We start from the raw sequence: 57,671 nt of genomic DNA on the forward strand, positions 1-57,671 counted from the left end.
GTCATTTCAATGCTCACTTTTGGATATTTACGCATAAAATCGCTGACTATTGGCATAATATAATGTTCGCCATACATTACTGGTGCGGTGAGTTTAAGCACCCCTGAAGGTTGTTGATCCCTTTGTCGAAGCGCCAAAGTAGCATCATCATAGGCATGTTGAAGGTGCCGTGCATGCGTGAGAAATACTTTTCCTTCTTGAGTCAACGTAAGCGTGCGCGTCGTGCGAGTCAGAAGCTGATGATTTAGCTGCTGCTCTAGCTCTTTAACTCTACGACTTACCTGCGCAACCGACGTATTTAACTTTTTGGCTGCACGAGTAAACGAGCCTAAGGTTGCAACAGCAACAAACTCATCAATACCAATCCATCTATCCATTATTACAAATACGTAAAAGTGTTTTATTTATATTGATATTATCAAAAATAAGAAACTAATTATACTTAGGTATCTTTTACGGAAAATGAGAACAAAATATGTCTGAATTTATCAAATCAAAAGCTGCTATCGCTTGGGGTCCAGGTCAGCCACTTAGTATTGAAGAAGTGGATGTTATGTTGCCAAAAGCAGGCGAAGTATTGGTTAAAATCACCGCCACTGGCGTGTGTCATACAGACGCTTTTACACTTTCAGGTGAAGACCCTGAAGGCGTATTCCCTGCAATACTTGGCCACGAAGGCGCTGGCATCGTCGAAGCTGTTGGTGAAGGCGTAACGAGTGTGTCAGTAGGCGACCATGTTATACCGCTTTACACCCCTGAATGTGGCGAGTGTAAGTTCTGTACATCAGGCAAGACTAATCTGTGTCAGAAGATTCGAGAGACACAAGGCAAGGGCTTGATGCCAGATGGGACAACACGTTTCTACAAAGACGGAGAGCCTATTTATCACTACATGGGTACTTCAACTTTCTCTGAGTACACCGTATTGCCTGAAATTTCGCTTGCCAAAGTTAACCCTGAGGCTCCTTTGGAAGAAATCTGCTTGCTGGGCTGTGGTGTTACCACAGGTATGGGCGCAGTGATGAACACCGCAAAAGTACAAGCTGGTGATACCGTGGCTATTTTTGGTTTAGGTGGTATTGGCCTATCGGCCATTATTGGTGCAACTATGGCTGGCGCTAGCCGTATCATTGGGATTGATATCAACGAAAGCAAATTTGCATTAGCAACTAAGCTTGGTGCTACAGATGTTATCAATCCAAAAGAGTATGATAAGCCAATTCAAGAAGTGATAGTAGAGATGACAGACGGTGGCGTTGACTTCTCTTTTGAATGTATTGGTAATGTAGATGTAATGCGTTCAGCCCTTGAATGTTGCCACAAAGGCTGGGGTGAGTCAGTTATCATAGGGGTCGCAGGTGCTGGCCAAGAGATCAGCACCCGTCCATTCCAATTAGTCACTGGTCGTGTTTGGCGTGGTAGTGCTTTTGGTGGTGTAAAGGGCCGTTCTGAACTACCAGAAATCGTTGAACGCTACATGGCAGGTGAATTTAAGCTTGATGACTTTATCACTCACACAATGGCGTTAGAAGACATCAATGAAGCGTTTGATTTAATGCATCAGGGTAAGAGCATTCGCTCTGTCGTACACTATAAGTAAAGGAAGCACCATGGAATTAGTCGCCAGCAACAAAGTGGTTGGCGGCTGGCATAAGCGTTACCGCCATGCCAGCGAAACCACTCATTGTAACATGACATTCGCTATTTTCTTACCCGAAGCTGTTAATAAGGGTAACAAAGTCCCTGTTTTATATTGGCTGTCAGGATTGACCTGTACTGATGAAAACTTTATGCAAAAAGCAGGCGCTTTCAAGCTTGCCAATGAGCTAGGAATTGCCATTGTTGCACCTGACACCAGCCCCAGAGGGGATGACGTCGCAGATGATGCAAAAGGCAGTTATGACTTTGGGCTTGGCGCTGGATTTTATGTCAATGCGACCATGCCGCCATACAAAACTCATTACCAAATGTATGATTACATTGCCTCTGAGCTTCCTAAACTAGTTCAGGCCCACTTTCCTGTCACGACGCAACAAGCCATCAGTGGTCATTCAATGGGCGGTCATGGTGCGTTAGTGATAGGCATGCGTAACGCCCAAAGCTATTCAAGTATATCGGCATTCAGTCCAATCTGTAATCCAATGCAATGTCCGTGGGGAGTGAAAGCATTCACTGGATATCTCGGCATTGATACCAAGCAATGGCAACAGTACGATGCCACCGCTTTGATGCTAAATCAGCAATTTGATGCGCAAACCCCAATATTAATTGACCAAGGCGATGCGGATAACTTTTTGGAAGAGCAACTACAACCTTGGTCTTTGCAAAAAGCAGCTGAACAAGTCAACTATCCGTTTGTTTTAAATATGCGCGAAGGCTATGATCACAGCTACTTTTTCATCAGTAGCTTTATAGATGAGCACTTGCGATTTCACGCCAAACATTTTTAATTTCTAAAGGGAGCGATTATGGCCTCTTGCTCCCTTTTGCCAGCAACGCTGTTTGTATACGAATAAGGCTACTTTATGCCATGAAGCATACTTGCCGTTGCAAATTAACCCGCCGTCTTCCACAATAAGATTAATTATCGTTTTACATCAAGGCAAACCATGGAAGTTGAACATCAGGAAATTGCCCGATTCTTGGAAGCTTACCCCCCTTTTTCAGTTCTCCCTAGCGACGCTTTGAACTCGCTGGCTAGTAGTGTTGAGGTGAGTTACTATCGCTCGAACAGTGAGATCTTTAAGTACGGTCAACAAATCACACATCTGTATATTGTGCGTTCTGGTGCAGTAGAGCTTTCTCGACGTTCCGGTGAGCTTTATCACCGTATTTCAACCGGTGGAATCTTTGGACATCGTGGTTTGTTGATGAATCGCAAGGTGCGTTTTGACGCAAGTACGCTAGAAGACACATTGGTGTATTGTATTCCGGTCGATATTTTTGATGAATATTGTAATGATTTCGAGTTTTTCGCCGACTATTTTGAAGCGGATGACAACGCTCACTTAAAAATGACCGTGTCAAAACACGCTGACAGCAATGATATGACCACTGCCAAAGTCGCCAAGCTGATTTTACGCGATGTTGTATATGTTGATCGTAACAGCACAGTACAACAAGCGGCACAAATGATGGCAAAGGAGCAAGTTTCGTCGCTTTTAATTTACGACCCAGCAAAACCTGTGATGGAAGACCCAGAAGAAGATGATGCGCAAGTCGTAGGATTGATAAGCGATAAAGACTTGCGTACGCAAGTCGTCGCACAAGGTCTACCCTACGACACCCCTGTCAGTGACATCATGACTACAGATGTGGTGATTATCGACTCAAATGCCTATGTTTTTGAAGCCATGATGTTAATGCTCAGAGACAGCGTACACCATTTGCCAATCGTACATAAGCGCAAGCCTATCGGTATGTTGACGCTGTCTGATATTTTACGTTATGAATCACAAAGCAGCTTGTTGTTTGTTCAGGGCTTAATGGAGCAACAAAGCGTTGAAGACCTTGCAAAATATTCCAAGCACCTTGACGCCATATTTACTCGCATGGTCAATGAAGATGCCAATTCCCATATGATAGGTTCAGCCATGTCTGTCATAGGGAAAACATTTAAGCATAAACTGCTTGAACTGGCGGAAGCTAAACTTGGCCCCCCTCCCATCCCCTACTGCTTTATCGCATTAGGCTCTATGGCCAGAGATGAGCAACTTATAGTGACCGACCAAGACAATGCTTTGATATTGCATAACAGTTATAAAATCGAGCAACACGGTGCATATTTTGAGAAGCTCGCCAAGTTTGTCTGTGATGGGCTCGCTAATTGCGGCTATAAATATTGCGATGGTGGTATTATGGCAAGTAATCCAGCTTGGCGATTAACCTTTGATCAATGGCAAAACCAGTTTCAAGATTGGATAGAAAACCCAAAACCTGAAGCGTTGCTCAACAGCTCTATCTTTTTCGACCTAGAAGGTGTTTGGGGCGAACTGAAGTGGGCCGAGCAGTTAAGTGCATTTATCAGTAAAAAGGCGCAAAAAACACCAAACTTCTTAGCTGCTATGGCATACAATGCACTAAAAAGAACACCTCCTTTAGGGTTTTTCAACGGTTTCGTGCTAGAACAAGATGGTCAGCACAAGCACTCAATGAACATCAAGCGCCGTGGTACAGCACCACTGTCTGATTTAGTGCGGGTTCACGCTTTAGCTGTCGGCTCACGCAAGCAAAACTCATTCGAAAGACTAGATGACATTGATGAAGCTAACATTCTGCCCAAAGGAAAAGTACAAGATCTACGCGCTTCTTTGGAATATATTGCGATTATGCGAATTAGGCATCAATCTTGGCAAATCGAACAAGGTAGCAAACCCGACAATAGCCTCGCACCTGAGACCCTCTCAGAATTTGAGCAGCGCAATCTCAAAGAGGCCTTTGGTGTATTAGACAAAGCACAGAGCTTCTTGAAGTTTAGATATCAAAATAAAGCGAAAATAAAATAGCACGCGGCTAAATGATATGAAACAGACGGATTAACTATGCAAGGCAAAATTATATCGTGGCAAAGTCGTTTTCAGCGCTTGGCAGACATTTCAAAAGATACTCGGTTGATTAATTTTTATCAGCAAGGCGTGCCTGACCCGTTTGGTGCGCTAGAGGATTGTGAGTTTGCTGCCCTTGATTTTGAAACCACAGGGCTAGACCCTAGCAAAGATGATATTGTAAGCGTTGGTATCGTGCCATTCGACCTAAAGCGAATTCGCTGTGCGCAAGCCAAACATTGGCTCGTAAAGCCGCGTAGCGCCTTAGCGGAAGAGTCGATAATATTACATCGAATCACTCACTCTCAAATTGAGCAAGCCCCTGATTTAGCAGATGTGCTTGAAGAGATATTAGCTACCATAAAAGGTAGAATCATCGTAGTGCATTATCAATTTATAGAAAAAACGTTTTTCCATACCGCTTTGATGACACGATTAGGCGAAGGCATAGAGTTTCCCGTCATTGATACCATGGAAATCGAAAAGATGGCAATTAACAAACATAGAAGCTGGCTTGATAGACTCACAGCAAAGCCTATTCCATCTTTACGTTTAGCGGACTGTAGAAAACGTTATGGACTGCCCTTTTATCAAGCCCATCATGCATTGTCAGATGCACTGGCAACAGCTGAACTGCTACAGGCACAATCTCAGTATTGCTTATCGCCAACAAAAATGATCAAAGATGTGTGGTGCTAATTTCACTAGGTTCTTAAAAAGTAAAAAGGCGAAACCTGAGTTTCGCCTTTTTATGACTTATTAACTCGCTATCAATAACCGCCTTTTGGCTCCGTTCTTAATCCTAAGATTAAGCTCACACACATCAATAGCAGTACAAATGTAAATGGCAAACCTGTGGATACAGCCCCTGCTTGCAGAGCTTCAATAGCCTCAGTTCCACCAATCCAAAGCAATGTCGCCGCAATCGCGCCTTCTAAGCTGGCCCAAAAGATGCGCTGTGGTACGGGTGCATCAATCTTACCCCCTGCTGTTATGCTATCAATTACCAACGAACCGGAGTCAGAAGAAGTAATAAAGAATACTAAAACCAACACAATAGCTATAACTGACAAAACATTACTCAAAGGCAAGCTTTCAAACATTTGGAACATCGCCAGTGGAACTTGTGTTAGCCCTTCTGTTCCCAACACACCAACTCCATTTTGAACTTGATCAATAGCAATACCACCATAAATAGACATCCAAACGACTGTCACTAATGTTGGTATAAATAACACTGCCGTAATAAACTCTCTAATGGTTCGACCCTCTGAAACACGGGCAATAAACATACCAACGAACGGTGACCATGAGATCCACCAAGCCCAATAGAATACCGTCCAACCTTGCAGCCATGCTTCGTCTTCCCGGCCATGAGGGTTACTCAGTGGAATGATATTTTCTGCATAAGCCATCAGGGTAGTTGGAATATTTCCCATCGCAATCGCAAAGCCTACAATACCTACAAACAGGAGCAGTACAAAAGCAATGATCATATTGGTGTTACTGAGTACCTTAACACCCCCATCAATACCACGTACCACCGAAATAATTGCCAGCATTGTGACACCTACAATGACGCCAATCTCAAGGCCTAGCCCGAGCTCTAAACCAAACACATGCTCGATGCCAGCACCAGCCTGTTGCGCCCCAAGGCCCAGTGAAGTTGCTAGGCCAAACAAAGTTGCCAACACAGCAAGAATATCAATCACATGTCCCGGCCAACCCCAAGCTCTATCGCCTAAAATCGGATAAAAGATTGAACGAATTGATAGAGGTAAGCCTTTGTTATAGGCAAAAAATGCTAATGACAAAGCAACAACGGCATAAATAGCCCAAGGGTGTAATCCCCAATGGTACATGGTTGCCCCCATCGCCATACGTGCGGCCTCTGGCGTATTTGCCTCGACATTAAGTGGGGTCTCATACCAACCCGTGTAATAGGCAACAGGCTCGGCCACTCCCCAAAACATTAAGCCAATTCCCATGCCCGCAGCAAACAGCATTGCCAACCATGAGAGCGTTGAGTAACTGGGCTTGGCATTCACCCCACCAAGGCGAATTTTACCAAACGGTGAGATGACCAAGACAAAACAGAAAATAACAAACAAATTCCCTGACCACATAAAAAGTGTGTCAAAGGAACCTATAATACTCCATTTAACACCATCTAAGGTGGATTTAGCCACTTCGGAATCTACGAGTAAAACGGCGATTAAAAATGCCAAAATTAAACCCGCACTGACCCCAAAAACGGGGTTATGTACATCAAACCCCCACTTTTGGACGTTGTCCTGTCCAACCGTGTAGTCGGTATTGTCGATGCTATACTTATCGTGGTGATTACCCATGATACCCTCTTGATTTTCATCGTGATACGACACCAAGCTTGGTTTTATATTTAGCTTTTCTCACAACATTTTTAGTCTATGTATGCGAGTTCCACCAGCTCGGTAAGAAACCGTAAAAAGCGCAGTTGCAACCTATTTAGCTTAGGGTTAGAAAATTCGAAGCCCTACGCTTGCTAGGATTTGTAACAAAAGGCCAAACAGCAATATCAGCACAGCTAAAAAAGTCTCTACAAACATAAAATGGCACGTAGCAAAACCTCTCTAGCCTAAACCGCTTTCATTGCTGTACAGCGCTCTGAACTAAGTGGCATATGATGGGTTTATGTTAGTTACAGCGACAATATAATGCCTTGAATATTGTAATTAAGATAAACCAACCAAACTGTCTATAAATCTGTTTTTTATTTCAGCTTGATAATCAGTCAATACAACTTGCAACCGCTCTTCTTACAGACTCTTTTAGTTTAGGGCTTCACACACAAAAGTAAATGGCAGCTGAATTTTTATTTGTAAATCATAACTTTCAACCAGATAGCAGCGCCTTTGAATATATTAAAATAGTTCAAAAAACACTCACCATGGAGCATATTCTATCGCAAGGCCGGTTTAAAGAATTGTGTCCCCAAGAGCATCAAGATAACGCCTAAAACTCAAGCGACGAAAAAATAGACTGTTGTTATAGAAAGTCATAAGCGATGAGTAACAAAACCAACCAAGATGGCTTAGCTTTATAGTAAGCTTGCCATGGCGAAAATCTACTCAAAGTGCCACAATTATTGTAAGAAAGGGTGCTATGAAAAGAGAAAAGAAAGAAACGTTAACACGTTTCTTTCTTTTGATGTTGTAGCCAATAATCAATCTGGCTCACAGAAGGCTGTCCATAGACTGTAACTAACACCACCAGCAACATGATTAGTAACATCTTTTGGTAGTTTATTTTCTTTAGCTGATAAAGACTTTACAGCTTTCTTTTTTAGTTTTAATTTCATGGCTTTTATCCTTTTATTTAAAATAACCAACTTAAATATAAGAAAAAATCCAAAAGAAATAAACCTGTAACAATTAACAGCTATCCAATTTCAAAATACAAAAAAGGAGCTTTTATACGCTCCTTTTAAAGATTTCATTAACTAATCTGGATAACATAAATTACAGCTTCTAATTCTACTCCACCAACCTGCACCAGCAATTTCATTTGTTGCTTCTATTGGCATTTTATTTTCTTTTGAAATTAGAGATTTTACCGCTTTCTTTTTTAGCTTTAATTTTCATATTTTCTCCTTTTAAAAACTAAGCACATGGTATGTAAATGAAGAAATAATGTAACTGTAAAAAAGACCTCTTGAGTGACTTTAAAAGGTTAAATTTCCATCTAATTAAATAACTGTATCTACTGGTTTTTATTTATTCAGAGATTTCGATAATATAAAAATAAAAAAGGCGCTCTTCCTATGAGCGCCCTACTTTGCTTAACAATTCTTTCTAGCTGAGGTCCGTGTATGGGTTAATACCGGTTAACGATATTGTTTGTTCAAAACCAGGGATAGTGAGTGAGTCTTTGCTGATCAGCAAACCTGATTCATCAATTTGCCCCTCTCCAAAACGGTAGATTAACTCATACTGCCCCAAGTCTGCCGCTTGTTGATATTGCGTCTGAGCTTGTTTGGTATCACTAAGTTTATTCTCATACTCGCTAAATACATCCCTCGAATAACGCTTCTCTAACAGACTTATGGTTTGCTTCGGTGACAACACAGTTGCTGTTGCATTATTGCCACCAAAGCCTTTAGAGTTGATAAATGCAATATCCATATCTTCACACTCATAATGCTCTGTCCGAATATCTAAATACTCGCTGTAAACATCGTCCGCAACTTTATTTATCGTGGTTATACCAGGCATAATGTTGTGACTGAACACGCCAAGAGCCATCGCCAGCTGATCACCACTTGCAGGCGCAATTGTATGACCCACATATGCTTTGGGCGCCGCAACTTTCCAGCCATTGATAGAAAATGCTTGCGCAACTTTATGATAAATTAAAGACTCGGTGACTCGGTTTTGAGGTGTACTAGAACCATGAGCCAAGATAAAGCTGCGAGTTTGCAACGCGTCTCGACCTGCAATTTGCTCTGCCAATGCGACTGACTTTGCCATGGTAATATAGTTACCTGGACCCGGCGCGGTAATTGATTTTTTAATACCGTCTGCGTTAACAAATACATCAACAACAGAGCCCATGATTTCAGCGCCAAGCGACAATGCCAACTCATCATCCATAAGAATCGCAACTTGAGCACCTTCGCCTATGGTAAAGCCACAATTTTCACCAAATGGGCGGCTGGTGCGACGATGATCGACTTGATCTGTGTTATCGAGTTTTTTCAACCCATCTTCATTAGCAAGTGCCCCCATGGTACCAAAGCCTTCAATCACTTCTGGCGTTAGAGCACACTCAACACTTGCCACAATGGCAACACGCGTCCTACCAGCCTGAATGTCATTCACTGCAGCGCGTAAGTTATACAAAAAAGTGGCACAGGCGCCAGAAGTAGTGAAGGTTGTGCCCACATTGCCCGTTACATAGGCGTTGATAAAGTCTGTAGACATCGTATTTAGACCTAGTGCTAGCTGCTTGGTACTAACACGCTCCCCCTTCATGCGCGCTTTGACAAGGCCGCCAAACCCTTCATCGTTCATCTGCCCAGCAATTGATGCTGAATAAGTACCGATTTGATCAGGCCTAACACTGTTCATAACGTGTTGCCAATCTAACCCAGTAGAACGCACGGCATCAGTAGCTGCAAATATAGTGGCCTGTAAACCCCTTGGCTGATATCGGCTATTATACATCTTCGCAGGCTCAAAACCTGTCGGAAACTGCCCTGCCGCTTTAATGGGATTGTCTCTATAGCTATCGTGTTTGACATCCAGTTGATCAGGAACCTGCACTGCAACCGTTTTATTGTCTATATCCTCTACACGCCAAGTTGAAGGCACCGGAGATGGCAAATCTCTTTTGCGGCAGGTAAACTTTAAACCTTCTTCATCATGGCCTTTTATTGTGAGCTTTTGCTGCCAATGAGTTGCGTCTACATCAAAGTGGTTATTTTCAATTTTACGAATTAAAGTACCTGCTTTAATTTGCTCACCAAGTAATGCTTCGATTTTCTCCGCTGTTATCACAGTGCCATCTTTTTGTAGCACCAAACTGCCATCTTGATAAGACACAAGATTCATCAGTGTGGCTAAGCCTAAAAATGTTTCCTTTCGCGCCTTTTCAGTCAACTTGTCTAATACAATGCGACGAAACCCTTGATGAAATGAGGTACGCCCAGCGGCGTTAATGCCCCCCATGCCAACGATTATTGGTAATGCTGTCATATGGTTCGTTCTATAAAACTAACAATACCACTGATTTTAGTGGTAAGTTTAAGATTAAATAATACAATAATGGCCAAATATCATGACTTTTTCGCCAAAATATAATGGTATGACCAGATGAAACTTCCTATTTGTATCGCTTTTACTCTCTATGAGCACATGCTTTTAACCAGTGTAACAATGCCAGCTGAAATGCTACGTGCCGGAGAAGCCTATGCCAAAAGGCATTTGGGTGAAGCTTTTCGTCCATTGAAGCTGTCCTGGCTAAGTGAGCACAATACGCCACACGAAAATGAACTTGGTATGCAAATCATTCCAAATGGCGACTTGACCCAAGTAACCCAACAAGACTATGTCATTGTGCCAAGTATCTGGCGAAATCCGAGGCCGGTCATTCGCCACAATTCCAAACTAGCTCAAGAACTAAAGTTGAGTTGGCTTAACGGTGCAACACTCATTGGCGTAGGAACTGGAGTGTGCTTTTTAGCGGAGTCTGGATTACTAGATGGTCACCCAGCCACTACTCACTGGCATTATGCCAAGCAATTCCTGCGAAATTACCCCAAAGTCAATTTGAAACCCGATTTTTTCATCACACAGTCGGAGAGAATTTATACCGTTGCCAGCCTAAATGCCTTAGCGGACGTCATCGTTCATTTAATTTCCTTACTTTACGGCAAAGCCGCCGCCAATCACGTACAACAAAACTTTTCTCATGAAATTCGCAAGCCATACGAAGATCAGCGCTATATGGAAGGCGCTGTTGATAAGCACCCAGATGAACAAATAGCTGCTATTCAGTTCTGGCTAAAGCACAATTACAGCAATGAGTTATCACTGACACAAGTCGCCAAACAGTTCGATTTGAGCCAACGTACGTTCAATCGACGATTTAAAGCCGCGACGGGTCAGACAGCAGCCGACTATCTACAATCCTTACGCCTTGAAGGCGCTAAAGAGTTACTCGCCAACAGTAACTTGTCTATTCAAGACATCGCACTATCTGTTGGGTTCAATTCGCAAGGCTTGTTAACTCGCATATTTAAAGCACGCCTTAATCAAACACCCAGTGAATATCGTAAAGTTGTTCGGAAAAAACTATTCTTCTAGCCATAAAATGTCATGCTATTCATAGCAGGATCATTGCTGCCCATAACAGAAGGAACTACCTAAGTGCTTCTCTATCAATAAAAGTAAACTCATAATTAGTCCGGATCCCCTCGACAGATTCTTGGTCCACTTGGCCACGACAAGCTACCGCCTGCAACCTGTTTTATTGCACCAATGGGTAGCTGATTATCGTTATTGGATAGAGACTTCATTGGTTTCTTTTTTAGTTTTAAGTTCATTTCACTTCCTTTTTTATAATCATTCTTTAAATGCCTACTGGCTGAGGTTATAATTATTTGACAACGCCCAGCCCACCCAAAACACCTTATAAAAGGCAAATAAAAAGCAACTATTTAACATAAGTTTATATTTTCAAAAACACAATCCGTTATTTTAAAACATTTAAAAGGCTTCACTTTTAACAAAAGTCAATCCGGCTCACCACACATTCTATAATCGGTTGGCCATCGAGAAAATGATATACCGCCCGCAACCTTCTGAGTTACATTATTAGGTAGGTTTTACCATCATTAGACAACGATTTAACTGGTTTCTTCTTTAGTTTTAAGTTCATTGCAATTTCCTTTTGCTTTTCGCTCAAAGGGATAATAACAAGTAAACTAAATATGAAACCCTGCAATAATTCACAGTTTTATTTTTCTGTATACTCCTCTATGAATTACTGCAAATATAGTTTGCGTATTATTTATATCTTCGATAGGTGAATTATTTAGAATAACAACGCTTGGTTGTGCACCAGCGTCTAGGTCAGTTGGCTTACCCAGAAACAGGCGAGAGTCACTCGTTGCGCTAGCAAGAGCCTGCCATGGGCTATAACCGGCAGCGACGAACTTAGCAAGCTCACGGTGTAGGGTAAAGCCTTGTAAAGTACCATAGTTTCCGGCATCCGTACCTGAGAGTAATGGCACATTAGCAGCAATTAGATGTTTAATAGATTGGTAGTACTTGAGTGTTCTTTGCTTGGCATTTCGCTTCTGTTCATTTGTCATTTGAGAGGCCTTCTGTCGATAGCCCGCAATGATTCTGGGCGCCGTCACCTTTGCTGCCAACTTTGCATCAAGTGTATTTGAAAATAAAAACTCGTATTCATCGGTATCACAGGCAAGCGTTGGGATCACAACCACACCATGCTCTGATAATTTTTGTGCTAGACGTTCAGAGATAGTGCCATCATCAGGTAAGTGAGTTATGGCATCAGCGTTGGCAGCAATGGCGCTTTCAATATCAGCGAGGGTATGAATGTGAACGATGACTTTAAGGCCATGCGCGTGGGCTTGGCTAACTGCAAACTTTAGCAATTGAGGTGAGAGCGATGGTAACTTTCCGCCCACGGTGCTAACCAGCTTAATCACATCCGCCTGCTTTTTGGCTAATGCTGTTATGTGCTCAATTGCTTCTTGTTCATTTGCAATGGTACGTGTTTTTCCAAATTGTGAACAATGGCCCCCCGGCGCAGTTAAGCATGATAAGCTGGCATAAATATCGGCACCACCAATAAGCCCTTGTTGTTGCAAGCGACGATGTTCAAAGAGTTTTTGTTCATTGCCAAACAAATCAACGAGCCCAGTCACTCCTGCTTGAAGTACAACTTGTGCCGTGGTACTCGGCCCCATTGTTTCTGTCACTGTGTTGGGCGCTCGATTGCCAAATGCATGAGTGTGCATATCTACAAAACCCGGTAGCACAAACTTGCCGCTGATATCTATCTTTGTGCCTGTAAAGTTTTCAGGCATTTCATCAAACCGGCCTATTATTTGATTGTCGTCTAACAACAAATGTTGTTTGCGAGCGCTTTGATTGCTTGGGTCAAGTAAGGTGCCATTAGTGAGTAGGATTTGCTGAGCTGTTACTGTTTGTGGGACTATCCATATTATGAGGGCGATGAATATTATTAGCTTTTTCGACATAAAACTTCTCCTTAAAAAGTCTCTTTGTCGCAAAATGTGTCACAAAGGTTTAAAACCGCATCACTTTATTACTAAATAAATACAATCCACACTATTTGATATGTAAAAGCACTCGAATATTGCCACACTTGCTAGTTATCAGATTGCGGCGCACTGAGAGCCTTACTGTAAAACCCTGACGTGTCAAAGCAGCACACCCGCTTTTTACCCTCACTTAACATGCTGCAAGCATCATTAATGCGCTTCAGTCGTGTTTTCGCTTGCTTAGCGGTCGTGATCCAATGGATCCAATCAACGCGTGCAATCGTGGTGGTTGCTTGCCACGTTCTAAGTGCCAGAGGGTCTTGCTCTAAGGCTGTGAGCAAGTCATGCGGTATGTCTGGTTCAGGCTCTTTGTCTATGGCTTGTATCTCAAAATGTGCAAGTTCTCCAAACCGTGTATTGGCCTTTTTCAGAAGCGTTTCATCCAATTTTAGCCAATGACTTTTTTGACCGTCTGGTTCGAGTAACTGCTGAAATGGCTGCTCATTGATATATCCAACCACCGTGGTACGCCCTCGACGGGGCAAACAAGCACTCACATCATGAGGCAAAACGACAAATGCCCAGGCTTCTCCATCCCCCATATATTTTGGACGTAGTAACTGTGCAGTAAATTGATAGCGCTTAGGTTGTTGTGTCATATCACTCTCCTTGTCAGTACTCCTCCACATCTATCAATTCTAGAGTAGCATGTAATGGAAACGCTATAAAATATCCAAAATCTCGAAGCTATATGTTTGACTTGCAACTTGGTATTCACATTCATCGCCAATCATTTTGTTAAACAACGCCCGCCCGATTGGTGCTGATTGAGTTATTACCAATACGGCCTGTTGTTTTACGGTGACTTTTAAACCTCCTTCGCTTGGGCCGAAGTAAAACCAGTGGGTTTTATCATCTAAGTCAATGGCTTTGATCAAACTCCCCACTGTAACTTGATTAGCGCTTTGTAAATCATAGCTTTGTTCAAACTGAGCAATAGATTTATGTGCATCATTCACTCGCTCACTTTGGCCTTGAGCAAGATAACCAGACTCGATACTCAGCGAATCATACTGAGTTTCTGCGGCGCTTTGTTCATGTGTGGCGTCTAAGCGGGCACTATCTGCTGCGTTTGTGGCTTCGCTGAGTTTTGCCTCTAAAGCAAACCGGATGTGCTCTATAACATGGGCTTTATTCATTTTGTATCTCTGAGGTTATCTGGTCACGTAAAGTGGAAACTTGCTTGACGTGGTCACACCAATGCTGCTTGCCAGCTCGATAGTTAAACGCCACTTCATTAGTTCATTGCTGCACAAGCCGACCATTGCTTCAGCTTTGTAGCGTGTTGCGGATATGGGTGTAAAAAATACAGGAATGTGGCCCATATTCATATCCTCACCTGATAATACCGCGGAACTCACTTGCATGTGTGGTTCTACTTCCAACATAATTTCAAAAGGTTGTTCACCTACAATGACCGATTCGCTATACCAAACTCTTGTTCCTACAGGGTTTATACAAGGTTTATCGGCTAAACAATTAGCGAAATATAAGGAACTTTCACTTTTTTCTGAACTTTCATGTATAATGGTCGAAGGGTCTGAGCATGCGCTCAATACACTCGCAGCAACAAGTGCGTAAAAAAACCAAACTTTGGTCATTATTTATCCTAATGTGCCTTTGCAGAACTGCGCCATGGTAATGCAGAATTTGTAGATAATCCACATTGGTGAATAGTTGAACAATTTATTACCCAAAATTTGATTGATGTCATAATTTTAGGTGTTTGAGGTATCTTTTCTTTTGCAAAAAAATTATCATTTCCTTGCAAAAAATAAGGGTTTCTCAAGTTGGTTTGAAATAGATTTGCTAAATCAGATTTATTTTTAAACGAGCTTGTTGAAATAATAAGCAGGGCCTGTTTATGCAGGTAATTCATTTCTAATCGCATTAATTGCAGCGGAATCCAGAAAATGAGCCAAACAGTAGCATCACAAACTGAGTACAATTATAAAGTTGTACGCCAATTCGCTATCATGACAGTGATTTGGGGCATCGTTGGCATGGGTGTTGGTGTTCTTATTGCTGCCCAACTCGCTTGGCCAGCTTTGAACTTTGACACGCCATGGTTAACTTACTCTCGACTTCGTCCGTTACACACGAACGCAGTAATCTTTGCATTTGGTACTAGTGCACTATTCGCAACATCTTATTATGTTGTTCAGCGTACATGTCAAACGCGCCTTTTCTCAGACAAATTAGCAGCTTTCACCTTCTGGGGATGGCAAGCTATTATTGTTTCAGCAGCCATCACACTACCACTAGGTATTACTTCTTCTAAGGAGTATGCTGAGCTAGAGTGGCCTATCGATATCGCTATTGCGGTAGTATGGGTTTCTTATGCTGTGGTGTTCTTTGGCACGCTCATCAAGCGCAAAGTATCTCACATCTATGTAGCAAACTGGTTCTATGCTGGTTTCATTATCACTGTTGCGATTCTTCATATCGTAAACAGCATGGCTGTGCCAGTATCACTCACTAAATCATACTCTATCTATGCAGGTGCTGTAGATGCGATGGTTCAATGGTGGTATGGCCATAATGCAGTAGGCTTCCTTTTAACTGCTGGTTTCTTAGGTATGATGTACTACTTCGTGCCTAAACAAGCTGGTCGTCCAGTTTATTCATACCGTTTATCGGTTGTTCACTTCTGGGCACTTGTTTCTCTTTATATTTGGGCAGGTCCTCACCACCTTCACTACACAGCTCTACCTGATTGGACTCAGTCACTAGGTATGGTGATGTCTGTGATCCTATTCGTGCCATCTTGGGGTGGTATGATTAACGGTATCATGACGCTATCTGGTGCTTGGCACAAACTACGTACTGACCCAGTACTGCGTTTCTTAGTTGTGTCTCTATCGTTCTACGGTATGTCTACCTTCGAAGGCCCAATGATGGCAATCAAGTCAGTAAACGCACTTTCTCACTACACTGACTGGACTGTAGGTCACGTACACTCAGGTGCTCTAGGTTGGGTTGCAATGATTTCAATCGGTGCAATTTATCACCTAATCCCTGCACTATTCGGTCACGGTAACATGTATAGCATTAAGCTGGTTAACACCCACTTCTGGTTACACACAGTAGGTGTTGTCCTATACATTGTTGCTATGTGGATCTCTGGCGTAATGCAAGGTCTAATGTGGCGCGCTGTGAACGCAGACGGAACATTAATGTATAGCTTCGTTCAGTCTCTTGAAGCGTCTAAGCCTTTCTACATCATGCGCTTCTTAGGCGGTGTGTTCATCGTTGTTGGTATGCTAGTAATGGCGTACAACGTGTTCCGCACTGTAACTGCAAAAAGTGGTTCACTTGCCACTGACGCAAACGCGCAAATGGCATAAGAGGTGTAGATTATGAGCAATAATAATTCAGCCAACAAACACGAAATCGTAGAAAAGAACGTCGGCTTGATGGCTATCCTAACCGTGTTCGCGATTAGCTTTGGTGCATTGGTAGAAATCACACCACTAATGTTCCAAAAAGACACCACACAACCTGTTGATGGCCTACGCCCTTTAACAGCGCTTGAAATGGAAGGTCGTGATATTTACGTTCGTGAAGGTTGTTATAACTGTCACTCACAAATGATTCGTCCTTTCCGTGATGAAGTTGAGCGTTACGGTCACTACTCAGTTGCAGGTGAGTCAGTATGGGATCACCCATTCCAGTGGGGTTCTAAGCGTACTGGTCCTGACTTAGCTCGTGTAGGTCAACGTTACTCTGATGACTGGCATTATGCGCACTTAATGGACCCACGCTCAGTGGTGCCTGAGTCAAACATGCCAGCTTATCCTTGGTTAGATGAAAATGTACTAGACGGTAAGTTAACCGCCAAGAAACTTGAAGTATTCAAAGGCTTTGGTGTGCCATACACCGAAGAAGATATTCAAGGCGCAGAAGCAGCAGTTAAAGGCAAGACAGAAATGCAAGCCCTTATCGCTTACCTTCAGCAACTTGGCACACACTTGAAGTAATTATTATGGATTACGGCACATACAGAGGCATTTTGACTCTGGTAATTTTGGTACTATTTATTGTGATTGTTGCTTGGGCATATAGCAAACGCACTAAAAATCGTTTCGACGATGCAGCTAATGCCATCTTTGAAGATGAAAAGAAGCATAAAAAAACAATCTCTAACGAGGAAAAGGAGTCTGAAAAATGACTAGCTTTTGGAGTATTTGGGTCATTGTACTGACCCTTGCGTGTCTTGCTCTGATCTTAGGCTTATTGCTTTGGAACCTAAAAAATTATGTAGGTGTTAAAGAAGGCGAAAGCTGTGGTCACGAGTTTGATGGAATTGAAGAAATCAACAACCCACTACCTAAGTGGTGGACGTACATGTTCTTCGCAACGTTCGTTTGGGCTGTATATTACCTTGCGGCCTATCCTGGCCTTGGTAACTGGCAAGGCTTGGCTAAATGGACCAGTTCAAACCAAGGTGTGACTTCTCTTGCTGAATCTAAAAAAGCGACTGAAGAAGCGTTAGCAAACGGTGAAAAGGTTCAATTGGACCAAGAAATCATTGCTGCTGAAGAGCGCTTTGGCCCTATTTTTAACGAGCTTGCTAAGGTGCCAGTTGAAGAACTGCTTGCATCTAAGGTTGCTGGCGACAAGGCACAACAAAAAGCAATTGAAAATGGTGAAAAGCATGAACAAACTCAAGGCCAAATGGCATTAGAGATTGGCCAACGCTTATACGCTCAAAACTGTGCTCAGTGTCACGGTTCAGATGCGCGTGGTGGAACAGGTTTCCCTAACTTGACTGACAACGACTGGTTATACGGCGGTACACCTGACAAGATTAAAGAGACATTACTTCATGGTCGTATTGCTGCTATGCCACCTTGGAAAGATGCGCTAGGTGAACAAGGCGTTAAAGAAATGACAGCTTACGTATTAAGCCTTTCTGGACGTAAAGTTAACCAAAAAGACGCTGATGCGGGTAAAGCTAAGTTTGCTATGTGTGCAGCATGTCACGGTATGGACGGTAAAGGCTCTGTAGCGCATAACTTACCGTTCGGTGCGCCTAACCTTACCGACAATATCTGGTTGTATGGTGGTTCTCAACGTGCTGTTGAAGAAACGCTTAACAATGGTCGTGCTGGTGTAATGCCTGCTTGGAAAGATATTTTAGGTGAAGACAAAGTACACCTATTGACTGCGTATGTTTATAGCTTATCGCAAAATAAATAATAACAGTCTAATCGTTTAATTAAGATCAAAAAAGCCTCCATTTGGAGGCTTTTTTTTAGGTATTTAACGCCAAATAAGATAAAATATCGCCACACTTTTCAAGCATTAGAGTCGTTATGAATCCTACTCCCTGGTATAAGAATTTTTGGCCTTGGTTTTTAATGTTTTTCCCTCTGGCAACCATCGTTGCTTGTGTGGTTTTAGTCGTCGTTGCTGTAGGTAATGGTCCTGATATGGTGGTAGATGACTACTACAAAAAAGGTAAAGCCATCAATTTGGAGCTGACCAAATTCAACAAAGCCAAGGCGCTATACTTGCATGGAGAGTTACAGGTAGACAACGACTACATCAAATTTGTATTTACCAAAGGCGATCACAGCAAAGTTCAGGCACTGAAAGCCTCATTCTATCATCGCACCATCAAAGCACATGACTTCAATATAAATCTGCTGCCTAATGCTAATGGTGAGTTTACAGCTATTCTTGAGCAGATCCAGCAAGGTGCCTATACAGTCTTTCTCGAGCCTATGGATGGCAGCTGGAAGTTAAAAGAGAATATCCAGCTGCCTACTCAGGAAATCTTGAAAATATCTCCAGAATATAAGTAACTAACATGGCAAAAGCTTGTTTTCATTGTCTTGAACCTATTCCTCAAGGATTTAAAGGTGAAGTGGTTTATCAAAATCAAGCTCAGCCTGTGTGCTGTATTGGTTGCCAAAGTGTCGCTCAAACGATCCTCAGTCAAGGGATGAGCGATTACTATAAATTTAGAACCAAAACCGCTGGCAAAATTGATGAACTGGTTCCTGAGCAATTAAATCTTATAAAAAGTTATGATAATCATGATGTTCAACAGGATTTTGTCACCTCATCTGGGGAATTGAATGAGGTACTGCTTAGTGTCGAAGGCATCAGTTGTGCCGCTTGCGCCTGGTTGATAGAAAAACAGTTATTAGCAATCAAAGGCGTAGCTCGAGTTGATGTTAACACCTCAACCCACCGAGCTATGATTTTGTGGAACGCAGAGCTGGTACTGTTAAGCGACATCATCCAGTCTTTAATGCTGATAGGCTATAAAGCTTATCCATTTCAGGCCGACGATGAAGCCACTCAAAAACAAGCGGTTGCCAAAGCTTATATCCGCCGTTTAGGCGTAGCAGGTATCATGACAATGCAGGTTATGATGTTTGCTTTTGCCATGTACTTTGGCATGTTTTCAGGCATGGAAGAAGACTTTGAACAATACTTTCGTTGGATAAGCCTGGTACTGGCCTCTCCTGTCATTCTTTATTCTGCGTTGCCTTTTTTGACAAATGCTATCAAAGGGTTAAGAGCCAAACAGCTCAATATGGATTTGCCCGTTTCGCTGGCCATTTTTGGTGCCTATGGCGCAAGTTGCTACGCCACTGTAATGGAAGTGGGTGAAGTATACTTTGAGTCCATCTGTATGTTCACGTTCTTACTGTTGTTAGGGAAGTATCTTGAATTCAGAGCGCGATTAAAGGCTAGTGAATTTACCGCCAACTTACAGAAGCTATTACCATTAACAGCTCGTAAGATTGTCGAAGGCGAAGACGAGCAGATAATTGCAGCAAAAAACTTAAAGTTACAGGATAAAATTTTAGTCAAACCGGGCGAAACCATCCCCGCTGATGGCTTGATTCTGAATGGTCAAACCAGTGTTGATGAATCAATGATGACGGGAGAGCATTTACCTGTCAGCAAATATCAGGGCCACCAAGTCTTTGCTGGAACGGTTAACCACGATGGTGTAATAAGCATTGAGATCAATAAAGTCGGGCAAAACACCCTACTCAACCAAATTATTCGTTTACAACATTCAGCATTAAGTAAGCGCCCAAAACTGGTAGAGATCACCGATAAAGTTGCGCAGTGGTTTGTTGCTTGCCTACTTATATTTGCCTCTTTAACCGCGATTGGTTGGTATTCCATTTCACCTGAGCAAGCGTTTTGGGTCACCATCTCGGTCTTAGTGGCAACCTGTCCTTGCGCCCTCAGTTTGGCAATTCCTACCGCACTTACCTGCGCTGTTGCAAACTTAACCAAGCAAGGTGTACTGATAAAAGAAGGCCACGTACTGGAGACGTTAACTAAACTCACCCGTGTCGCATTTGATAAAACGGGTACTTTGACAGAAGGCCGTTTCTCTATTCAGAAGGTTGATGTTGTTGATAATCAACATACAGAGCAAGAAGTATTAGCACTTGCAGCAAGTTTAGAACGCTATTCAGAACACCCCATTGCTGAAGCATTTTCACAGCACCTCAGCGTTCATCACGATTTACAGGACGTCGTTGTTCACCCAGGTATTGGGATCAGTGCTAAGTTAGAAAATGATGAACTCGCTATCGGTAAAAGAGATTGGTTTGGTGCCCCGAAAGGGCAATCACAAGCAACGCTGTTTATCAATCAAAAAGCAGTCGCTGAGTTTCACCTAAACGACAAAGTACGTGACAACGCCCACTCAATTATTAAAACGCTGCAAACTAACGGCTTGTCCTGTCATATGCTAACAGGAGATAGCAGTAGCGCAGGCGAGCAACTTGCGCAGCAGCTCGGTCTTGATTCGCAACACAGTAATTGTTCGCCGCAAGATAAACTAGACGTGGTTGAGTCATGGTCAAGTCAGGGCGAGATAGTAGCGATGATTGGCGATGGCGTCAACGACAGCCCTGTTTTTAACAGCGCACACCTGTCAGTTGCCATGGAAACTGGCGCTGATATTTCAAAAAATGTGGCTGATGTGGTGTTATTAAAGAGCAATTTAAATGCCATCATTCAATTACAACAAGTTGCCAAACAAACACGCCGAATAGTTAAACAAAATTTAACTATTTCGTTGCTGTATAACGCCTCTATCCTGCCACTGGCAGCACTTGGTATGGTGCCGCCATGGGTTGCTGTCATAGGTATGTCAGCAAGTTCTATAATAGTGATAGGTAATTCACTTAGGTTGTTAAAGATATGAGTATCATTTATGTGTTAATCCCAATTGCTATTTTATTCGTGATTATTGCCATTGGGATCTTCTTTTGGGCAGTAAAAAGCGAGCAATTCTCCGATTTAGAAAAGCAAGGCCACAGCATCTTATTCGAAGACGACAAAGAACAACATAAAAACGCCAATGAACGAGATTAGCCTACTTAGCGCATTCATCATGGGTTTGGTTGGCAGTGGTCACTGTCTTGTGATGTGTGGTGGCATTGCCTCAAGCTTGCAATTAGCTTCCTCTACACTTAATAGCTGGCGGGTAAGCCTACTGTATAATACCGGTCGGATTTTAAGTTACATGCTAGCCGGTACTTTGGTTGCTGCATTAGGCAGTACCTTTGCAAAACAAAACACCACGTTTGCACTGAGCTTAAAAGTGTTAAGCGGTATTTTTATGTTACTCGTCGGCATTTATGTTATGCGCCTTGCCAGTACCCTGAAATGGCTAGAGGCTGGCGCAAAGACCGTAATATGGCAACATTTAGTCAAGTTGAATAAGTATCTATTGCCCGTAACAAGCTACGCTCGAGTGCTTGCATATGGTATGTTGTGGGGTTGGTTACCTTGTGGTCTTGTGTATTCAGCCCTTACATGGACACTTCAGGCCGACTCAGCAAGTTATGGCGCTCTCATCATGTTGAGCTTTGCATTGGGCACATTGCCTGCAATGCTCGCAGTAGGCCAATCAGCTCAACAGCTGAGTCGCTTTTTAAACCATACATTGGTAAGAGTTGGGCTGGGCAGTATTTTCATTTGGTACGGTATTTATCTACTAATCATTGCAACCGATAGATTAGTACATTAACCTAGGTAAGAAGTCTTAGAGAATGGATTTATTATGGATTTAAACAATCAAAATCGTGCTAAAAGCCAATGCACGATAAGCTGCAATAACTGTAGTATCAGCCAGTTGTGTTTGCCGTTCACCCTAAACGGGAGCGAAATGGACAAGCTTGATGAAATCATTGAGCGTAAAAAGCCGCTACACAAAGGCGACTACTTGTTTGAGTCTGGTTCTCCACTAAATTCTATTTTTGCGGTTCGTTCAGGGTCATTTAAGTCATACACTTTGTCTGAGCGGGGCGATGAGCAAATCACTGGCTTTCATTTAGCTGGCGACTTGGTTGGCTTTGATGCCATCAACAAAATGCAGCATCAAAGCTTTGCACAAGCGCTTGAAACCTCCATGGTATGTGAAATCCCATTTGACACGTTAGACGAGCTAGCGGGTAAGCTTCCAAAATTACGTCAACAAATCATGCGTTTAATGAGCAATGAGATTAACTACGACCAAGAAATGTTGTTGCTATTGAATAAAAAGACCGCAGAAGAGCGTCTTGCGACATTCATCTTTAACCTATCAAATCGCTTCGGCGAGCGCGGTTTCTCACGTAAAGAGTTTCGTTTTACCATGACGCGCGGTGAGATAGGCAACTATTTAGGGTTAACGGTAGAGACTATCAGTCGCCTGCTGAGTCGTTTCCAGAAATCAGAGATAATTAAAGTAGAAGGTAAGTTTATTACCATTTTAGACATTCCTGCACTGGCACGCACCGCGGCCATCTCAATTTGATCTAACGCAACGAATTACTGGTAAATTCTTTAACCTTACGCTAAATCAGTTACACTTAGAGTTAACTGATTTAGCTAACAAAGCACGTTAAGGAATTCGCGATGGACAAAATTAAACGCATTTTAGCCGTTATTGACCCAACCAAAGCGCAACAAGACAGCCTACAGCGCGCGATTACGCTGGCCAAGAAGACAGGTGCTGAAGTAACCGCATTCTTATCAATTTATGATTTCTCTTATGAAATGACCACCATGCTTTCCAAGGACGAACGTGAAGCTATGCGTGACGCTGTTATAAAAGACAGAGAAGGATGGATAGACGAGATCTTAAAAAATGTTCAGGGGATCAACATACATAGCCAAGTGCTTTGGCATAATCGACCCTATGAAGCGATTATAAAGACTGTTATCAAAGATGATTATGATCTTGTCGTCAAGGGCACACATCAACATGACACCTTAAAATCGGTTATCTTTACCCCCACCGATTGGCACCTCATCCGCAAGTGCCCAGCACCGGTTTTATTGGTTAAAGATCAAGACTGGCCGGCTCACGGTCATATCCTTGCAGCGGTTAACGCGGTCAGTGACAATGAACAACATTTAGAGCTTAACCGCCGTATCATCAGTGATGCACAGTTTATTTGCCAGCTTGCCAATGCAAAGCTCAGTCTGGTGAATACCTACCCTGCTACGCCGGTGAACATTGCCATCGAAATACCCGAGTTCAACCCAACGCAATATAATGAAGCAGTTAAAAAACACCATGAAGAGGAAACCTTCGCGCTAGGCGCATCCTTCTCCATCGCACAGAGCGATTGCATCGTTAAAGAAGGCTTACCAGAGGATGTCATCCCTATGGTCGCAAAAGAGAAAAAGTCGGAACTGGTAGTAATAGGTACTGTTGGGCGAACTGGGCTTAGTGCAGCGCTCATCGGTAATACCGCAGAGCATGTTATCGATAGTCTAGACTGCGACGTACTGGCACTGAAACCTGATGGTTATAAAAGCCCACTGGAAGACTAGTTAAAAAAGCCCCTCAAACGAGGGGCCTTTTTCATCTAAAACGAACTAACCTCTGCGGAGGTTTACTAGATATTTGTAACGTCAATGAACAGCGACTCATCAATGTTGGTGGAAGACACAACGGCTTCAGAGAACTCATATTCCTGACGCTCTTCACTTCTGTCTAAAGGCAGGTTTTCAAAATCAAACAATGCTTTGTCAGCAAGCTGGCTTGGGCTCACGTTCTGCATTGATTTAAAGATATTTTCCACACGTCCTGGAGTTTTCTTATCCCATTCAACTAGCATCGCTTTGATATTTTGGCGTTGTAAGTTTTCTTGTGAACCACATAAATTGCATGGAATAATTGGAAAGTCTTTGTGCTGTGCATAGCGGATCAAATCATCTTCACGACAATAAGTAAGTGGGCGAATAACCACATTACGTCCATCATCTGAGCGTAGTTTGGGTGGCATGCCTTTGAGGCGCGCACCATGAAACATGTTCAAGAATAATGTTTCAACCATATCGTCCATATGGTGACCCAACGCGATTTTCGTCGCACCGATTTTTTCCGCAAATGAATACAAGGTGCCACGGCGCAAGCGCGAGCACAAACCACAGGTGGTCTTACCTTCAGGAACCTTCTGTTTTACCACTGAGTAAGTATCCTTATCAACAATGTAATATGGAATGTTCAGTGATTCAAAGTACTCTGGAAGAATATGCTCAGGAAATCCAGGTTGTTTTTGATCCAAGTTCACCGCTACAACCTCAAAAGAAATAGGGGCGACCTTTTGCAATTGTAATAGAATGTCCAGCATAGCGAAGGAATCTTTACCACCACTGATACAAGCCATCACTACGTCACCTTCTTCAATCATGCCGTAATCTGTAATGGCGTTACCAACGTTTCTTCTCAGTCGTTTTTGTAGTTTGTTAAATTCAAAAACTTCTTTTCGCGTATCTGTTTGACTCATCTACCTAACCCACATAGCCAGTGGTACTGACTAAATTTGCAATGGAAATTCAAGGGCGGCAATTATACGGATTTTTTACGTTTTGAACTAGCTTAATCTCTCTCTGATCACTCAGAAATTGCTATGTTTTTAAAAAAGGTGAGATGTTATCGCGCGTATATAATGTACGTCATAGACCCTAGGTAAACGCTTTTGTTAATGTTTACCACGGGTATTTAAGGATTAGCAAACTTCTTTATCACCACCGCCACTGAGGCGGAGCTCTTCCAAGTCCCACTTTTCTTTAATTTCCAAAACTTCAGGTATCAGACTAAGAAACAGTGCGACAATTTCTTTATCTAAATGATTCAAAGCCATTTCTTGCAGGGTTGAACAGACTTTATCGAGCGGCCATGGGTCTTTGTACGGCCTTTTCATCGTGAGGGCATCAAACACATCAGCAACTATCCGAGCCGCCTCGGGGATATCGTGCCCTTTAAGACCTTTTGGATATCCTGAGCCGTCCCATTTCTCGTGATGGTACAAGGCGATTTGTGCAGCTAACTTAAAAACAGGATCCTCACTGCGACTTAGAATATCGTAGCCAATTTGTGAGTGACGTTTCATTATTTCCCACTCATTGACGTCTAACTTTCCAGGCTTTTTCAAAATTGCGTCGGGAATTCCTATCTTTCCAGTGTCATGCATTGGGGCTGCAAGCTCCAATAGCTCAGCACTATTTTCACTCCACCCCAAATGAGTCGCTATAAGCCGAGAGTATGCGGCCATGCGCCATATATGTACCCCTGTATCACTGTCATTGTAATGGCCAGCATCCGCAAGCATAAAAATTGCGGCCCGTTGACTTGCTTCCAATTTTGATGCTCTTATCAAAGACAAATGGGTCTTCACTCTCGCTCTTAAAATTACGGTCGATATCGGTTTAGAAATATAGTCAACACCACCCACGTCAAAACCCTTTTGCTCATCATATTCTCGATCCAGCGAGGTAACAAATATGATAGGAATATGCTCAAGCTCCGGAATTTCCTTAAGTCTCACTGCAAACTCAAAACCACTCATACCTGGCATTTCTACATCAGATAGAATCAAAGATGGACCATGCTTTAATGCTGCCTCTAAGCCTTCTTCGCCGTTGCGGGCAAATACCAATTTATAAGTATCTTTGAGAGCCTGATGTATTAAGGCTAAATTACTCGGCTCATCATCAATACAAAGTATGGGGCATGAAAATGGCATCTAACTATTCCTTGAGTTTATGTACGCTTTAACAATTGTCTCTGCACGGCGAAAATCAAACTCACTTAAACAGGTATTAATACTACCCACTAGTTCATCTGGAAGCAGTTTATTAACCTTATTGAGTGTTTTTTCTACTTCATCAGGGTTATCACTTTTAAGTGTTTTGAGCACTCTTTGACAGGCGTGTTCTGTTTCATGAGTAAACTCCACCACTTTCAAATTTGACTTCGGCTTTATCTGTCTGTTCTCAGACAAGTAGGCTCTCACTAATTCAATGGTTTCACCCATACAAAGTGCTAGTTGCTTCAGCTGCGAAGAATAATCCCCACTATCTACTTGTAAAGCTTTCTCTAATTTCGTTGCCAGCTGCCACAGTGGCTTTAATTCCAAAGCGCCTGCTGAGCCTCTAAGCTTGTGACACAGACGTTTAGCTTCCGTTTTATTGTCTTTGTCCAGTTCATCCGAGATCCGTTGAATATCATTTTCATGGTGTTCTAAAAACACGGCTAACTGGCTTTGATAACTTTTCTTATCTGACCATTTTTTCAGGCCTAAACTTTCACTAAAATACGGTATGTTGAGGTCTTCATCTTGTTGGTTATCATTTGGTTCCACAACATTATATTGGTGCTGTTTTTTAGCACAGCGTACAACCGCACCAATGAGTTCCTCAACATCAAATGGTTTTGGTACAAAGTCATTCATACCAGCTTGAATTGCAGCATCTCTATCGGCTTTAAATACCGCCGCAGTCAATGCGATGACTGGGATGTCTCTGAGCTCTTTATTTTGTTTGATTTCCCGCGTAGCAGCATAACCATCCATGACAGGCATTTGAACATCCATTAAGATCACATCAAATTTCTTGGGAGCTTTTACTAGTATCGAAAAAGCCATAGAACCATTTTCAGCCAACTCCACATGAGCACCTTCACTACTTAAGATATTTTGCGCGACCATACGGTTAATCTCATTATCATCAACCACTAGAATCGTTAATCCCTCTACCCGCTTTGCTTGTGAGCTCACTATGTTATTTTTTAGCCCTCCACGACGATTTTTAATTTCCAGTAAAGTGTTGTACAAGCTAGAGCTTGTCACCGGTTTGGTAATGACCGCGTCTATCAATTTGCTTGCTGGGTTATCATATAATTTGTCTCTATCAGCAGCGTTGACCATTAATATGATCGGGATATCAAAATCTGGCATCTGCTCATGAATCGAAGTTGTCACTGATAAGCCATCAATACCGGGCATACGCCAATCAATTAGCAATACATCAAACGCTGACCTGCCACGCTTTTCAAATTTGTCTAACGCGCCCTTTCCTGAAGATGTAGACTCTGGGCGCCAGCCTAGACTCACCGCTGTGTCCACTATCAAAGACAAAGCGACATCATGATCATCCGCTATAAGAATCCTTTGATGCAACATATGTGGCATGAAGTTGGTAGCTGGATCAGATAGTGGGAAAGTAAGTTCAAAGTAAAACTCACTCCCAATACCCTCTTCACTGAACAGTTGTAAATCACCGCCCATTAGGCTGACTAATTGTTTACTGATGGTCAGGCCAAGTCCCGTGCCACCAAATGTACGGGTAGTCGATACATCGACTTGAGAAAATGCGTTAAAAATAGCTTTTTGTTTCTCTTGTGGAATACCAACACCAGTATCTCTCACTGAAAAGCGGATCCGCACCTTTTCATTGTGTATATAGCCATTAACCAGTGCCATGCCAACCACTACCTCACCGCGCTTGGTGAACTTCAAGGCGTTGCCTGTTAAGTTAATCAGTACTTGACCAAGTCTTAGTGGATCGCCTTTTAAACTCTCAGCACCTTGTGGAATAGCCGACATAATCACTTCGATAGGCTTATCACCCACGGATGAGGACATAATATTAGCAACGTTATCCATGACATCGGCCAGTTGAAACGGTACACATTCTATATCTAAGCGATGTGCTTCAATTTTTGAGAAGTCTAAAATATCATTGATAATGCCAAGCAGGTTTTCGCCTGCATGATGGATTTTCTGCACCATATTGAGCACAGTTGGTGATAATTGCTGTTTTTGTAGCAGATATGTCAAGCCAAGTATGGCGTTCATTGGTGTCCTGATTTCGTGGCAAATGTTTGCAACAAAGTTACTCTTCGCTTCACTTGCCTCGACCGCTTTTTTGCGAGCCAGTTCTAATTCCTTGGTACGAACTTTTACCTTATCTTCTAAGGACTCGTTCAGTTCGCTCAACAATGACTGAGTTTCTTTTTGTACTCTTATATCTCTAATGATTGCTGCAACACCTATCATTTTTTTACCATACACCATGATTGGCGAGAGCGTAATGGATACATCAATACGGTTAGCTTCTGAATCGTTAGCAACAATGTCAAAAGGTTCCATCAAGTTATCGTCTAAGTTTTGTATGCCTTTGAGCGAAATTTTCGAGCAATCAGGTGGAACAAATAGGTCGTAAATTGATTTGTTAATTGCTTCGTCTTCACGAAATCCAAATATCTTCTGCGCTGCATGATTCCAGCTGGTCACAATGCCATTTAAATCCATACTGACAATGGCATCGGAGGACCCTTAATAGCCTCATACTTGTATTTTGCCTCTAACAAAGCGTTCTTCTTGTTGACATTATTCTGATATACAGCCCCAACCAGTACGACAACTAAAGTAAACAATACCACCAACATAATTGTTTTACTTCGTCGATTAGCAACAATTTCTTCCAACAGCGGCCGAGGCACTGATACAACCAACGTCAGATACCTTGGCGCACCTGAATAAGAAAAGAATAGGTTTTTTTGCAAATACAATATGTGTGGCTATCGAGTATAAAAATCAACACGATTCCTAGTAGCACCACACACGCGACAAACATACCAAACGCACGGTATCTAAATAACCTTTTAAGTCTACTCATATACTGTAATACGCTGAACATGGTAGGGCCGTCCTTTGATTTATCAGCCTCTGTTAGGTGTAGCAAAAAGCGTCTAGCCTTGCCATTGTTCGGTTCAATTCTAGTGTTGATATAAAAGAATATTTGGCTCAACGGACGTTGAGCCAAGAATGGATGTCGTTGCTATTTACTGATCCATGGAGTGACTTGAACAATGTCAACCGTGGCATTGGGGCTGTTGAACATCTGTGGAGCATCTTGCCATGCATCATTGACCTCAAACGTACAGTTCGATTGAGCACATTGAACTTGTGGATCATCAAAAGTCACAGGCCGTGAGAATGTGATCTTCACCCCCTTTTGTTCAGGCAGTAAAAAGCCCATTAACTTACTGACAAAAAAGCCTGATAGGTCAGAAAGCAGTTCGTTAAATTCGCTATGAAGTTGATAGATGTCCGCTTTATTTAAGTTCTTTGCGCTAAAGTGGTCAGCTTCAATTTGGAACTTTAATTGGCAGTCATGATTTGGGTTTTCCGGCTCAATAACAACAACCGCTTTATCTTTATCAAGTTGCTTGTCGTAAGGTAACAGCAATTGTGCCTGATTCGTGTAAGTCAGTGGTGACGAAGAATTTTCAGTAACGATTTCACCCTTTTTCACTTTACAAGGTTCAAGGGTCGCGATGTCTACAATGTAAAAATTAACACGAGCAAACTCAAAGTTACCCTTCTCAACGACTTTTAACCGATCATAGAATCCATCGTAAGACACAACAAATTCCTTTGCATTTGCAGAGCCCCCAACAAAGGCAAGTAAAGTTAATAGTACAAAACAACTATTCTTCATCAAAATAGTCCTTGTTATGGCGGATCATATCATTGAGTTCTTCTACGTAAGCATCACCACGCTCTGAATAAGCAACGAGTCCCTGAGTCAATAAAGTCGCTTCGATAGGCAGTTTATTAGCTCTAAGCTCGGCTCGCTTTTCACGCAATTGACGATAAGCATCATGTGTATTGATATTTCTAAAGTATGATTTCACTGCTGCACGTACTGACTGGAATGCGGCGACTTCATGCGCAGCTTCATCATTTCTGTCTCTAGGCACCATGCCACACCCTTTTTTGTAGCACCATTGCCCAAAGAAGTTTAAACCTATTCTAGCAAACCGAGAGGTTCCCCAAGCTGATTCATTAGCAGCTTGCATCAGTGCCAGTTCTCTTGGAATAATATCTACATGCTTGAGTGCTTCTTGTACATTTTCTACAGTAAACTCTGCATCATCTAGCCGATAGTAAGCAAAAATATTGTTAAGCTTTTTTGTTTGCGCTTCAGTTAGCGCTTCGTCCATTTGCAGCATCATCAAGGCTATTTCTAACGTTGCGCGTTGCTGTCTAATTTTCGTATTTTCAGCAATAACATGGGGCTTTATGAAGTCAAAAAAACGTTGCTTTTTCTCTTTTACATCCGTAACACTACCAAAATCAGGCAGCTTTACGTTGTGTAATGGCTTTTCCACAATCTTTGGAGCACTTGGTTTTTTAGGTTTAATTTTCTGCTCTGAGGTCAGCGGAGAAGTTGTTTCATACAAAAACGGATAGCTCAATGCCCAAACCGACACTAAAAATATAACTAATTGAATAACTCTGACTTGCATGTGTGTCCTCTGTGTTAGTGTGCCAGTCTTGTCCATTCGTTAGACTGTAAGTTTTAGAACTAGCTTGCTAGTATCGGTATACAAGCACACAACTCTTTATTTTTTACGTAATAAATTGGCCCCGCATTATACTTAAAGTAACAATTAAACGCGAATTACAGTTCGCTCATCGTCTTTAAGTATAGCAGTCGACTATTTATTGTACGGAGCAACCATGCAAACAGTTTGGCAGCAAAGATTGTCAGAACAACATAAGCACCGACCAAATGACAATCGCTCACCGTGGCAGGTGGACAGGTCAAGAATTATTCATGCCGCCGCATTTAGGCGCTTACAAGCGAAAACTCAAATTATGAGCATCGGCGTAAATGATTTTTATCGAACACGCCTGACCCACTCTTTGGAAGTTTCACAAATCGGCAGCGGTTTATTAAGACACCTAAGAATTGCCAATCCAGAGTTTGAGCACTTTCCATCAACCAGTTTAATAGAAACGCTTTGTCTTGCGCACGATATTGGCCACCCTCCATTTGGCCATGGTGGAGAAACGGCACTGAATTATCTGATGAGAGATTACGGCGGTTTTGAAGGGAATGCGCAAACCCTCAGAATTGTGTCTAAGTTGGAACCATACAGCAAAGGATATGGTATGAACCTGACACGCCGAACCTTGCTAGGGTTTGTGAAATACCCAGCTATTATCGATCAATTGTGGTTCAATAAACCCAGTCACGACCCCAGCCAACGCTTCATTAAAGCCAATGACTGGCTGCCTGCGAAAGGGGTATACCATTGCGATAGCGACGTATTTAATTGGATCATAGAACCGTTTACAGACTCAGACAAAGCGCTTTTGCAACAACATCAGGTTATCGACCAATATCGCTGTAAAACCCTATTCAAATCTTTGGACTGTGCAATTATGGAGCTTGCGGATGATATTGCCTATGCCGTACATGACCTTGAAGATGCGATAGCGACAGATACGTTAACCTTAGCAGATTGGACACTCTATGCGGAGCCTAAGCTGATAGCGCTTAGCTCACCTTGGTTAAAGCAAAATTTGACGCGGCTGACGCAACGGTTGTTCTCTCAAGACGAAGCCTATCGTAAAGATGCAATTGGAGAACTGGTAAACCTATTTATTGTAAACGGCGCATTAAATATTCAAAACCCAGATTTTGAATCACCACTGCTTCGCTACAAGGTCACCTTAGATAACGAGTTTGCGGACATTTTGAGTATTCTAAAAATATTTGTCTTTGAAAGATTGATAAGAGAGCCAAAAATGCAACAAATAGAGTTTAGTGGGCAAAATCTACTCATTGACTTATTCAGTGCATTGGCGAGCGATCCAATGCGCTTATTGCCTTACACAACTCAGGAGCAATATCAAAACACGAATACGACCAACGAAAAAATGAGAGTGTTGGCTGATTATTTAAGCGGTATGACAGATGAATATGCTCGGCGAACTCACAAACGACTATTCGCCAGTGAATAAAAAAACGCCAGGTATTTTACCTAGCGTTTTTTTATTGTTGCCAACGTCAGGTAAAAACCTGAGCATTCGTCAACGCATCAATAAGATTAGATAGCGGCTTTACCGTACTGTTTAACAAATTCTCTCACAGGTAAGTTATTACAACGTAGGCTGCGAGCTTTGTGACCGTGAATTGCAATACTGGCAACACCATTTTTAGCAGCCTTAATACACAGCTCTGTTTCTGTAGAGGCTGTTTTAGCTACAAGCGCCACAGCTGTGTCTTGTGTCTGTGCTTTAGCTAGAGCTGCTTGTTTGGCGATGTCGCGTACATCTTCACCATTACATACTAATGTTTTTGAAAAGCGAGAGATATTGATACCGTATTTCTGTGCTTCCGTACGTGCGGCACTGAGTCCTTGTTGGGCAGCTATCACACAAACTTTTGATTCTGGTGATGCGTTTGCAGCTGAATATTCAACCTGAGCAGACACAGAAGTAATGGTAGAAAGTGCAACAACTAAAGATAATGACTTAAACATAATATACCCAATATGAACGAATTTGCGCGCATTATATAGCCAATATATCTCTTGTAAATGATATAAGTATTCTTTTTTGCTCATTTAATAGACTATTTACATCTATGTAAAACGTTCAGCTAGTCACGCTAACAACTATTCATATTTTTACAAGTCCAGCCTAACTATTAACCTTTCCTCGCGAAGCTGAATACCACATTTTTAGGCCTGCTTTTGAAGGTGTTGATACCACTCTGGCATACATAAACCTAAAATAGGCACATACTGTGATAACTAAAAACAGGCTAAACAGCCATATTAGCCCAATTAAATCTTGAAAATGCCAAGGTTTTGAAATTTACTTTTTAGCTACAAATACTTGCAAAGCCCTAAACGAAAGCTATTTTTAATTTGTAATAGCAAATTACTTGCTTACAATTCTTTGCAAATCACATAAGGAACACATTATGTTACTGTCCACTAAAAGTATGACGTGGAAAGTTGTTCTTGCAGTATCCACGCTTAGTTTATTTTCTTTGTCTAAAGCATCCGCTGAAGTGTCCATAATCGTTCACCCAAGCAACACATCTACATTTGATCAGGAAACAATTAAAAAGATCTTTCTTGGCAAAACCAAATCATTCACCAATGGCCGTTCTGCAATTTTGATAAGCGCCAGCGCGAGCGACCCAGCTAGTGATGAGTTCAATACCAAAGTGATAGGTAAATCGAGTAGCCAAGTAAAGGCTTATTGGTCAAAAATTTTATTCACGGGTAAAGGGACCCCTCCTCAAGAAATGGACTCCAGCAAAGATGTGATATCTGCCGTGTCTTCAAATCCAGATGCAATCGGTTATGTCGACGCAAGTGCTACGACCGACTCAGTCAAAGTTGTCGCAACATTTTAGGTAGGAGTAAGCATATGAAAACTTTATTAGCCGTGACTTCCGGCATTACGATGCTGATATCATCATCAGCGCTAGCAGACATGCGTATCAGTGGCTATGGCTCAATCATAGCAGGTAAAACTTTAGGAACGGTGGATGACCCGCTTAACCCTGGCCAAACGCGTGACGAAATACTTACCGCTGATTTTTACGATGTTGGCCAGTACGACAACGACATCACCATCAAAGCCGAGTCAATCTTTGCCGTTCAAGCAGTTATGGATCTTGCTGAGAATTTCTCTGTGACCGCACAGCTAGTTGCCAAAGGCGTTGATGATTTTGAACCTGAGTTTGATTGGTACTATGTGACTTATCAGGCAACTGAAAATCTTACTCTGATGGCTGGGCGTCGTAATATTCCCATGTACTATTTTTCAGAGTTTTCTGAAGTCGGCTATGCCTATCCGTGGATGAGACCGCCATCAAATCTGTATTGGTGGCAAGTTACTCAGTTCAATGGCGTACATGCTATGTATGACTTTGAACTCGGCGGCTATTCCAATACCTTAACTTTCTTCTACGGCAATGAATACTCCGACGACAATGTTGAAATGCTCTATTATGACAAGTTATACGGTGGCAGTGCGCGTACAGTTAATGAATATTGGACCGATATTACTGGTATGAACTGGAATATCTCAGGAGATAGCTTCGACTTACGATTTGTGTATTTCCAGAATGACCGCGATAGAGAAACCATTCAGCAAGATGGTAGTATCGACCCCTATACGCCATTCTCGCAAACCTTTGTCGGACTTGGCGGCAACGTTTCGCTTGATAAGTTTACCTTGTTATTTGACTGGAACTTTGTGGAATACGATGATGCGGTTGGCACAGAGTTCCCAACATATCTTGTGTCTTTAGTTTACAACTGGGATGATTATCAGCCTTACATTTCCTACTCAAAAGCGGATCACGAACGCACTAATGTTCCTACCGAAGACTTAGAAGAACACTATGTGTTGAGTTATGGCTTACGCTACAACTTTTTACCTACTGCGGCGTTCAAAATACAGTATGATAAATTTGTAGACCAAGGTCATGCGCCGAGTGGATGGGCTTATCATGGTGATGCACGCGCAATCAGTATGGGCGTGGATTTTGTTTTCTAAACTTGGTACTCGCTCATGATATCAGCTTTTGCTGATATCATGAGCGATCAGCCCTTTATCATTTCAATAACGTAACCTACTTTCTGTGGCCTGAACCGTTTAGCTCACTGTAAATGAGTGATATCATTTTGACGTTGATTCTTCGCTGTCAATTGCCCGACGCTTTACCAAACATTGCATTCTCCATGGCGATAAAGGACAAGACAGCTACTGCATAGTGAAAATAAGGTTACGAAAATAACATGAAAATCATCTCTTTTAATATCAATGGACTTCGAGCTCGAATCCACCAGCTACAAGCCATGATTGATAAACATCAGCCAGACATCATTGGTTTACAAGAAATCAAAGTCCACGATGAAGCCTTTCCACTAGATGAAGTACAAGCGCTGGGCTATCACGTGTACTTTCATGGCCAAAAGGCACACTATGGCGTAGCTTTGCTATCTAAAATGCCAGCCAAACATATCCAAAAAGGGTTTACCACTGACACAGAAGAGTCACAAAAGCGTATGATCATCGGTACTTTTGAAAGCGACTCGGGTAAAGAAGTGACAGTTATGAATGGTTATTTCCCACAGGGTGATAATATTAGCCACGAGACGAAATTCCCTTATAAACGCCAGTTTTATGCTGATCTAATGACTCACCTCAACACTTACTACGATAAAGAACAAGCGGTTGTAGTAATGGGAGACATCAATATCTCACCCACAGATCTAGATATCGGCATTGGTGAAGCCAATCGTAAACGCTGGTTAAAAACCGGCAAGTGCTCGTTCCAACCTGAAGAACGTCAATGGTTAGAAACACTGTTATCTTGGGGATTAAAAGATACATTTAGAGAGCTAAAGCCTGAAGATACACAACAGTACTCGTGGTTCGACTACCGTTCTCGTGGCTTTGACGACAATCGCGGGCTTCGTATTGATGTCATTTTAGCCACAGAGTCATTGATGGCCCACTGTGTTGAAAGCGATATTGACTATGAACTACGTGGTATTGATAAACCTTCTGATCACGCGCCAATTTGGGCCACATTTGAAATTTAAACATGCTGCTAACCATGTTCACGGCGGCTGTTTTTGCCGCCACCTTAAACAGGCACACCTATCAAACGCTACTTAAGCGCCCTGCACGTCAGACTGGCGTGTTTGCCTGCGCATTATGCTTAGCACTTATCTGGCAAATCCAAGCCGGCATTCTAGAGCATCTTAACATTCATATACTTGGTATCACCGCTGCTACCTTAGTCATGGGTTGGCGTTTAGCCGCATTATGCGCTTTACTTGCAAGCCTGCTGCTGCTTTATTTCACAGATTTACCCGTTAATCAATTAGCTGAATTTTTGCTGTTTAGCGCGTTAATCCCCATCTACTTAAGCTATGCGCTTTACCTGCTGTGTTATCAATTTTTACCCAGACATTTTTTCGTCTATATTTTTGTATGCGCATTTCTGTGTGCTGGCTTTGTTGGCGCCGCGAAAATTCTTATCAGCGGAGGTTACTTTTACTTACTTGGCCTGTATGATCTGCCCACATTACTAGATAACTACATGTTTTATTCTGTGATTATATGGTTCCCAGAAGCCATGCTAAACGGCATGGTGATCACATTACTTATCACCTACCGACCTCATTGGGTGAAAACATTTTACGACCAGGAATACTTAAACAAATGACACTATTGTACCGATGCCCATTGTGTTTGGAGCCTCTAAAGCAAACTCAGAACAGTTTGTGCTGTGCAAAGCGCCACCAGTTCGATTTCGCCAAAGAAGGCTACGTCAACCTGCTTCCTGTACAGAACAAAAAATCCAAGCAACCTGGCGACAATCTGCAAATGGTACAAGCCAGAAGAGCATTTTTTGCCACTGACCATTACGTATTTTTAAGACAAAAGCTCGTCGAGATCATCGCAAAGCAAGCACCTAAGACTATGATTGATCTTGGCTGTGGAGAAGGCTTTTACACCCATGCCATCGCAGATGTCATTGATGCACAAGTATATGGTATAGATATTTCGAAGGCGGCGGTTAAGTACGCAGCGAAAAGGTATAAAAACGTTCACTTTGGCGTGGCCTCAATTAAGCAAACGCCGTTTTCTAACCACTGCGCCGATGTACTGTTGAGTGTCTTTGCCCCCATTTTTACACAAGAGCTTCAGCGCCTATGCAATGACAACGGAACCTTAATCATCGTCAGCCCAGGGCCAAAACATTTATTTGAATTAAAACAATACATCTACGATGATGTGCAGCTGCATGAGGTGGTAGAAACGCCACACGGCTTTGCATTACAGGAGCACACGTTATTAGAAGTGCAGCAACAGATTGATACTGATGTGTTAGAGCACTTGATACGAATGACGCCATTTGCTTGGAAGTTTAAAGACAGTCATTATGATGCTTTGCGCAGCGCCAAAACACACGCCATTACACTGTCTTTCTACATCAGTGAGTTTAAAAAAGTGGATAATTAGCAGTTCTGACTTAGAACTGCTCTTTGGTAAATGCCTTGTCCATTTTGTTGAACATATCAGACAACAGCTTTGCCAGCTCTCTATATCTTGGCTTTCTTGAGGTTGAAGGCGCGTCATACCCGTTAGCAACCATTTTGTGATACAGCTCGTTGTACCAACTATTTAGCGATGGGTTCAACGGAGTATCACAACGCTTACCTAACCAAAGCAGACCTTGCACAGGCAATGATAGGAAAAACAATGCCGCCGCTATCGCCTGCGGTAAATACTGTGCACCTAGCTGACTTGTCTGAAAAAACACGGTAAAAATTGCCAATATCGGCATCACTGTCAACGACAATTCGGTTGCCTTTATCACCCTGTATTCAGCAAACATTGGCGCAAGCTCTTTGCGCATGGGCCACTCCTTTGCATATTGGCGTCCAAGCTGCACTTGTGTAATAAGACTATTTTGCATCATCACTCCTAGGTGCTAACTTTAAAGTAAAAATTCAGGTAAAATTATCATTAATAAGTCAATTATACCTTTGTCTAGCGTGTCGCTTATTGGCCACTATGCTTTAAGCTTAATACGCGTTTACTGTTATTGTCAAAACGGAAAGTCATTATGTCATCTTCCCATGTTCTCGTTTTAAACTGTGGTAGTTCAAGCCTTAAGTTTGCCATTATTGATATTCACTCCGGCTCAGAAGTACTTTCAGGGTTGGCTGAGTGTTTAGCTGAACAGCAACCACTTATCAAATACAAATACGATGGCGAAAAACAAACGATCACCCTCAGTGCCGGTGATGCGCATCAAGTGGCTATCACTCGGTTAGTAGAACTGGTCAAACACCTTAATTTAGACAAACAATTGATAGCCGTCGGTCACCGCGTAGTACATGGCGGTGAACATTTTACTCACTCTGTTCGTATCACACCTGAAGTCATTGAAGCTATCAAGCAAACCAGTGCCTTAGCTCCGTTACATAACCCTGCAAACTTACTAGGCATTGAAGCCGCTCAAACCGCGTTTGCTGCCTTACCACAAGTTGCCGTATTTGACACAGCATTTCATCAGAGCATGGAACCTACAGCATTTTTGTATGCTCTACCCTACTCTTTATACAAAGAGCACGGTATTCGCCGTTATGGTTTTCATGGTACTAGTCATTATTATGTATCGACCCAAGCACACAAGATTTTAGGCCTAGATAAAGATAATTCACGTATTGTCAGTGCTCATCTAGGTAATGGCTGTTCCGTGACGGCCATCAAAAATGGTCTTTCTGTCGACACCAGTATGGGACTGACACCACTTGAAGGCCTGATGATGGGCACCCGAAGTGGTGATATTGACCCCGGTATCTTCGCATTTTTAGTGAACCAACTTAAATACTCTCCGACACAGGTAGACTTGCTGTTAAATAAGCAAAGTGGCTTGCTTGGTATTAGTGAATTGTCGAACGATTGTAGAACCATAGAAGAGGCTGCAGCCCAAGGTCATGAGCAAGCGCAATTGGCTTTGGATATTTTCTGCTATCGACTTGCCAAACAGATTGCCGCTTTCGCGGTACCACTTGGTGGTCTAGATACCCTAATCTTCACCGGTGGCATTGGCGAAAATTCCGATGAGATCCGTCGCAAGGTGGTTTCTCAACTAGGGTTCTTAGGCCTTACACTCGACAATGAAAAAAATCTCGCCGCACGCTTTGGTCAACTGGGCATAATAACTACTACAAATAGTCCATGCGCGGTTGTTATCCCAACCAATGAAGAATGGGTTATTGCCACTGATGCAGCAACCATAGCACAGGAGCAATAGTATGGGACGTCGTATTATGCTGATCCCCGTTTCAACGGGTGTAGGCTTAACTTCCGTATCAGTTGGCCTAGTCAGGGCATTAGAGCAAAAAGCTGTAAAAGTTAACTTTTTCAAGCCCATTGCTCAACCGCGTAAAGACGAACATGGACCTGAAAAATCAACAGTGATCGTTCGCCAAGGATCAGCTGTGAACCCACCTACTCCCTTTGAGCTGAGTTATGCTGAACAAATGATAGGGGATGGAAAAGGAGATGATTTACTTGAGGAGATTGTTGAGCGTTTTGAGAGCGCAATACAAGATGATGAAGTTGCAGTTATCGAAGGAATGGTGCCCACACGCTTGCAACCCTATGCAGGAAGAGTCAACCGAGAAATAGCGCAAACCTTGGGTGCCGATATCGTGTTTGTACTCACCCCTGGAAACGACAGCAATGAACAACTTGAAGACCGCCTTGAAATTGCAGCGGGAAATTATGGTACCGTAAACCACAACCGTGTGTTGGGTTGTATTTTCAATAAAGTCAATGCGCCGTTAGATGAACAAGGCCGCGCACGTGCTGATCTTGTTGATCAACACAACCCCGACGAACTCGAAAACGAAATGCATCGTCTTGCATCACTTCCTATTTTTCGAAAGCATCCGTTTATGCTACTGGGCTGCATCCCTTGGGATTTCGATCTTGTTGCACCACGCGTTATCGATTTATCTAACTACCTCAAGGCTGAAGTAATTAATGCCGGCGACATGGAGCATAGACGTTTGCGCCGAGTTACTTTTTGTGCTCGAACAGTATCAAACATACTCAACCATTTTACGCCTGGGGCGCTGCTAGTTACCCCAGGAGATCGTTCAGACGTATTAGTTGCAGCGTGTTTATCCGCTATGAATGGGACCAAATTAGGTGCCATTCTACTCACCGGTGGCTTTAAGCCAGAACCGCGCATCATGACTCTGTGCGAGCAAGCTATGGAAACTGGACTGCCAATTTTAGCCACAACTGCGGATACTTGGCGTACATCGCTGCTGCTACATAACTTCAACATGGAAGTGCCCAGTGACGATGATCAACGTATTGACAAGGTCAAACAGCATAATGCAGATCATATCGACTCTGACTGGCTAGATGAACTGGCCGTAGGTGTTGCAAGAACGCGTAAGCTGTCTCCACCAGCGTTTCGCTACTTGTTAACAGACCTAGCGAGAAAAGCCAATAAAACCATTGTTCTGCCAGAAGGAAATGAGCCGAGAACGATTAAGGCTGCAGCAATTTGCGGAGAGCGAGGTATAGCCAAAACGGTATTATTGGGCGAACGCGAAGAAATAGAACGTATTGCAGCACAACAAGGTGTTGAACTAAACGAGAATGTGACCATTTTAGAGCCACAAAATCATCTCGATAATTATGTCGCGCCTATGGTTGAGTTGCGCAAAGGAAAAGGCCTTACAGAAGTGGTTGCACAAGAGCAGCTACAAGACAATGTGGTATTAGGCACTATGATGTTGGCACTTGATGAAGTAGATGGTTTAGTCTCAGGTGCTGTACACACTACCGCCAATACCATTCGTCCCCCACTGCAATTGATAAAAACTGCGCCCGGCTCATCTTTGGTAAGCTCGGTTTTTTTCATGTTGCTGCCAGATCAAGTACTGGTATACGGAGATTGCGCAATTAACCCTGACCCTACAGCGGAGCAGTTGGCAGATATTGCAATTCAGTCAGCCGAGTCAGCTGCTGCATTTGGTATTGAGCCGCGTGTTGCAATGATAAGCTACAGCACAGGTACCTCCGGTCATGGTGCTGATGTAGATAAGGTGCGTGAAGCGACAAAAATTGCGCAACACAAAAGACCAGATCTCGATATCGATGGTCCACTGCAATATGACGCAGCAATTATGGAAAATGTCGCAAAGAAAAAGGCACCGAACAGCAAGGTTGCAGGCAAAGCTACAGTTTTTGTATTTCCAGATCTCAATACCGGTAACACGACATACAAAGCAGTGCAAAGAAGTGCCGATCTAATTAGTATTGGACCGATGTTACAAGGAATGAGAAAGCCTGTGAATGATTTAAGCCGTGGAGCACTGGTTGACGACATAGTTTACACCATTGCGCTTACCGCAATTCAAGCTCAGCAAATAGCTGATCAGCAACAATAATAGTAACGATGCCAAGAGTTAATAGGTTCGCTTTCTTAACTCTTGGCTATACTGTCTAGATAAAGTTATTGGATAGAGGTAGAGCATGTCTAAACAAACGCTGCAATTGCTCAGCCATAAATTTACCATTCACAGCCTAGATAGTGACGCGGCCATTCCTATGCAGGTAGTTAATGCCAATATATTTTTCATCGCCAAAACTGAAGATGAGTTATCCATTGTATGCCCCAGTAGTATCAAAGTTGATAGCTTTGCAGCAGAAGATGACTGGCGAGCTTTAGAGGTGCTTGGCCCACTTGGGTTCTCGCTGACTGGGATCATGGCCAATATATCGGGGGTACTTGCTAAGGCCCATGTCTCTATTTTTTCGTTGTCTACCTACGATACAGATTATATTCTAGTAAAAGAGCAACAAATCAATGACGCCATTAAAGCACTCAAAAAAGATGGATACCTAGTTCTATAATGCAGTTTTCTACTCCTGTTGAATATGCCCCAATTACGACCATTAGTAACCCGTTAATGCATTTAGCCAGCCCATTTACGGGTAAAGTGCTCCCGTTACTGTCTCATCCAGACCCCCTATTTGCCAAAGGTATGCTCGGAAGAGGGGTTTGCGTCGACATGAGCAGCAACAAGGTGTGCTCCCCTGTAACCGGCACTATTGAAAGAATTAAACGCAAAGGCAGCGAATTTATTATTGTTGCCAATAACGGGCTCAAACTATTGGTGCACATTCAGTTGCCTCCTGAAGACAACACAATGGAACGTCAGCCAATCAACGCGTTCGGCAAGGAGCATGTTGAGCAAGGTGAAATACTTGCTTACTTCGATTTATCTGACCCCCATGCAAGAATGTTAGGTACGCTTATTGTACTCAATGCAGACAAACTCGGACCATGTTATTATCCCTTAAAACAAGTGAATGCAGGGCAAGACCCTTTACTCACTATCACTAAGAAACAACCATAGAAAGGCCTTAAGTAATGACCACCATGTACGGCATTCCTAATTGCGACACCATAAAAAAAGCCAAAAAATTACTCTCTGACAATCACATTGAATTCACCTTTCATGACTATCGAAAAGATGGTATTAGCCCTGAGCTTATCGACGTATTCTTCAAACATCTTGGCTGGGAAAATGTCCTCAACAAGCGCGGTACAACTTATCGTACACTAAGTGACGAGCAAAAAAAGAATCTAAATGAGCAAAATGCCAAGCAACTTTTGCTTGATGCGCCAGCCATGATTAAGCGTCCAATCATTCTACATAACGATAATTACCACCTCGGCTTTAAAAAAGAACAGTACTTAGAGATTTTTTCAATATGAGTCAACACCGTTGCAGTGACGTCATCAAACTTGCACAAGCGCTCATCCAGCGTCCCTCTGTCACGCCCGAAGACGCTGGCTGCCAAGCGCTTATTAACCGAAGGCTGGCGGCTATAGGGTTTAACATTGAAGAACACTTCTTCGTCGATACCCTAAACACTTGGGCAAGAAAAGGTAACTCAGGCACACATTTTTGCTTCGCAGGCCACACTGATGTTGTCCCTACCGGAGATGAATCTGCATGGGACTATGCTCCATTTGATGGTCAAATCCATAATGGCATGCTTCATGGCCGTGGTGCTGCTGATATGAAAGGCTCATTAGCAGCGATGATTGTTGCCACTGAACGTTTTGTTGAAAAGCAACCAAGTCATAAAGGTTCAATATCATTTTTGATCACTTCAGATGAAGAAGGCCCCTTTATCAATGGCACCACACGTGTGATTGATTTACTCGAAGCGCGGGGAGAAAAAATCGATATGTGTCTGGTTGGTGAACCCTCATCAAGACACCAACTAGGAGATGTGGTAAAGAATGGACGACGAGGCTCATTAACAGGCCATTTGACTGTCAAAGGCAAGCAAGGACACGTTGCCTACCCTCACCTTGCAGACAACCCGATTCATAAAGTCGCCCCAGCTCTTGCGCAGTTGAGCGAAACAGTATGGGATAACGGTAATGAATATTTCCCAGCAACCAGCTTTCAAATATCCAATATTCAAGGCGGTACGGGGGCGGGTAATGTCATTCCAGGCACAGTGTATGTGCAATTCAACTTCCGTTTTAGTACGCAAGTTACTGCCGATGAGTTACAGCACAAAGTAGCAGAGATTTTGCAAAACCATGGACTGGATTATGAGCTTAATTGGATTGTTAATGGCTTGCCTTTTCTGACCGAGCCAGGTCAGTTATTGGATGTGACGCTCAGTGCTATTGAGGAAGTTACGGGTATAGAGAGCACGCCTGAAACCTCCGGGGGGACTTCGGATGGACGCTTCATCGCGCAAACAGGTTGTAAAGTCATTGAGCTTGGGCCTATTAACGCCACCATTCATCAGCTCAATGAATGTGTAAGTATTCAAGATCTAGAAAACTTAGCGCTCATTTACGAACGTATTTTAGAGAAGTTATTAACATAAAGGTGACCGATGGATTTGTCTCTTATCGCCTGTGGGCTCAGTGAAATACACCTAACTGACTGGCGCGGTAAACCAGTGCACAAAAGCATCATCGCTGATCTAACAGCACTGGCTAATGCTTCTAAACAAGCAGGGTTTGACCTTACAATAGCCTCAGCGTTTCGTAACTTTCAACGTCAAGCGACCATTTGGAATAGTAAGTTTTTAGGCCAGCGACCTGTGTACGACATCAATAACTGTGAAGTGGAACTCGCAACGCTAAGCGAAATCGAAAAGTGTAAAGCCATTATGTTGTTTTCAGCACTGCCCGGTGCTAGCCGCCACCATTTTGGCAGTGATTTAGATATCTATGCTAAAAACTGCCTTAATAGCGAACAGTCTCTACAACTGGCTCCATGGGAGTATCAAAGTGGAGGACCTTTTTCAGAATTTAGCGCTTGGCTTGATGAAAACCTAACAGATTTTGGTTTTTTCAAGCCGTATGCGACGTACAATGGCGGTGTGGCGCAAGAGCCATGGCATATTAGTCATATCACAACCTCTGAACAGTTGGAACAGCACCAAAATATCGATGCAATCGCCGATGCGATTAGCCAGCACGATATCTTGGGCAAGCAAACTATTTTAGTGAATCTAAAAAGTTTACATGAGCAGTTTGTCACCAATATAATCAAAGTGTAACTGCAATAGATACAAGTACAGCCTTAAAGGCTGTACTTGTTGAGAATTTTAAGACTGGCGATAGCCATCAAAGAATCTTTGCATACGAACCATTGCAGGCTCTAACTCATCTTTATGTGGTAAAAATACCAATCTAAAATGATCAGGCTCCGGCCAATGAAATGCTCGGCCATGAACCAATAAGATTCTTTCTTCTCGTAACAGGTCCAACATTAACTTTTCATCGTTCTTAACATTGAACTTGGCTGTGTCTATTTTGGCAAATGCGTACAATGCCCCTTTAGGTTTGACGCACGACACACCATCTATTTTATTCAGCCCTTGATATGCTATGTCTCTTTGTTCATAAAGCCTACCACCGGGTTCTATCAACGCATCAATAGACTGTACGCCGCCTAGCGCCTGCTGTATCGCAAACTGGGCAGGTACGTTGGCACACAAACGCATGGAAGCGAGTATATCTAACCCTGTGATCAAGTCAGCCATATCACTGACTTTACCACTTAAGATCATCCATCCCATACGCAGACCCGCGGCACGGTAGTTTTTAGCCAGGCCATTAAAAGTGATGACAGGCAAATCATCACATAAAGAGGCTATCGGGATGTGTTTAGCGTCGTCATATAGGATTTTTTCGTAGATTTCATCGCTGAGTAGCAGCAACTGATGTTCACGAGCAATATCAATCAACCCTTGTAACAATGCCTTGTCATATACCGCACCGGTGGGGTTATTAGGATTGATCAAAAGTAAGGCTTTGGTTTTGTTCGTTACTTTTTTTCTAATATCTTCTAAATCAGGGAACCAATCTTGCTCCTCATCACAACGATAATGAACAGGTGTACCGCCCGCTAATTTAACTGAAGCAGTCCATAACGGATAATCTGGTGATGGGATCAGTACCTCATCGCCATTGTTAAGCAATGCCTGTGTGGTCATTTGGATTAATTCACTGACGCCATTACCGATATAGATATTGTCTACGCTAATATTTGGCAATGACATTTGCTGATAATGTTGATACACCGCTACGCGAGCAGAATACAAACCTTTTGAATCACAATAGCCTTGTGCAGAGTACAAGTTACGAATGATGTCACGGTGCATATCTTCTGGCATATCAAAACCAAAAGCGGCTGGATTACCAACGTTTAGCTTAAGTACCTTAAGCCCGTCTTCTTCCATTTTCTTTGCTTGACTTAGCACCGGCCCGCGGATGTCGTAACAGACCCCATGTAATTTATTACTTTTTGATATTTTAGACATTTATCCCCCCATTTCCAACGCCTAGCATAGCCTAAAGTTGACTATGAAAACTAGAGGGATAAACAAAGATAAAACAAGAATTTTAAAATTTTAAGGATGCATTGATAGCCACTGTAATAACTGTGATTTAGAGCCTAAAACTTGTTCCGAAATTTGCTCCATATTTTCGCTTACGGTAACATCATCACCTTTCATTAGTCCTTGTTCGATAGCTCTGGCGGTACTGCTCAAACTGGTTGCCCCAAACTGCGCAGCATTAGACTTTAAGCTATGGGCGTGACGGATAGCCTCCTGTCTATCAGAATTCAGTGCAAGTTTTAGATCATTTTCCAGCCTCTCAAACTCACTGCAACAGAAAACTAATGTATCTTCGAACTGCTCTCCAAGAAGCGACTGCATATTTTCCAATGCGCTGCTATCTATACTTACATTCATAAAGTTCCCTTCTCGCGGTTGTTAATACCTATGCTAGACAATTCAGTTCATGTTAGCAAAACAAATTGATATTTATGATAAGATTTAGCTAAGGTTTTTGTTTTAGAACATACAATGAAAAGAAATTTTTGCTCAAAGTGTCGCTACCCTGTAAAAACGTGTGTGTGTAAGTACGTATCCTCTACCGTACATTCACGAACACAAATAATTGTTTTACAGCACCCAGACGAAGCCAACTTAGCAAAAAACACGGCGCGCCTATTACAACTACAACTAGGCAATATACAGCTCTATGTTGGACAAGACTTTCAACAACTAAAGGCGTTAACATGCAACCAGCATTGCGCCTTACTGTATCCCAATGAGCATGCAGTCACGGTACAACAAATACAGCAGCTACCCAAGCTTGATATATTATTCGTAATAGACGGAACTTGGAAAAAAGCACATAAGATATTGGCATTAAATGCATGGTTACTAGACCTACAAGCAGTTACATTTAATGTGATCCCAGTTAATCAATATCGTATTCGCAAGGCAGAGCAACCCCATAGTCTCTCGACACTTGAATCTGTCTCTTTATTTCTCAACCAATATGAGGGAATTGACCAGCGACCGTTGCTGAGTTTACTAAACGGAATGATCACTGAACAAACCAAACTCATGCCCACTCATGTTAAAGCTAGATATGATTTATGAGTCGTATACCGCGCCTAACAGATGGTTTTGTAAGACTTGGCCCAGATTACCGCTTTGATGATCAAACTGATTTTCAAGAAATAAAAGACACCTTTGGCTTTTGTACTATCACTGTCGGCAGTTGGGTGACGCCTTCAGAACAGCGCATCAGTGCTAACCTTGTCTACGATGCATTAGCTGATTTAGCACAAATTCTAGCAATTCCACCATGGGTAATAGGTCTAAATGGTACCTTGAATTTTGCGTTTGGTGCGGGAGGCCAAAAAGGTGTACAAGCGCACTACGCGCCATCATCAAGAACACTTGCTTTAGCTAAAAATGCCGGAGCGGGAGCCCTTGCCCATGAATGGTGGCACGCATTCGATCACTATATCTGTAAAAAGCTCTTTGCGGACACCAATGCTCTATCATTCGCTTCAAGCCTTTGGCTACAGACGCCAATAACCAATCGGCATCCTATAAACCTACATCTAGATAAATTTTTTAAACTCATCTTTTTAGACGATACGGGCAGCAAACCTAGCGAGTATTTCCTAAATGCCAAATCGCTCGACAACCAATATGAACAATTTTATTTCAGCCGCCCTCAAGAGCTCAGTGCAAGGGCATTTGAAGCATGTATATCTAGTAACGCTAAAATTCGCAATGATTTCTTGGTCAGTGGTGTTCAAAATAGTAAACTCGCAAGCCAAGGAGGTTTTCCGGAGTCAACGCATTTATCCTTGCTATGCGACACCATTTTTAGCTACTTCAGCGTGCTAGGTAATGCTTTACATCATCGCTCTGACTAACTCTATACAACCAATCTAAATAATCCTCGTAAGCCATCGGCTTTGCAATAAAATAGCCTTGACCAAAGTCACAACCATAATGCGCTAACCTCGCATAGCTTTCTATGCTTTCCACCCCTTCAGCAACAACCTTAAGACCTAAGCTATGCGCCATATCGGACATCGCTTTTGCAATCGTCTGATTGCTAGATGACGTCTCAATATCCATAACAAACTGCTTGTCGATTTTTAGCTCATCGAAGCCAACTCGGCTTAAATAAGCTAATGATGAATACCCAGTTCCAAAGTCATCTATCGCTAACTTAACCCCAACGCTACGATAATCATCTAAAACACTCTTTAAGTTATCTTCGTTGTCGATAGTCACTGACTCAGTGATCTCTAGCACTATTTGTGAAGGGTTTAAATTCAGTTCATTCACCAGTGTGATGAGATGAACAAGCAGCTCTTTTTTAGATAAGTCTTTTCCCGACATATTCAGAGATAGTACATGACCTGGGTATTGTTCAACGAGCTGTTTTTGGTATTTCAGGCCTTTTTCAAACACCATTTCTGTCAATAAGTGAATAAGTCCTGACGACTCTGCAATTGGAATAAATTCATCGGGTGGAACTTGCCCAAGTTTTGGATGAAACCACCTCAGTAAGCCTTCGGCGCCATAGACTTTGCCCGTTTTTAAATTAACTTGAGGCTGCAAATATAAGCTAAAACTATCATTATCAATCGCATCTTTTAATGCTGAAGACAACTGCATACGACGTTCAGAGATCACTGAGTTGGCAACATCAAAAATTTGCCACCTGTCACTATCATGAGCCTTGGTAGACAAGGCCAACATCGCTCTTTGGATCAATGCATCTGCTGTTTTAGCATGAATCGGAGAATGCGCTACCCCGATTTCTATTTCATCGACGAGTCGAGTACCTTTGTATTCAATGCCTTCCTCAAATACCGAAGACAAAATACAAACATACTGCTCAATTTGACTCAGCGATAACTTGCCAATTAGAGTGATGGCAAACGTCCCATCATCTAGTCTGAAAATTTCAGTTTTTGTACCTTCTGGGACTGCAAGTGTTGCAGCTCCATAGGTATCCAGCTCGGTGTAGAGCTTGCCAAATAATTCGTTGAGATGTTTATTGGCGTTTGCCACACCCAAGTTCAAGCGGATCGAATGAATGATCAATGGCCTAAATAGTAGCAAAGTATGATGCGTATTCTTATTGGCCAGTTGTTCTAGGTAAGTGTTTAGTGCAAAACGGTTAGAAAGCCCAGTATCTGGGTCATGTAAGCTGTAAAACAAAAACCGCTCTTTTTGTTTTTTATCTTGCATAAACACGCTAAGCGTCAATAGTACGATGTGGGTAACGACCGCGAGCTTGCTGACACCGAGCATGTGTCCATTGGTCACTATACCTAGCTGCATTCCCACCCACACAATCCCTAGCATAAACATGGGTAACCAAGCCGCACTTACCAACCAGACATCCCGTCCAAAACCTTGTTTTGCTTTGCTATACATTGCCGCCAGCACAACCATCGTACCTAAACTCGCTATTGCCTGAAGTTGTACAGACAAGGCCGACCCCATCCCAAAAGACAGAATCGCCATAAAAAATAAAGTGGCCGCACTTCCCCATACCACATGGTTGAGCAGTTTATTGGTCTGTGAAATAGAAAAATATGATTGGTGATACAGCAAACAAAGAGCACATGCCAAAATTAGCCAGCTGCCATTAAATGACGACACTAACTGGCTTATGCTCGCAGGTATGTAAAAGTAAATACTGCCATTATTTACACTGCATTGAATCGCTAGAAAACACACATATATTGATAATAACGCGAGGTACTGGCGTCGGCTGAATAACGCCATAATTGCCAATGCCATCGCTATAAAATATAACAAGCCTAATTCAAGGCCATACCAAAACAACCTCGACTGGCTGAGTCTTTTAAACTCTGCTTCCGAGACAATTTGAAAGTCAAACATCACTTTGTATGGAGAGCGCAACTTGATGTAAACCTGAGAGTCTTCACTTGGTGATGGAAAGTTGATGTGGGGAAAAATACTGTGCATTCTGGCAGGAGAAAAGTTGTCGCTGGATATTCGCACCTGATCTAACAGCTTATTTTTTCGCACCAAATACAGTTCAAGCTCAGTATTTAAAGGCTTATCAATATATAAAACTTTACGCCCTTCTGATGATTGTGCGCCTGACACATCTACTTTGACCCAAGTAGATACGAGCTTTGAAGCTGTAAGTTCCTTTTCATCTAGCGCAACAAACGATTTGTCGTCTTTTAAAATATCATCAATGGTCTTTTGATTGCTCACATCACTATATGTTGATGTTGGCAACGCAGTGGAAATATTACTAAAGACGATTAAACATAAAAGCGAAGCGACTTGAATAACTTTGCTGGCACCCATCTTAGCTCCTTTAACAATCACCATTGCCTTCGGCGTAGGGACATAGTTTAGTATGGAAGCTTTATACAGTAATGCCAGCTCAAATTGGACAAAATAACACCAGCTTGAGGTGTATAACTTAAATTCTAAGCATTATTTTAGCCTTAATCGCTATTATTATCAGCGCTGATACGACTCGCCACAGCGCTGTTTTGGCCTTTATATTTAGCATCTTTGCGAGTGTTATACGGGTTCTCAGCAGCGCTGGTCATGGTTTCAAAGCTTAACGCTCCAATTTTCATTTTTGGTCTAAGTGCAAGCGGCAGTTTACCTGAGTTATAGAACTCTAAAACAATGTTACCCGACCATCCGGGATCGATACGATGGGCTGTAACGTGAACCATCAGGCCTAACCGCGCCAATGACGAACGTCCATCTAGCCAACCCACTAAATCAGCAGGTAAAGTTACAGATTCATAGGTGATTGCCAACGCTAACTGTCCAGGGTGCAAAAAAAATGCTTGCCCATCTTGCAGAACAATTTCATCACTCATGATCGACTCCATCGCCTCATTAAGCTGGTCTTTAGGCCCACTTAAATCAACGTAGGGCGCACCATGGTCTTGAAACACTCTAAACTTGTTACCCAATCTTAAATCGACCGTAATACCTGAAATCATTTCCTCACTGGGTGCAGGTTCAATAATAATCTGCTGGTTGGCTATCGCTTGCTTAATATGTGTATCTGATAATCTCATTGATTAGTCGTCCGTAATCACAATATCAACAGCTGGCGTTGATAATGTTTGATAATAAAGCATGCTGCTCATTGTCTGCGCACACGAAACGTAATGCTCAGCAATATCAACATGCTGTGTTAGTAGGTTATGCCCTTGTTCAGAGGCCTCTCTGATCTGAATGTTAAGCGGGATCTGTGCAAGAAGCGGTACACCGTGACGAATCGCTAACTTTTCTCCACCAAGGTGTCCAAAAATATGATTCTGCTGGCCACAGTGTGTACAAATGTAATGACTCATATTCTCGATAAGACCAAGAATAGGTAGATTGACTTGATTGAACATCGCAATCCCCTTTTGCGCATCAAGAAGTGCTAGATCTTGTGGCGTTGTAACTATCAAAGCGCCACTTGCCGGTACTTTTTGCGTCATAGTAAGCTGAATATCGCCTGTGCCAGGGGGCATATCCACAATCAAATAATCAAGTTCGCCCCATTGTGTTTCATTGAGCAGTTGATTAAGCGCTTGTGACGCCATTGGTCCACGCCATACCGTTGCATTATCAGCAGAAACCAAAAAGCCGATTGATTGTATCTTGATGCCATTTTTTACTACGGGATTGAGTGTTTTGTTGTCCTTTGTTGTAGGTTGCTCGTCAATGGCATCAAACAGCGATGGGATCGAGGGTCCATAAATATCAGCATCCAATACGCCTACACTTGCACCTTGAGCGGATAAAGCCAGAGCAAGATTAGCTGCGGTGGTTGATTTACCTACCCCGCCTTTACCTGATGCAACCAACACGATATGTTTAATTTTTTTATACTGGTAGTGAGTAGGTAGTTGAACCTCAATATTCACATCAACCTGCATTCCTACTTGCTCAGACAACGTCTCACTGAGCAATTGTCGCTGTGTATTAGCTGCAAACGGCAGTGTTAACCTCACAGTTACACTGGAGTTTTTTACCTCGATGTTATTCACCCACTGTGGCTCAATACCCAAAGGAAAGACGCTATTTTTGAAAGCAGTTAACTTACTGAGAATCTGTTGTTCTAACTGATTGTCTTTTTTAAATAGTTTATTGAGACCAAACATTGAAATAAAACGTACTCTGGTGATGAAAAAGGCCACGGAATTATGTAACATTCATCCCATTAAAACCAGTCTATTGATGCTATACACACCGAGTAAATGGCACGTGTTAGCTTTAACTATGCGATTTGGCTGAAATTTGAGCGCAGCCACGCGATAATCTTGGAACAGTTATGACGAAGAGAAAAATTCTCATCACGAGTGCACTACCCTATGCGAATGGACCAACACACTTGGGTCACATGCTAGAGTACATTCAAACAGACATTTGGTCGCGCTTTCAAAAATTACGTGGCCATGAAACATATTATGTATGTGCTGACGATGCCCACGGCACACCTATTATGCTCAATGCGCAAAAACAAGGGATCTCTCCTGAAGAAATGGTGAAAAATGTTAGCATTGAACGCCAACGTGATTTTGCTGACTTCAATATTGAATTTGATAACTATCACAGTACACACAGCGAAGAAAACCGTGATCTAAGTGCGCTTATCTACAAGCGCCTAGATGAAAAGGGTCACATTAAGAAACGCACTATCTCACAGCTTTTTGACCCAGAAAAAAGTATCTTCTTACCCGATCGCTTTGTTACGGGTACCTGCCCAACTTGCGATGCACCGGATCAAAATGGTGATAGCTGCGATGCATGTGGCGCAACTTATAGTCCAACTGAGCTAAAGAACCCTCGTTCAGTGATGTCAGGTGCGACACCTGTGCTAAAAGATTCAGAACATTTTTTCTTCGACCTTCCTGCGTTCGAGAGCATGCTCAAAGAATGGCTTCACTCAGGGTCATTACAAGCCGAAATGGCTAATAAGCTTGAAGAGTGGTTTGCTGATGGCCTACAACAATGGGACATCAGCCGTGACGCGCCGTATTTTGGCTTTGAAATCCCAGGGGCACCCGGTAAATACTTCTATGTATGGCTAGATGCACCAATCGGCTACATGGCGAGCTTCAAAAATTTATGTGATAAGAAAGGCATGGATTTTGACGCTTTTTGGGGTGAAGACTCACAAGCAGAGCTTTATCACTTTATCGGCAAAGATATCATCTATTTCCACAGTCTATTTTGGCCAGCAATGTTAGATGGCGCGAACTTCCGCAAGCCAACAAATGTTTTTGCTCACGGTTTCGTAACCGTCAATGGCGCAAAAATGTCGAAGTCAAAGGGTACTTTTATAAAAGCACGTACCTACTTGGAACACTTAGACCCAGAGTTCTTGCGTTACTACTTTGCAGCCAAATTAAACGGCGGCATTACCGACTTAGACTTAAACCTTGAAGATTTTGCACAACGAGTAAACTCTGACTTAGTAGGTAAAGTTGTTAATATTGCTTCTCGCTGTGCAGGCTTTATCAGCAAAAAGTTTGATGGCAAAATGAGTGACACAGTGCTTGAGCCGGAGCTTATCGCACAATTCCAAACTGCTGCGGACAGTATTGCTCTACACTACGAACAACGCGAATACAGCAGAGCCATTCGCGAAATTATGGCCTTAGCTGATAAAGCCAATCAGTTTATTGATGCACAAGCGCCGTGGGTTCTTATCAAAGATGAGCAAACACAAGCACAGGCCCATGACGTATGCTCAGCTGGTTTGAATATGTTTAAAATCCTTATGACATATTTAAAACCTGTGCTACCTGGCATGGCTGCAAATGTTGAGCAATTCTTGAATACAGAACTCACGTGGGAAAGTGCACAAACGGTTTTGAAAGGACATGCAATTAACAAGTTCAAAGCCCTGATGCAGCGTGTTGACATGGATAAGGTCAATTTAATGCTTGAAGAATCTAAAGAAAGCCTTGAAGCGAGCAATAAGCCAGCACTTGATCCGAACAGCCCATTAGCGAAAGAACCTATCGGCGAAGAGATTGAGTTCAATGACTTTGCAAAAGTAGACTTGCGTGTCGCCAAGATAGCGAAAGCCGAACACGTAGAAGGTGCAGAAAAACTACTGAAGCTGACGCTAGATTTAGGTGGTGAGACCCGTCAAGTATTTGCAGGTATAAAATCAGCCTATGCACCTGAAGATATCGAAGGCAAATTAACCGTGATGGTTGCCAACTTAAAGCCTCGCAAAATGCGCTTTGGCATGTCTGAGGGAATGGTTCTGGCTGCAGGACCCGGTGGTAAAGAGATTTACATTCTGAACCCTGATGAAGGGTCAGAGCCTGGTATGCGCGTTATGTAGCCTAGCAACACCACTATCTTAAAAAGGCCCAATCGGGCCTTTTTTAATGCTTACCACTTCCTATTCCTGCAACTATCTGTGCTCAGCCATTAGTATTTGGTATTAAATATTTCGAAGTCGACGCAAATGTAATGCTTTGTTACAACTTTAGAACCTAAATAAACAACTAGACATATCTTATCGTTTAATATGCAGCTAATGGTATTAACACTGATGCAAATACCAACAACATCAACAGTTGGAAGGAAGATAACGTGGCTAGTAAAAAACAAATATTCTTACCCCTTGTGGTACTCATTGGAGGCATAGGTGTTGCAGGCGCATTCTCAGCGATGAAGCAACCACCTGAAGAAAAATCCGAACAAATCGTTCATCCTCTTGTAGAGGCTGAGCCTATCGTCGTTGCACCAATGCAGCTTAATGTAGACTCCTACGGCTTGGTTAAACCCAAATATACCACTGAGTTGGTTGCACAAGTGAGCGGGCAAGTCATTGAAGTATCAGATGCTTTTGTAAAAGGAGGATTTGTAAAAAAAGGCGCAATCTTAGCCCGTATCGATCCTAACGACTATGAAGCTGCACTTATCGAGTCTGAAGCAAACTTAGCACGAGCAAGCTCAGCACTTGAGATTGAACAAGCACAAGCCCATGTTGCAAAAAAGGAATGGCAACGCATAAAGGACAATGCCAATGCCACAATTCCGTCTGAATTGTATTTACGTAAACCTCAATTAGCTGAGAAGTTAGCAAGTTTCCGTGCCGCACAAGCTAGTGTTAAACGAGCCAAGCGTAACTTAGAACGCACATACATCAAAGCACCGTACGACGCTATCATTGCAAGTCGAGAATTGAGCTTAGGCAGCGTGGTAAATCCAGGCAGTAAATTTGGTGAGCTAAATGCAATTTCTGTTGCAGAAGTTCGCCTACCCGTTGCAGATAATGAATTACAATACCTTGTGGATGGCGGTATTAATGCCAACGTCACGCTAACAGCACATGTAGAGGGTAAACCGGCACAGTGGCAAGGCAAAATTGTTCGTAGTGAAGGAGTAATAGACCAACGCAGCCGCATGACGTACTTAGTTGCGCAAATACAACACCCCTATTCCGACCAGCGCACTCCACTTCGATTTGGCGCATATTTAAACGCCACGATTAACGGCAAAATTCTCGAGAACGCCGCTGCAATCCCGCAACACTTAGTCAAAGACGGCAGAATTGCCGTGCTTAACAGTGATGAAACACTGAGCTTCAAAGCTTTAAATGTCGTACGCGAATACAATGGTAAAACAATCATTGACAGTGGTGTTAATGACGGCGCTCAGCTAATTACTTCCGCACTTGAGTATCCAACGGAGGGGATGCAATTACAACTCAATGACGGTACGCACTCAGTTGCAGACACGCAACTTGCGTTAAAAGAGGAGTAAGCCATGAGTCATCTAACTGAAAAAGGCTTAATTGCCTGGTTTGCACGCAACCCTGTTGCTGCAAACCTGTTGATGGCCTTCATTCTCATCGGTGGTTTGCTCACTGCATTTTCCATTCGCAAGCAAATGTTCCCTCAATTTGAGAGCCATTGGTTAAGTGTGCAGGCTGTATACCCAGGTGCTGCCCCACAGGAAGTAGAAGAAGGTATCACGATTAAAGTTGAGGAAGCCATGGAAGGGCTTGAAGGGATCAAACGCATGATCACTTATTCCAACCGTGGCTTTTCACAAACTTGGATCGAAGTAGAAGAGCATTATGAACCACTTACTGTGCTTGACGAAGTCAAAATGCAAGTGGACTCCATACCTAGCTTTCCCGTGGGAATGGAGCGACCGATTGTTAGCTATGACAAGTTTGTACAAGAAGTCATGTGGATATCGCTATATGGCGATTTAAGCAATGCCCAACTTAAAAATCTCGGCAATGTAATTCACGATGAAATGCTCGCGCTACCTGGCATCAATCTGGTGGAGTTTCATAGTGGTTTAAATTACGAAATTGGCATAGAAATAAGTCCAGATAAGCTAAGAGAATATGATCTGACCTTCAGAGATATTTCTCAAGCTGTGAAAGCATTCTCTGCCAACATGTCAGCGGGACAAATTCGTTCAGAAAATGGTTACATTTCAATGCGAGTTGAGAATCAAGCTTATCGAGGTAAAGAGTTTGAAAATCTTCCTCTTAGAACTTTAGAGGACGGAGCGCAAATTCTTTTAGGTGACGTGGCAACCGTTCACGATGGCTTTGAAGAAGGGCTGCAATACTCCAAATACAATGGTAAGAACTCGCTAACATTTGAAATTCAAGCATCAAAAGATCAAGACATCACCAAAGTTGCGACTACCATCAAAAACTATCTCGCTGAGCGCTCAAAAACCTTGCCTGAGGGCACCGGTATTGAGCCATTGATTGATTTAACCTACTACCTGAACGGTCGTCTAAATATGATGGTCGAGAATATGATTCTCGGTGGTATTTTGGTGATGCTCATGTTGGCTTTATTCTTAAGAGTAAGGCTAGCTTTTTGGGTTATGATGGGACTGCCAGTATCGTTCCTTGGTGCATTTTTGTTTATGCCCATAGGCGCACTCGATATCACCATCAACTTAGCCTCATTGTTTGCCTTTATTCTGGTGCTGGGTATTGTGGTCGATGATGCCATTGTTGTTGGCGAATCAGTACACGCCGAAATTGAACAACATGGACATACCCTAGATAATGTAGTACGTGGCGTTAAACGCGTCGCAATTCCTGCAACATTTGGCGTACTTACAACAGTCGCCGCATTTTTACCACAAACATTCGCAACCGGCCCTGCCGCGGCGTTCTCAAAAGCCATTGGGGGCGTAATTATCTTGTGTTTGCTCTTCTCATTGATAGAATCAAAACTAATATTGCCTGCGCACCTTGCGGCAATGAAAGATAAACCAAGTAATCCTAAAAACCCATTCCACCGCCTACGTGAATCGCTAGACAGTGGACTTAAGCACTTTATTGAAGACCTGTACCGCCCGTTCATTGAGCGCTGCATTCACTATCGCTACACTGTTATTGTTAGCTTCCTAACGATTATCATTGTGACCGCAGGTCTGTTCGCCGGTGGTTTAATTAAGTTTGTTGCCAATCCAAAAATTCCTCATGACTTCCCAGAGGTTCGTATTGAAATGAACTTATCTTCATCAGAGTCAGCGACCTTACAAACAGCCCAAAAGATTGAAGCATTGATCTTAGATGTGGATAAGCAAATAGAAGAGAAATACGGCACGGGAATGATCCGTGACTTATCTGTAAGCCTTCGAGGCCGTACTAACGCTAACATTATGGCCATATTGGTAGAGCCCGATCTTCGCCCTATCGATACGTTCGCGCTCAGTGCCATGTGGCGTGAACAGATGCCGCCA

The 57,671-nt window shown here is 42.6% G+C and carries 54 protein-coding genes (2 of these 54 cut by a window edge); 33 read left to right on the forward strand and 21 right to left on the reverse strand.

Going from position 1 to position 57,671, the window contains the following annotated elements:
- A protein-coding gene (locus BET10_RS18020; protein WP_070987057.1) for a LysR family transcriptional regulator crosses the window boundary here: on the reverse strand, positions 1–377 show its 5' portion. The gene continues 505 nt to the left of window position 1, outside the view; only the first 377 of its 882 coding nucleotides appear in the window; it begins with the start codon at positions 375–377; the stop codon falls past the left edge of the window.
- Positions 378–475: 98 nt separating this feature from the next.
- On the opposite strand from BET10_RS18020, the gene BET10_RS18025 reads away from it, so the two are divergent.
- From BET10_RS18025 to BET10_RS18040, 4 genes are all read left to right on the forward strand, one after another.
- Positions 476–1,600, forward strand: a complete 1,125-nt coding sequence (locus BET10_RS18025; protein ID WP_070987059.1) for an S-(hydroxymethyl)glutathione dehydrogenase/class III alcohol dehydrogenase — start codon at positions 476–478, stop codon at positions 1,598–1,600.
- Positions 1,601–1,610: 10 nt separating this feature from the next.
- Positions 1,611–2,450, forward strand: coding sequence for an S-formylglutathione hydrolase (fghA, locus tag BET10_RS18030; RefSeq protein WP_070987061.1), 840 nt, complete (start codon positions 1,611–1,613; stop codon positions 2,448–2,450).
- A gap of 159 nt (positions 2,451–2,609) precedes the next feature.
- Positions 2,610–4,505: a DUF294 nucleotidyltransferase-like domain-containing protein gene (locus BET10_RS18035; RefSeq protein WP_070987063.1), complete on the forward strand. Its 1,896-nt coding sequence runs from the start codon at positions 2,610–2,612 to the stop codon at positions 4,503–4,505.
- 36 nt (positions 4,506–4,541) lie between these two features.
- On the forward strand, positions 4,542–5,243 hold the full coding sequence (locus BET10_RS18040; protein ID WP_070987064.1) for a 3'-5' exonuclease: 702 nt from the start codon (positions 4,542–4,544) through the stop codon (positions 5,241–5,243).
- Positions 5,244–5,314: 71 nt separating this feature from the next.
- Here BET10_RS18040 and BET10_RS18045 read toward each other — a convergent pair whose 3' ends face one another.
- From BET10_RS18045 to BET10_RS18050, 3 genes are all read right to left on the reverse strand, one after another.
- A complete protein-coding gene (locus BET10_RS18045) occupies positions 5,315–6,895 on the reverse strand; it encodes a BCCT family transporter (protein ID WP_070987066.1) in 1,581 nt (526 codons plus the stop codon).
- 854 nt (positions 6,896–7,749) lie between these two features.
- Positions 7,750–7,884, reverse strand: a complete 135-nt coding sequence (locus BET10_RS22005; RefSeq protein WP_275423275.1) for a hypothetical protein — start codon at positions 7,882–7,884, stop codon at positions 7,750–7,752.
- Between the two features lie 493 nt (positions 7,885–8,377).
- Positions 8,378–10,279 carry a beta-ketoacyl synthase gene (locus BET10_RS18050; RefSeq protein WP_070987068.1) on the reverse strand — a complete coding sequence of 634 codons (1,902 nt, stop codon included), beginning with the start codon at positions 10,277–10,279 and terminating at the stop codon, positions 8,378–8,380.
- Positions 10,280–10,396: 117 nt separating this feature from the next.
- Between BET10_RS18050 and BET10_RS18055 the strand changes: the two genes are divergently transcribed.
- Complete coding sequence (locus tag BET10_RS18055) at positions 10,397–11,389, forward strand: GlxA family transcriptional regulator (protein WP_070987070.1); 993 nt, start codon at positions 10,397–10,399, stop codon at positions 11,387–11,389.
- Between the two features lie 95 nt (positions 11,390–11,484).
- Here the strand turns inward: BET10_RS18055 and BET10_RS21625 are convergent, their stop codons facing one another.
- The 5 genes from BET10_RS21625 to BET10_RS18075 all read right to left on the reverse strand — a co-directional run bounded on the left by BET10_RS21625 (position 11,485) and on the right by BET10_RS18075 (position 15,002).
- Positions 11,485–11,628: a hypothetical protein gene (locus BET10_RS21625; protein WP_170829178.1), complete on the reverse strand. Its 144-nt coding sequence runs from the start codon at positions 11,626–11,628 to the stop codon at positions 11,485–11,487.
- 405 nt (positions 11,629–12,033) lie between these two features.
- Complete coding sequence (locus BET10_RS18060) at positions 12,034–13,317, reverse strand: amidohydrolase family protein (RefSeq protein ID WP_070987071.1); 1,284 nt, start codon at positions 13,315–13,317, stop codon at positions 12,034–12,036.
- Between the two features lie 131 nt (positions 13,318–13,448).
- The gene (locus BET10_RS18065; RefSeq protein ID WP_070987073.1) at positions 13,449–14,000 is read right to left on the reverse strand and encodes a YdeI/OmpD-associated family protein; all 552 of its coding nucleotides are present in this window, start codon (positions 13,998–14,000) and stop codon (positions 13,449–13,451) included.
- Between the two features lie 63 nt (positions 14,001–14,063).
- Positions 14,064–14,540 (reverse strand): GreA/GreB family elongation factor, encoded by a 477-nt coding sequence (locus tag BET10_RS18070; protein ID WP_070987075.1) that lies wholly within the window; start codon positions 14,538–14,540, stop codon positions 14,064–14,066.
- A gap of 15 nt (positions 14,541–14,555) precedes the next feature.
- Positions 14,556–15,002 (reverse strand): hypothetical protein, encoded by a 447-nt coding sequence (locus BET10_RS18075; protein ID WP_070987076.1) that lies wholly within the window; start codon positions 15,000–15,002, stop codon positions 14,556–14,558.
- A gap of 312 nt (positions 15,003–15,314) precedes the next feature.
- Here BET10_RS18075 and ccoN point away from each other — a divergent pair, with 312 nt between their 5' ends.
- From ccoN to uspE, 10 genes are all read left to right on the forward strand, one after another.
- Positions 15,315–16,748: a cytochrome-c oxidase, cbb3-type subunit I gene (gene ccoN / locus BET10_RS18085; RefSeq protein WP_070987080.1), complete on the forward strand. Its 1,434-nt coding sequence runs from the start codon at positions 15,315–15,317 to the stop codon at positions 16,746–16,748.
- 12 nt (positions 16,749–16,760) lie between these two features.
- Positions 16,761–17,381 carry a cytochrome-c oxidase, cbb3-type subunit II gene (gene ccoO, locus BET10_RS18090; protein WP_070987082.1) on the forward strand — a complete coding sequence of 207 codons (621 nt, stop codon included), beginning with the start codon at positions 16,761–16,763 and terminating at the stop codon, positions 17,379–17,381.
- Between the two features lie 5 nt (positions 17,382–17,386).
- Positions 17,387–17,572, forward strand: a complete 186-nt coding sequence (locus tag BET10_RS18095) for a CcoQ/FixQ family Cbb3-type cytochrome c oxidase assembly chaperone (RefSeq protein ID WP_070987084.1) — start codon at positions 17,387–17,389, stop codon at positions 17,570–17,572.
- The gene (gene ccoP, locus BET10_RS18100; protein ID WP_070987086.1) at positions 17,569–18,603 is read left to right on the forward strand and encodes a cytochrome-c oxidase, cbb3-type subunit III; all 1,035 of its coding nucleotides are present in this window, start codon (positions 17,569–17,571) and stop codon (positions 18,601–18,603) included. The genes BET10_RS18095 and ccoP overlap by 4 nt, the downstream gene beginning before the upstream one ends.
- A gap of 116 nt (positions 18,604–18,719) precedes the next feature.
- Complete coding sequence (locus tag BET10_RS18105) at positions 18,720–19,211, forward strand: FixH family protein (protein WP_070987088.1); 492 nt, start codon at positions 18,720–18,722, stop codon at positions 19,209–19,211.
- A 5-nt stretch (positions 19,212–19,216) separates the two neighbouring features.
- Entirely contained in the window at positions 19,217–21,592 is a 2,376-nt protein-coding gene (locus BET10_RS18110) for a heavy metal translocating P-type ATPase (RefSeq protein WP_070987090.1), read from the forward strand.
- Positions 21,589–21,762, forward strand: a complete 174-nt coding sequence (gene ccoS, locus BET10_RS18115) for a cbb3-type cytochrome oxidase assembly protein CcoS (RefSeq protein ID WP_070987092.1) — start codon at positions 21,589–21,591, stop codon at positions 21,760–21,762. The genes BET10_RS18110 and ccoS overlap by 4 nt, the downstream gene beginning before the upstream one ends.
- Positions 21,749–22,420, forward strand: coding sequence for a sulfite exporter TauE/SafE family protein (locus BET10_RS18120; RefSeq protein WP_070987094.1), 672 nt, complete (start codon positions 21,749–21,751; stop codon positions 22,418–22,420). The genes ccoS and BET10_RS18120 overlap by 14 nt, the downstream gene beginning before the upstream one ends.
- 33 nt (positions 22,421–22,453) lie before the next feature.
- The gene (locus BET10_RS18125; RefSeq protein ID WP_070987095.1) at positions 22,454–23,188 is read left to right on the forward strand and encodes an FNR family transcription factor; all 735 of its coding nucleotides are present in this window, start codon (positions 22,454–22,456) and stop codon (positions 23,186–23,188) included.
- Between the two features lie 101 nt (positions 23,189–23,289).
- Entirely contained in the window at positions 23,290–24,213 is a 924-nt protein-coding gene (gene uspE / locus BET10_RS18130; RefSeq protein WP_070987097.1) for a universal stress protein UspE, read from the forward strand.
- Positions 24,214–24,278: 65 nt separating this feature from the next.
- Here uspE and ttcA read toward each other — a convergent pair whose 3' ends face one another.
- The 5 genes from ttcA to BET10_RS18160 form a co-directional block, all read right to left on the reverse strand.
- The gene (gene ttcA, locus BET10_RS18135) at positions 24,279–25,172 is read right to left on the reverse strand and encodes a tRNA 2-thiocytidine(32) synthetase TtcA (RefSeq protein ID WP_070987099.1); all 894 of its coding nucleotides are present in this window, start codon (positions 25,170–25,172) and stop codon (positions 24,279–24,281) included.
- A gap of 222 nt (positions 25,173–25,394) precedes the next feature.
- On the reverse strand, positions 25,395–26,411 hold the full coding sequence (locus BET10_RS18140; protein ID WP_070987101.1) for a response regulator: 1,017 nt from the start codon (positions 26,409–26,411) through the stop codon (positions 25,395–25,397).
- Positions 26,412–28,988, reverse strand: coding sequence for a response regulator (locus BET10_RS18145; protein WP_276204903.1), 2,577 nt, complete (start codon positions 28,986–28,988; stop codon positions 26,412–26,414). It abuts the gene before it with no gap.
- Between the two features lie 520 nt (positions 28,989–29,508).
- On the reverse strand, positions 29,509–30,171 hold the full coding sequence (locus BET10_RS18155) for a DUF2987 domain-containing protein (RefSeq protein ID WP_096348966.1): 663 nt from the start codon (positions 30,169–30,171) through the stop codon (positions 29,509–29,511).
- Entirely contained in the window at positions 30,161–30,982 is an 822-nt protein-coding gene (locus BET10_RS18160) for a glucosaminidase domain-containing protein (protein WP_070987107.1), read from the reverse strand. The genes BET10_RS18155 and BET10_RS18160 overlap by 11 nt, the downstream gene beginning before the upstream one ends.
- 214 nt (positions 30,983–31,196) lie before the next feature.
- On the opposite strand from BET10_RS18160, the gene BET10_RS18165 reads away from it, so the two are divergent.
- The gene (locus tag BET10_RS18165; protein ID WP_070987108.1) at positions 31,197–32,486 is read left to right on the forward strand and encodes an anti-phage deoxyguanosine triphosphatase; all 1,290 of its coding nucleotides are present in this window, start codon (positions 31,197–31,199) and stop codon (positions 32,484–32,486) included.
- 86 nt (positions 32,487–32,572) lie between these two features.
- On the opposite strand, the gene BET10_RS18170 is transcribed toward BET10_RS18165, so the two are convergent.
- A complete protein-coding gene (locus BET10_RS18170; protein WP_070987151.1) occupies positions 32,573–33,007 on the reverse strand; it encodes an exonuclease III in 435 nt (144 codons plus the stop codon).
- A gap of 446 nt (positions 33,008–33,453) precedes the next feature.
- Between BET10_RS18170 and BET10_RS18175 the strand changes: the two genes are divergently transcribed.
- The 5 genes from BET10_RS18175 to rlmA all read left to right on the forward strand — a co-directional run bounded on the left by BET10_RS18175 (position 33,454) and on the right by rlmA (position 37,526).
- On the forward strand, positions 33,454–33,894 hold the full coding sequence (locus BET10_RS18175) for a type 2 periplasmic-binding domain-containing protein (RefSeq protein WP_070987109.1): 441 nt from the start codon (positions 33,454–33,456) through the stop codon (positions 33,892–33,894).
- 14 nt (positions 33,895–33,908) lie between these two features.
- A complete protein-coding gene (locus tag BET10_RS18180; RefSeq protein WP_070987110.1) occupies positions 33,909–35,045 on the forward strand; it encodes a porin in 1,137 nt (378 codons plus the stop codon).
- Between the two features lie 242 nt (positions 35,046–35,287).
- Positions 35,288–36,097: an exodeoxyribonuclease III gene (gene xthA / locus BET10_RS18185; protein WP_070987111.1), complete on the forward strand. Its 810-nt coding sequence runs from the start codon at positions 35,288–35,290 to the stop codon at positions 36,095–36,097.
- Between the two features lie 2 nt (positions 36,098–36,099).
- Complete coding sequence (locus BET10_RS18190; protein WP_083330603.1) at positions 36,100–36,726, forward strand: energy-coupling factor ABC transporter permease; 627 nt, start codon at positions 36,100–36,102, stop codon at positions 36,724–36,726.
- Complete coding sequence (gene rlmA / locus BET10_RS18195) at positions 36,723–37,526, forward strand: 23S rRNA (guanine(745)-N(1))-methyltransferase (protein WP_070987112.1); 804 nt, start codon at positions 36,723–36,725, stop codon at positions 37,524–37,526. The genes BET10_RS18190 and rlmA overlap by 4 nt, the downstream gene beginning before the upstream one ends.
- Before the next feature lie 10 nt (positions 37,527–37,536).
- Here the strand turns inward: rlmA and yfbV are convergent, their stop codons facing one another.
- Positions 37,537–37,983, reverse strand: coding sequence for a terminus macrodomain insulation protein YfbV (gene yfbV / locus BET10_RS18200; protein ID WP_070987113.1), 447 nt, complete (start codon positions 37,981–37,983; stop codon positions 37,537–37,539).
- 150 nt (positions 37,984–38,133) lie between these two features.
- On the opposite strand from yfbV, the gene BET10_RS18205 reads away from it, so the two are divergent.
- From BET10_RS18205 to BET10_RS18235, 7 genes are all read left to right on the forward strand, one after another.
- Positions 38,134–39,330, forward strand: coding sequence for an acetate kinase (locus tag BET10_RS18205; RefSeq protein WP_070987114.1), 1,197 nt, complete (start codon positions 38,134–38,136; stop codon positions 39,328–39,330).
- Between the two features lies 1 nt (position 39,331).
- The gene (pta, locus tag BET10_RS18210; protein ID WP_070987115.1) at positions 39,332–41,488 is read left to right on the forward strand and encodes a phosphate acetyltransferase; all 2,157 of its coding nucleotides are present in this window, start codon (positions 39,332–39,334) and stop codon (positions 41,486–41,488) included.
- A gap of 85 nt (positions 41,489–41,573) precedes the next feature.
- On the forward strand, positions 41,574–41,954 hold the full coding sequence (locus tag BET10_RS18215) for an ACT domain-containing protein (protein ID WP_070987116.1): 381 nt from the start codon (positions 41,574–41,576) through the stop codon (positions 41,952–41,954).
- Complete coding sequence (locus tag BET10_RS18220) at positions 41,954–42,460, forward strand: PTS glucose transporter subunit IIA (RefSeq protein WP_083330604.1); 507 nt, start codon at positions 41,954–41,956, stop codon at positions 42,458–42,460. Before BET10_RS18215 ends, BET10_RS18220 begins: the two co-directional genes overlap by 1 nt.
- 14 nt (positions 42,461–42,474) lie before the next feature.
- A complete protein-coding gene (locus BET10_RS18225; protein WP_070987118.1) occupies positions 42,475–42,822 on the forward strand; it encodes an ArsC family reductase in 348 nt (115 codons plus the stop codon).
- Positions 42,819–43,961, forward strand: a complete 1,143-nt coding sequence (dapE, locus tag BET10_RS18230; RefSeq protein WP_070987119.1) for a succinyl-diaminopimelate desuccinylase — start codon at positions 42,819–42,821, stop codon at positions 43,959–43,961. The genes BET10_RS18225 and dapE overlap by 4 nt, the downstream gene beginning before the upstream one ends.
- 9 nt (positions 43,962–43,970) lie before the next feature.
- Positions 43,971–44,642 (forward strand): M15 family metallopeptidase, encoded by a 672-nt coding sequence (locus tag BET10_RS18235; RefSeq protein ID WP_070987120.1) that lies wholly within the window; start codon positions 43,971–43,973, stop codon positions 44,640–44,642.
- A 48-nt stretch (positions 44,643–44,690) separates the two neighbouring features.
- Here BET10_RS18235 and BET10_RS18240 read toward each other — a convergent pair whose 3' ends face one another.
- Both BET10_RS18240 and BET10_RS18245 read right to left on the reverse strand, forming a co-directional pair.
- Positions 44,691–45,908 carry a pyridoxal phosphate-dependent aminotransferase gene (locus BET10_RS18240; RefSeq protein ID WP_070987121.1) on the reverse strand — a complete coding sequence of 406 codons (1,218 nt, stop codon included), beginning with the start codon at positions 45,906–45,908 and terminating at the stop codon, positions 44,691–44,693.
- Between the two features lie 90 nt (positions 45,909–45,998).
- Entirely contained in the window at positions 45,999–46,343 is a 345-nt protein-coding gene (locus BET10_RS18245; protein WP_070987122.1) for an Hpt domain-containing protein, read from the reverse strand.
- 114 nt (positions 46,344–46,457) lie between these two features.
- Between BET10_RS18245 and BET10_RS18250 the strand changes: the two genes are divergently transcribed.
- Together BET10_RS18250 and BET10_RS18255 are read left to right on the forward strand one after the other, a co-directional pair.
- The gene (locus BET10_RS18250) at positions 46,458–47,042 is read left to right on the forward strand and encodes a tRNA-uridine aminocarboxypropyltransferase (protein WP_070987123.1); all 585 of its coding nucleotides are present in this window, start codon (positions 46,458–46,460) and stop codon (positions 47,040–47,042) included.
- Complete coding sequence (locus BET10_RS18255) at positions 47,039–47,833, forward strand: CLCA_X family protein (protein ID WP_070987124.1); 795 nt, start codon at positions 47,039–47,041, stop codon at positions 47,831–47,833. Before BET10_RS18250 ends, BET10_RS18255 begins: the two co-directional genes overlap by 4 nt.
- Here the strand turns inward: BET10_RS18255 and BET10_RS18260 are convergent.
- From BET10_RS18260 to apbC, 3 genes are all read right to left on the reverse strand, one after another.
- The gene (locus tag BET10_RS18260) at positions 47,793–50,267 is read right to left on the reverse strand and encodes an EAL domain-containing protein (RefSeq protein WP_070987125.1); all 2,475 of its coding nucleotides are present in this window, start codon (positions 50,265–50,267) and stop codon (positions 47,793–47,795) included. The two genes, BET10_RS18255 and BET10_RS18260, sit on opposite strands and share 41 nt — an antisense overlap.
- Before the next feature lie 143 nt (positions 50,268–50,410).
- Positions 50,411–51,004, reverse strand: a complete 594-nt coding sequence (dcd, locus tag BET10_RS18265; protein WP_070987126.1) for a dCTP deaminase — start codon at positions 51,002–51,004, stop codon at positions 50,411–50,413.
- A gap of 3 nt (positions 51,005–51,007) precedes the next feature.
- Positions 51,008–52,081, reverse strand: coding sequence for an iron-sulfur cluster carrier protein ApbC (apbC, locus tag BET10_RS18270; RefSeq protein ID WP_070987153.1), 1,074 nt, complete (start codon positions 52,079–52,081; stop codon positions 51,008–51,010).
- A 170-nt stretch (positions 52,082–52,251) separates the two neighbouring features.
- Here apbC and metG point away from each other — a divergent pair, with 170 nt between their 5' ends.
- The 3 genes from metG to BET10_RS18285 form a co-directional block, all read left to right on the forward strand.
- Positions 52,252–54,279, forward strand: coding sequence for a methionine--tRNA ligase (gene metG / locus BET10_RS18275; RefSeq protein WP_070987127.1), 2,028 nt, complete (start codon positions 52,252–52,254; stop codon positions 54,277–54,279).
- 254 nt (positions 54,280–54,533) lie between these two features.
- The gene (locus BET10_RS18280; RefSeq protein WP_070987128.1) at positions 54,534–55,709 is read left to right on the forward strand and encodes an efflux RND transporter periplasmic adaptor subunit; all 1,176 of its coding nucleotides are present in this window, start codon (positions 54,534–54,536) and stop codon (positions 55,707–55,709) included.
- A 3-nt stretch (positions 55,710–55,712) separates the two neighbouring features.
- Positions 55,713–57,671, forward strand: partial view of an efflux RND transporter permease subunit gene (locus tag BET10_RS18285; RefSeq protein ID WP_070987129.1) — the 5' portion only. It continues 1,194 nt past the right edge of the window; the window shows 1,959 of its 3,153 coding nt (coding positions 1–1,959); it begins with the start codon at positions 55,713–55,715; the stop codon falls past the right edge of the window.

The organism is Pseudoalteromonas amylolytica, assembly GCF_001854605.1.
Taxonomy (GTDB): domain Bacteria; phylum Pseudomonadota; class Gammaproteobacteria; order Enterobacterales; family Alteromonadaceae; genus Pseudoalteromonas; species Pseudoalteromonas amylolytica.

Excerpts from the sequence above, each read along its gene's own strand:
- BET10_RS18110 (WP_070987090.1), top strand. The coding sequence starts at position 19,217 with ATGGCAAAAGCTTGTTTTCATTGTCTTGAACCTATTCCTCAAGGATTT.
- dapE (WP_070987119.1), top strand. The coding sequence starts at position 42,819 with ATGAGTCAACACCGTTGCAGTGACGTCATCAAACTTGCACAAGCGCTC.
- BET10_RS18165 (WP_070987108.1), top strand. The coding sequence starts at position 31,197 with ATGCAAACAGTTTGGCAGCAAAGATTGTCAGAACAACATAAGCACCGA.
- BET10_RS18160 (WP_070987107.1), bottom strand. The coding sequence starts at position 30,982 with ATGCAAGTCAGAGTTATTCAATTAGTTATATTTTTAGTGTCGGTTTGG.
- BET10_RS18225 (WP_070987118.1), top strand. The coding sequence starts at position 42,475 with ATGACCACCATGTACGGCATTCCTAATTGCGACACCATAAAAAAAGCC.
- xthA (WP_070987111.1), top strand. The coding sequence starts at position 35,288 with ATGAAAATCATCTCTTTTAATATCAATGGACTTCGAGCTCGAATCCAC.
- BET10_RS18255 (WP_070987124.1), top strand. The coding sequence starts at position 47,039 with ATGAGTCGTATACCGCGCCTAACAGATGGTTTTGTAAGACTTGGCCCA.
- BET10_RS18180 (WP_070987110.1), top strand. The coding sequence starts at position 33,909 with ATGAAAACTTTATTAGCCGTGACTTCCGGCATTACGATGCTGATATCA.
- yfbV (WP_070987113.1), bottom strand. The coding sequence starts at position 37,983 with ATGCAAAATAGTCTTATTACACAAGTGCAGCTTGGACGCCAATATGCA.
- BET10_RS21625 (WP_170829178.1), bottom strand. The coding sequence starts at position 11,628 with ATGAACTTAAAACTAAAAAAGAAACCAATGAAGTCTCTATCCAATAAC.
- BET10_RS18045 (WP_070987066.1), bottom strand. The coding sequence starts at position 6,895 with ATGGGTAATCACCACGATAAGTATAGCATCGACAATACCGACTACACG.
- BET10_RS18140 (WP_070987101.1), bottom strand. The coding sequence starts at position 26,411 with ATGCCATTTTCATGCCCCATACTTTGTATTGATGATGAGCCGAGTAAT.
- dcd (WP_070987126.1), bottom strand. The coding sequence starts at position 51,004 with ATGAGATTATCAGATACACATATTAAGCAAGCGATAGCCAACCAGCAG.
- metG (WP_070987127.1), top strand. The coding sequence starts at position 52,252 with ATGACGAAGAGAAAAATTCTCATCACGAGTGCACTACCCTATGCGAAT.
- BET10_RS18205 (WP_070987114.1), top strand. The coding sequence starts at position 38,134 with ATGTCATCTTCCCATGTTCTCGTTTTAAACTGTGGTAGTTCAAGCCTT.
- fghA (WP_070987061.1), top strand. The coding sequence starts at position 1,611 with ATGGAATTAGTCGCCAGCAACAAAGTGGTTGGCGGCTGGCATAAGCGT.
- BET10_RS18065 (WP_070987073.1), bottom strand. The coding sequence starts at position 14,000 with ATGACACAACAACCTAAGCGCTATCAATTTACTGCACAGTTACTACGT.
- BET10_RS18055 (WP_070987070.1), top strand. The coding sequence starts at position 10,397 with ATGAAACTTCCTATTTGTATCGCTTTTACTCTCTATGAGCACATGCTT.
- BET10_RS18105 (WP_070987088.1), top strand. The coding sequence starts at position 18,720 with ATGAATCCTACTCCCTGGTATAAGAATTTTTGGCCTTGGTTTTTAATG.
- BET10_RS18170 (WP_070987151.1), bottom strand. The coding sequence starts at position 33,007 with ATGTTTAAGTCATTATCTTTAGTTGTTGCACTTTCTACCATTACTTCT.
- ttcA (WP_070987099.1), bottom strand. The coding sequence starts at position 25,172 with ATGAGTCAAACAGATACGCGAAAAGAAGTTTTTGAATTTAACAAACTA.
- ccoP (WP_070987086.1), top strand. The coding sequence starts at position 17,569 with ATGACTAGCTTTTGGAGTATTTGGGTCATTGTACTGACCCTTGCGTGT.
- BET10_RS18240 (WP_070987121.1), bottom strand. The coding sequence starts at position 45,908 with ATGTCTAAAATATCAAAAAGTAATAAATTACATGGGGTCTGTTACGAC.
- BET10_RS18095 (WP_070987084.1), top strand. The coding sequence starts at position 17,387 with ATGGATTACGGCACATACAGAGGCATTTTGACTCTGGTAATTTTGGTA.
- BET10_RS18215 (WP_070987116.1), top strand. The coding sequence starts at position 41,574 with ATGTCTAAACAAACGCTGCAATTGCTCAGCCATAAATTTACCATTCAC.
- BET10_RS18075 (WP_070987076.1), bottom strand. The coding sequence starts at position 15,002 with ATGACCAAAGTTTGGTTTTTTTACGCACTTGTTGCTGCGAGTGTATTG.
- BET10_RS18245 (WP_070987122.1), bottom strand. The coding sequence starts at position 46,343 with ATGAATGTAAGTATAGATAGCAGCGCATTGGAAAATATGCAGTCGCTT.
- BET10_RS18190 (WP_083330603.1), top strand. The coding sequence starts at position 36,100 with ATGCTGCTAACCATGTTCACGGCGGCTGTTTTTGCCGCCACCTTAAAC.
- BET10_RS18220 (WP_083330604.1), top strand. The coding sequence starts at position 41,954 with ATGCAGTTTTCTACTCCTGTTGAATATGCCCCAATTACGACCATTAGT.
- BET10_RS18175 (WP_070987109.1), top strand. The coding sequence starts at position 33,454 with ATGTTACTGTCCACTAAAAGTATGACGTGGAAAGTTGTTCTTGCAGTA.
- ccoS (WP_070987092.1), top strand. The coding sequence starts at position 21,589 with ATGAGTATCATTTATGTGTTAATCCCAATTGCTATTTTATTCGTGATT.
- uspE (WP_070987097.1), top strand. The coding sequence starts at position 23,290 with ATGGACAAAATTAAACGCATTTTAGCCGTTATTGACCCAACCAAAGCG.
- rlmA (WP_070987112.1), top strand. The coding sequence starts at position 36,723 with ATGACACTATTGTACCGATGCCCATTGTGTTTGGAGCCTCTAAAGCAA.
- BET10_RS18060 (WP_070987071.1), bottom strand. The coding sequence starts at position 13,317 with ATGTCGAAAAAGCTAATAATATTCATCGCCCTCATAATATGGATAGTC.
- BET10_RS18025 (WP_070987059.1), top strand. The coding sequence starts at position 476 with ATGTCTGAATTTATCAAATCAAAAGCTGCTATCGCTTGGGGTCCAGGT.
- pta (WP_070987115.1), top strand. The coding sequence starts at position 39,332 with ATGGGACGTCGTATTATGCTGATCCCCGTTTCAACGGGTGTAGGCTTA.
- BET10_RS18250 (WP_070987123.1), top strand. The coding sequence starts at position 46,458 with ATGAAAAGAAATTTTTGCTCAAAGTGTCGCTACCCTGTAAAAACGTGT.
- BET10_RS18125 (WP_070987095.1), top strand. The coding sequence starts at position 22,454 with ATGGATTTAAACAATCAAAATCGTGCTAAAAGCCAATGCACGATAAGC.
- apbC (WP_070987153.1), bottom strand. The coding sequence starts at position 52,081 with ATGTTTGGTCTCAATAAACTATTTAAAAAAGACAATCAGTTAGAACAA.
- BET10_RS18235 (WP_070987120.1), top strand. The coding sequence starts at position 43,971 with ATGGATTTGTCTCTTATCGCCTGTGGGCTCAGTGAAATACACCTAACT.
- ccoO (WP_070987082.1), top strand. The coding sequence starts at position 16,761 with ATGAGCAATAATAATTCAGCCAACAAACACGAAATCGTAGAAAAGAAC.
- BET10_RS18050 (WP_070987068.1), bottom strand. The coding sequence starts at position 10,279 with ATGACAGCATTACCAATAATCGTTGGCATGGGGGGCATTAACGCCGCT.
- BET10_RS18120 (WP_070987094.1), top strand. The coding sequence starts at position 21,749 with ATGAACGAGATTAGCCTACTTAGCGCATTCATCATGGGTTTGGTTGGC.
- BET10_RS18035 (WP_070987063.1), top strand. The coding sequence starts at position 2,610 with ATGGAAGTTGAACATCAGGAAATTGCCCGATTCTTGGAAGCTTACCCC.
- BET10_RS18040 (WP_070987064.1), top strand. The coding sequence starts at position 4,542 with ATGCAAGGCAAAATTATATCGTGGCAAAGTCGTTTTCAGCGCTTGGCA.
- BET10_RS18155 (WP_096348966.1), bottom strand. The coding sequence starts at position 30,171 with ATGAAGAATAGTTGTTTTGTACTATTAACTTTACTTGCCTTTGTTGGG.
- BET10_RS18070 (WP_070987075.1), bottom strand. The coding sequence starts at position 14,540 with ATGAATAAAGCCCATGTTATAGAGCACATCCGGTTTGCTTTAGAGGCA.
- BET10_RS22005 (WP_275423275.1), bottom strand. The coding sequence starts at position 7,884 with ATGAAATTAAAACTAAAAAAGAAAGCTGTAAAGTCTTTATCAGCTAAA.
- ccoN (WP_070987080.1), top strand. The coding sequence starts at position 15,315 with ATGAGCCAAACAGTAGCATCACAAACTGAGTACAATTATAAAGTTGTA.
- BET10_RS18260 (WP_070987125.1), bottom strand. The coding sequence starts at position 50,267 with ATGGGTGCCAGCAAAGTTATTCAAGTCGCTTCGCTTTTATGTTTAATC.